This is a genomic window from Pseudoalteromonas umbrosa (assembly GCF_030125375.1).
GTDB lineage: Bacteria > Pseudomonadota > Gammaproteobacteria > Enterobacterales > Alteromonadaceae > Pseudoalteromonas > Pseudoalteromonas umbrosa.
The window spans coordinates 57,672-104,625 of the sequence record NZ_JASJUU010000023.1; the positions used below are offsets into that span (position 1 = coordinate 57,672).

The following is a 46,954-nucleotide window of genomic DNA, read 5'->3' on the forward strand; positions in this document are numbered from 1 at the left end:
GACCAGATATTGAAACAAATTCTCCTTTACCCACTGTCATATTGATATTTCTAAGTGCATGTGTTTGAAAATCAGCCGTGGTGAATACCTTACCAATTTCCTGCATTTCAATAATATTTTGCATCTTCCTTCCTACTGAATAACCACGACTTGTCTTGCTTTTGCCAGCGCATCGAGATCTGAAATGACAACTGCCTGCCCTGCTTGCAAACCACTTTTTACTTCCACATAACGCTCACTGCGTTGCCCTAACTGAACCTCAACAAGCTCTGTGTGACCTTTCTCAAGCACTTTGTACATATCAATAGACTGTGTACTTAGCTCCATAACCGGCGTGCGAATATAATGGGTGTTTTCTATTGTGTCGATGACAATAGACGCTGTAATGCTTTGCTTGGGCCGCAGATCCAAATGCTCATACTCGGGCAAACTCACTTCTACTTTAACGCTGTGCTGAGAGACCACAGGATCAATCCGCAGCACCTCACCGCGTAACACCGCCTCACCAGCGAACACATCTACTGGCTGGCCAACTTTTACAGAGCCAGCTTGAGACTGGCTCACTTGTAACTGTGCTATTAACCCTGCTTGGTCGCCTAAGGTTGCAATATGATCGCCCATCGCGATGTGCGTGCCTAAATCCAAAGACATCCGCTCAATGACACCGTCATGCGGTGCGATGATCGAGAGCACGGTAACTTTGGACGCCAATGATGCCAGCTCTTGTTGTGATAAAGCGACCCGCTTTTGCATCACCTGCAATGTACTTTGGTGCAGTGCCTGTAACTGTGACAAACGCGTCTTAGCATGGTCAATTTGACCTGTCACACTGCGCAGTTGTGCCTGTGTTTCAAGAAATGATAGTTGAGAGATAATCCCCTGCTCAGCAAGGTCTTTTTGCGCTTGAAAACGAAAAGACAGAGTCGCCTGTTGCCCTTCTAACTGACTAATGACTGATCGCTCAACCAGCAGCTCCCGCTGCTGGCGCAAATCCAATTGCTGTAGCTCAGCTTGCGCTTCAGCCGTTTGTTGCTGCGCGCGCTTATAATCCAATTCTAAGTCTGCGTTTTCCAACTGAGCGATCACGGTACCCGGCGCTACGACATCACCCGGTTTGTGCTTAATGTCGATCACCACGCCCGGGCTTGCTGCCGTGATAATTTTTTGCTCAGCACTGACCAAGGTGCCAAATGCATCGACAGTTATCGACAACGCACCATGCTTGACGGTATCAATCATCACTGAACGCCGCTCTAAATATGTTTTTTTATCCAACAGTGATGCCCATAGCGCAGCTGTTACCACAGCGCAAGCCAACAAACCGATCGCCCACTTATGGCGTAGAGGAAAAGACGTTTTTTTCGGTACTGGTATATCCATGTAATTCTTCTCGTAAGTCATGCGTATCAAAAAAGGATACTTACTGAAGATAAGGAATAGCGAAAACCATACCAAAAATAAAAAATAATAATATCAAAAACTTAAAAATTAACAGCATGATATTTACCTCGAAATCGAAGCAATCTCAATTCGATTCCGGAACCGGAAAATAAGAAAGCTTATCAAAAGCATAAAACGCACATTGTCCGCTCTTTAATTTGATGCCTTACCACCAGCAATAAATAAAAGACATGCCGATTACCAACTGGTACGTGTCCGGACCTGTTGATAAAAACTCATTAATTTTAAATTCACACAACAAACGTGCCACAGGATATATCGAAAGTGATTTATCACCGATTATCTCTTAAAACTGTATATAATTGATGATATTGAGAAATAAAAAGCATAAGCAAGCAATGCCATGAAAAGCGGCTTGCCAATATTCCTATGTAACTAGGCGAAGCCTGAATATATAATCGCCACCGCAACCCTTATGTACTTGAAATTGAATAACAGTGTGGCTATTCAGCGTTTAAAATAAACACCATAAAAATATTTTATTATCAATTTCTTTACAATTGCGATTTATAAGATTACCTTGTTTGTTGTTGTTTAAATATTACTCAACACAACTAACAAGGAACATAAATGAAAACTCGTTATTTACTATCTGCGCTAGGACTTGCCTCTGCGAGCTGCTTTGCGCAAACCACCGCACTCACCGAAGCACAAATGATGCAATATACTAGCAAAGCCAGTATGGCCACCATTGGCCAACGTGCTGAGCTAAATTTGGTGATCCAACCTCAAGCAATGGCAACAATGACAGCCAACAATGTCAGCCAAACTATCACCCAAACAGTGACACACCCCAATGCCAGCTATATAAAGTTGCATTTCAAAAACATTAATTTAGCCGGTGGTGGTAAGCTAGTAGTGCGCTCAGAAGACGGTAGTGAGCGCTATGAGTACACAGAAAACAATATGCGTGCAGCAACACTTGCTCAAGCTGATGACGGTGTCACAAGCTTCTCTGCCATGTCTATCTCTGCTGAAACAGCAGTCGTAGAATACACACCTGGCAGCCAAGTTACGACAAGCCAAAGTGCCATCATCGACTATTATGACCACGGCACTGAAAACGAACCGCAGCTTGCACCTGCAACCGGTGTTGGGATCAGCTCAACATGTGGTGCTATGGAAAGAAAAGATGTGCAATGCTGGGCCAATACTCATCCAACCGAGTTTGAGCGCAGCCGTCCTGTAGCACGCCTATTAATGAATGGTAGTGGTCTGTGTACTGGCTGGCGTGTGGGCCCAGATAACCGCATGTTTACTAATAACCACTGTGTTGAGAGTGCAGCTGAACTCAGCAATACCGAAGTATGGTTTAACTATCAGCACACTTCATGTAATGGCACAACACGTGAAACCGTTGTCAAAGTGACGGGTAAAGATTTCCTATCGACAGATTACACGCTCGATTATACGCTCTTCACCATCAATGATTTTGCAAAAGCACAACCGTTTGGCTACTTTGGTCTTGATGTAAGAGATGCCACGCAAGGTGAACGCATTTACATCCCTCAGCACGGCTCAGGTAATCCAAAAGAACTTTCTATTGAGTCAGATCGCGATGCCGATGGACTCTGCTCAGTCAATAATGCCAATGCCAACGGGCGTGGTACTGGCACCGATTTAGGTTATTACTGTGACACCATTGGCGGTTCTTCAGGCTCTCCTGTATTAGCAGCTGCAACCAACAAGGTTATTGCATTGCACCACCTTGGCGGTTGTCATAATAAAGGGGCGAAAGTCAGCCTGATCTGGCCAAAAGTCGCCAGTCATTTCAACAATCAGATCCCTGATGGGGATAACAACAGCGATCCAATGCCAGTCGCTCAGTTCACCGCAGACTGCACAGCATTAAGTTGTACCTTTGATGGCAGCGCATCTAGCTCACCTAATGGCGCAATTAGCCAATATGAATGGAGCTATGGGGATGCATCGAGCAATGGCTTCGGTGCCAACGTCACACACGATTATACGGCTTATGGCCAATACAATGTGTCACTAACGGTCACAGATGCAACCGGTGCATCGGCGACAACCTCGAAGCAAATTCAACTGGTTGACCCAAATGATGACCCAGCCAAACTTATCAATGGTGTCGCAAAAGAGGGATTAAGTGGCGCTAAATCAGACACTGTATTTTATTACTTAGACTTACCAGCTGGCGCGTCTAATGTGAAAATCAGTATTTCTGGCGGTTCAGGTGATGCGGATTTATATGTCAGAAAAGACAGCAAGCCGACCACCTCTACCTATGATTGCCGTCCTTACAGATGGGGTAATAGCGAGTCTTGTAGTATCACAAGTGGCGCAGGTAAATACTGGGTGATGATACGAGGCTATAGTGCATACGCGAATCTGAAGCTGGTAGCGACCTATACAGAATAAGTTTTAATTATTTTGAAACCAACCAATTAAACAAGGCGAGCAACAGCTCGCCTTTTTCATGTTCAAAACCATACCTTTACCAAGGATGCCAAAGCCCCAGCCAAGTTCGCCACTCATTATCATGCTGTTGTGCAGACAAACGCGCAAATCCGATATCAAGGCGCATGTTTGAAATACCTGCAGGCGCATATTTAGCCGCACTACCCAATACTTCTTCACTTAATCCAAGCTGCCATTTTACTCCCCAGCTACTGGCTACACGCATGCTGTCTAAGTGGTGCTGCGCATAATATAGACGTGGCCGCCCAGTGCGCCAACTAGTAGCAAATTCATAACCTAGGTAATGGTTTCCAGAATCAAACCAAAAAGGCAGCGCGGCAATAGGCTGCTGACTTGCACCCACACATGCATACAGGCTGTTAGTCGCAAATCCACCTATCTCCATTACTTGACGCTGACGATAGCGGTTATCAGCACTGATATAAACGGGCCAATCCCACAATACTGCTTCACTGTTAAATTGGATATCATGACCGGCATTCTCTCCCCACACTTTTGCCCCATCGAGCGCCGCATTAAAGGCAAACTGCTGTTGATTGTGATGAAAAGACACGCGTTGACCTAGCCAATAACTATACGCAGTCTCGTGATATCGGTGCTTTTCTACCACACCGCCTAAATAAGGTTGCCAGCGCCACTTTTGCCAAACATGCGCCAAAGATACATCTAACGTGTTAGACCATCCGTGTTGCGCTTGCTGCCTCTTAGGCTCAAGGCTTTGCTCTGCGATATCTAGCTGATACAGCTTCAGCTGATTACGGAGTTTTATGTCATTGCTTTGATAAGAAAAATCAATATATCCTCCAAGCAATACGTCATCAAATAGTGACTTACTCACGCCGACTTGCCAACTTTGCTGTTTAAGTATATCCGCCCCAGTTAGTGCGAAGCTCGCTAATTGCGTACTGGCTGATGCACTTTGCGCAGAAAGTGCCAATGACCAATCCTGTGGTTTTGGTGTATACGGCCCAGCAGACCATGATGTGGGTAATTTGTTGACTTGCTCTGGTGCTTTGAACTGCGATGCAACAAATGGCACCGGCTTTGTGGTTTTTGGTTGCTGAGCTTTAAGTGTATCTATCTCTGTTAAGGCACTCAGCTTTGTGCCATAAGGCGTACTTTCAATAAACCAAAGTTGTGAGTCATACTCGCCCACAAGCGCTTCAACAACATACTCACCTAGACTTAATCGCACCAATTGCTCATTGGCTAGGTGATAGTAATACACACCTAGAGCCCCTTGGTGGCCAGCAATAAAATACAAACCCGTGCCCTCATTATCCCAACGCGGTGATGTCACATATTGGGCTTCGTCCGGGACAGGCACTGCAATGTGATCAGCATTCAAGGCATGATTCTTAGCAACATATAATCGCCACAGACCGACTTGATCTGTTTTCAAGTAGGCAAGCTGAGCTCCTTTGGGACTCATAAGCGGATAATCATACACGGTATCCAGTTCATATGATGACAGTGGCGTCAGCTTTTGATCAGACAAGTTGAGCTGAATTAATTGCGAATAACCATGCTCAACTCGCTCGGCAATGAGTGTTGATGTGTCAACTATTGTGAAACGACGTATCCCCAGCGTATTCGTTATTTGCACCACTTTATCCGCTTCAATTTGCCATTTAAACAAAGCATGTTGCCAACCATGAGGGACTTTTTGTCTTGCAACAAAATAGATGGTGTCTTCATCAAACCACTGAGGATGGTAAATTCCGGAAAAATTTACCGGCACCAAAGACGCCAGCTTCTTTCGGGAAAATGAGTCGGGCCGTTTATCTGGAATGTCCTCAGGATCAGCCTTGAGCAGTGCTGCTTGACGCTGCTCAAATTTTGCAATAGCTGCCTGATCTTCTTCACTTTGGTACACATTTAATGTGATTTCTGACGATTGACTCGACTCCACAGCCAAAAATTTTTGCTTGTTCGTTGAGAGCTGAACATCACGCGCAGCAAAATCAAATTGCATCATTTCTTGGCTATCCACCTGCGGTGCTTGAGGCGCTGATAACATTGCTTGATGGGTATACTCGGCGATAAAGCGGCGATAAAGCTGCAGCGCAGATTTGCCAAACACACCTGCAAATGCAGATTCGAAATTACGACCCTCAACGGCATTAACACGCGTCCAAACCGCATCTAGGGTCGCTTCATCATATTCTTGCTCCAACCAAGCAAGAAACCGAGCCCCGAGCAAGTAGGCCATGGCACTTGCACGATAACTGCCATCTCCGTCACTCAGTGAATGATAAGGTAGTAATGCCCCTTGGCGTGCATATGCACGCAACAGTGCTTCACTGTAGTTGTCATACAAACGTCCCTTGCCTGTTAACTTAGATTCTTGCAATGTTGCATAGCCTTCGGCCACCCAGCGAGGCAATACGGCGCTTGCCAAGTCATAGCTGTCACTCAAATCTCGCAGCGTCTGCTTTAATGTATGACGACTGGGCTGAGACAAATGCACTAGGTGAATATATTCATGAAGCACTAGTAATTTAAGCCAACTTGGACTGTGTGAAATTGCCATATCAGATTGCGGCGGCGTAACATATAAAGCCATAAAAGGACTATCAGAGCTTGGCAGCGCGAAGCCATTGGGTAAGTTAAATGGATCTATGACAATGGCATCAACCGTCACATCCAGCGCTCGGTTTTGCTGCGCTAAAACACGCTGTCTCACCGCTTCAAGCTCAATGGCAGCAGCGCTTGCCCAAGTATGATGCTGCGGCTGATAGTGCACGCGAAAATGCGGGCTTTGAATTGATTGCCAATCCTGTGTCTTTGCCAAAACGGGCACACAGACACAGAACACGAGTACGATTAAAACACCATGTATCCTGCTATACATCGAAAATCCTTGGTATGACCCTAATGTTTAGTAGACCTTATGCCAATTTTCGACATCAAGAAAGGGTTAATCGTTGCGCGCCATCGCGCCGAGTGAAGTAAATAAAGTTAAAATCGCACCGACAACAACAAAAGCCACCATGGAAAACAAAGCGCTGAGCCCCAAGGTAAACTTTGCGGTTGCCATGGCCGCAGCAACAGCCCAAACGCTCACTCGACTGAGCCAACGTTTAGTTTGCAAAGGCAATTGAAGATGCTTTAAGGCAAACGCCATAACAAGAAAAGCGATAAACGGATATAACACCAACACAATACACTCCTCAGGTAAGTCAAATGCAGAAACGTCCTGTTAGACTGTCTCTGACTCTCGATTCATGTCAATTATATGGTAATGATAATTATTATCAACTAGGAAGGGTGATTTTTACTTCTGCTCCCTGTAAACCATTGCTTACTATCATACTGCCATCATGCTGCTCAATGATGCGCCTACTCAGGGTTAGACCAATACCTTGGCCGGTGCTTTTTGTCGAGTAAAACGGCGTCATGACATTGTCTAAGTTCGCAAATCCCCCCCCTTGATCTGTGATGCTTATCACTACATGTCCCGCTTGATAATGCGCACTAAGACCAATAGTGAAACCCGTGGGGGTGTGACTTAAGTTTGCTTCGGCTGCATTTTTCAGCAAGTTAATCAACACTTGTTCAAACAGCTGAGGATCGCATCGGCAGTCACGAACAGTGCAATCAAGCTGTATGATTTGATCATCATACATTTGCCCAATTAACGCTTTGACAGATATCAATAAGTCATGCAATTCAACCATTCGGCAATGTAGTTCTAGAGGTTTAGACAGCTCACTGAATCGTGAGACAAATTGCTGCAAATGCGCACACCTTTGCTCTACTACCTCTAGTGCATGCACATCTCTTGCTGCGTTCACTTTTCCCTGTAAAGTTTGCGCCAAAGAACTTACAGGTGTCAGCGTATTATGGATCTCATGACTGATCACACGGATTAACTGCTGCCATGCAGCCAATTCTTGATGGCGAAGTGCACGCCGAATATCCGTCGCGATAATAAGGCGATAACGTTTACCCTGCTCATAAAACTCACTGCTGGTTAGCGACCACTGTGCATTTAACCCATCACTGGAAAAGCGCCACTGGCTATCTATTGCAAACAAGCCCAATGTTTCTGCCGTACGACCGCGTTCATCCTGCCACGGCTTTTGATAAATTAAACTAAACGCTGGGTTAGCATAATTAAGGGTCTCATTTTCATCAAACACCCAAATTGGGCTAGGCAGCTTGTCTATTAGCTGATAAATAATCAACATGTGACTAGTATAAAGCGCTTTTTGTTGATGCATGCACTCACTCAACGCCACCAACTCACGTTCAAAACGGGCGATGTGACCCGCTTGGAAGTGAGGGTTTATTTGATGAGTAAAATCCGCTTGTTGCATGGCTTCGAGTTGAATGTTGGCACGTTTAAAAATACCGACAAGACGATGTAACACTTGATTCGATATCCACTGAAAACCAGTAAATATTACAATAGCTAACGTCGCAACTAGCCAAACGCTTAAAGACAATTTCAACCCAATGACAGCGCACAAACCACCTATCAATGCATTGAGCAATACTAGGTATAATTTGAGCGAGCGCTCAAAATTACTCAGCATGCTTCAAACCATATTTATCTAGTCGGCGGTATAATGATGATTTAGTAAGCCCCAGCTTTTGGGCTGCTTGGCTGGTCACACCGCCTTCTTGCGCCATGACCTCCATAATCATGCGTTTTTCCATCTGTGCTAATGTGCCTGTGCCTTCAATTAGACTACCCGCCATAATGTCCGCCACTTTTGATTGCTGAGCGAGTCGTAACTGGCAATCTTGTAGCGCAATCTGACTCCCTTCACTCATCAGCAAAGCACGCTCCATGACATGACTTAGTTCTCGAATGTTGCCTGGCCAAGGGTATGTTTGCAACGCATGAATCACCTTATCATCCATTGGCTTAGTAGCCATGCCATAACGTTTCGCATGTTTGGCCAATAAGTAGGACGCGAGGGGAATAATATCAGCTTGACGCTCACGCAGTGGCGGCAGTTCAAATACCAAGGTATTCATACGATAAAATAAATCTTGTCTGAACGTCCCTTCTGCAACGTTTTGCGGCAGATCCGCATTGGTGGCACAAATGAGTCGCACATCACTGCGAACGGTTTTGCTGCTCCCCAACACTTCATACTCGCCCGTTTCTAATACACGTAATAGTTTGGCTTGTAGCGGCATAGATAGGGTCGCAATCTCATCCATAAAAAGCGTGCCGCCCGAGGCCATGGTAAAGCGCCCAACACGATTTTGCTTTGCGTCTGTAAAAGCACCTTTGACATGGCCAAATAACTCGCTTTCAAATAATGACTCTGATAGTGCCCCCATATTGACACTCACTAACGGACCGCCTGCGCGCGCAGAGTGCTGATGCAGCCATGACACCAAATGACTTTTCCCCACACCGCTCTCACCGCACAATAAGATAGTGGCATCTGAATGTGCTACGCGCGATAATTTGCGTTCAAGCGTCTGCATACACGTAGATTGCCAAACAAACTCAATATCTGTTTCCGGCTCTGGTTGCAGTGTTTGGTTTAACTGAGTTTGTTGTTTTTTTTGTAAGGCGAGTTGTTGCTGAATTGAAGCCAGTAATGCGGCATTTTGCCATGGCTTTTCGATAAAATCGCTGGCACCAAGTTGTAGTGCTTTAACTGCCAGTTTAACGCTACCCCACCCGGTTATACACAACACAGCTGGTGCCCCCTGCTGTGCTTGCAACCAAGTTAAAAAGTCTAAGCCCTCTTGCCCTGAGGTAGTGTCTCTCGCAAAGTTCATATCAAGTAAAATGATATCGAAAGATGTGACACTCAGTAGCTGCTTTGCCGTACTGGGGGAGTCTGCTTCAATGACTTCAAAGCCTTGGTCTTCCAAAAAGTAAGCGGCGCTCAATCGTACTTCGACATTATCGTCAACAATCAAAATGCGGGGCAAAGGCATGGGTGTATCCTAACAGTATTTTTCCGTTAGGATACGATAAATCAAGGCAGGAGGAAAAGCTTAACGCCAGCAGACTGTGGTCACAAGCGTGTGGCTTTGACCAGGCTCAACCGTAACAGTGTCTTCAAGTACATTAGCCGCTTCTAAACACAGCATGCCCAAGTATTCTTCATTTTGAAAATTACTCAAACGCTTTGACTTTTCTATCCACGGATTCCAAAGCACACATGATGTCGAGTTTTCACGCCCAACTTCAATTACACCTTCTGGAGTATGGATACATTGCACTGGCGCAGCCTGGGTATAAACCATGTCTGTTTCACGCGCAAAACCCACTTTATCTGACTGCTCGAATGGCCCTTCGCCAAACTCAATATATTTTGCACCTTGCAGGCCATCAACCGTGGTGTTTTTAATATCCGAAGTTGGGAAATAAGTGTGTAATGCTTGTGTCAGTGAAAAAGGCGTCTGTCCTAGGTTGGTATTGGTCAGTCTGACTTCTAACTGCTCACCTAAAATAAACTCCACTTCCAATTTAGACTCATGTGGCCAAAATTGTCTGTCTACTTGCATCATCGGCAATGACAACGAAATACGCACAGCGTCTGAGGTTTCAGTTACCTGCTCTGCACGCCAAACTATTTTGCGCGCGAAGCCATGAGCAGGCCAGTCCGCGTTGTCATGCACACCAAACCACGGCCAGCAAATCGGGATCCCACCACGCACAGATTTACCTTCTTGATAATCTTCGTCCGCCGAGACCCACATAAGGTCGTTTTTGCCTGTTGGGATAAACTCTGTAATTTGCGCACCTTGCAAAAAAATTTTCGCCTGACACAGGGGACTTTTCACATCAAAATACTCTAGTCCAGTGTCGGTTCTTGCTAATTTTACTGAGTTGGAAAATTCCATGCTCCACCTTTCATTTTAATTCAACTGTCCTTACATTACCGAGCCACCAGCACAGAGTAAACCGGATTTACCCACTATGAATGATCTTCAACAATTTTGTACAAAATAACAGCGCCTTAGGTCTAATTCAGACTAAACTTTAAACTTACCAACCAGCTCCGTCAGCTGTTTCGACAACCCCGTCATTTTGTCTCCATTGTCACAGGTATCGCTCGCGATGATAGAAACACTGTCTGCCGCATTTTTTATTTCTACTACATTGCGATTAATGTCTTCAGCAACGTGCTGCTGCTCTTCTGCCGCAGTGGCTATTTGCGTATTTAGATCACTGATATTTTGAATCGACTGCGTGATTTCAATAAACTGGTTCTGCGCGGAGTGAGTGAGCTCGACTGTTTTTTCTGTTCTTTCCAAGCTGTTGGTCATATCTGTAGAGACGCCTTCTGTCATCTTACGCAATTTGTCTAATTGAGATGCGATTTCTTCCGTCGACTCCGAAGTACGCTGAGACAAAGCACGCACTTCATCTGCAACCACAGCAAACCCGCGTCCGTGCTCTCCAGCTCGGGCAGCTTCAATTGCCGCATTCAACGCCAATAAATTAGTCTGCTCAGCAATACCGCGTATTACACTTAAAATTGACATGATGTTTTCACTTTCGCTGTCGAGCTTAGTGATATCTGACGTAGCTCGATTGATAACACCAGACAGTTCAGCAACACTGTCCACCGTCTCTGTGATCACTGTTTGACCCAGCTCCGAGGCATGCTGGGTTTGGGTCGCAAGTTCTGCGGCATTCGCACAGCTGGATGCCACTTCATTCGCAGTAGCGGCCATTTCATTGATGGCCGTTGCCGCCATCTCTAACGATTGCTGCTGCGCACTGGTAGAGCCTGTCAATTCATCCGCCTGCCCTGCCGTAGTCAGCGCCGTTTGATTCACCTGTTGCGCACAATGATTGATCTGCTGCACCAGCTGCGCTATCAAATTTAAGAATTGATTAAAGCTCTCTGCGAGTTTACCCGTTTCGTCTTTGGTGGTGACCTCCAACCGCTTAGTCAAATCACCACCGCCTTGAGAAATAGCGGTCAAACCATCACTTACATTGACAATTGGACCAGACAGTAAGTTAGCGATATACGTCGCCATGGCCACAAAAATAGCCACTAAGATACCACTGATGATCAACACTGTGAGCTTCATTTGATTGGCTTTGCTCATGACCTCTTGCTGCTCAACAAACGCGATAAATTTCCAGCCAAGCGTCTTGGATGTGTAGATGTTAGAGAAAAATTCCACACCATCTATAGTGATCTCAAACAACCCATCTGGGCTGCGGTTCAGCTCTGTGTACAAGCCATTTTCAACGTCATCAATATGTTTAAACGTGTACTCTGGGTGCTTGGCATTAACCAAAATGGTGCCGCTGTCCTCCTCCAGCATCAAATAGCCTGTTTCACCTAAACGAATATTCTTGATGATATCTGTCAGCCCTTTAAGCGACACGTCCATGCCTTGCACACCCACAAATTCACCGCCTGATTTTACCGCTTTAGCAGTGGAAATAATTGCCGTATCATCTGGCTCCCAGTAATACGCATCGGTTAAACCTGTCTGACCATTCTTTTCCTTACCGGTTGTATACCAAGGACGCACGCGCGGATCATACCTTGCACTCACCTGACCTTTTGGCCACTGAATATAGCCGCCTTCTGGATTACCAAAATAAATATAAGAAATACCTGGGTGGGATGTACCAAATTGCTGATACAACTCAAACATGCGCTGTTCAACCTCAGTACCAGAGTCCGGTGTCATTTGCTCGGCCGTGTTATTGTCTTTGTAAATTGATACCTGACTGCGCCCGTTAAGCACATCTGGGTGATTGGCCAAATAGGTTACGTTCTTTGCTACCTCATCGAAAAACATACTGATACCATTGTCGATTTGCTGCGCCTCTCGGCTGCTCATTTCAACAAATTTATCTACCGCGAGCTGTCTTGTTTGAGTAATGATAATGACTGCAATGATCAATAAAGGCACCACAATGGCGGCGATGAATGCAAGGCGTAATTTTTGTGAAATTGTCATAGCGAAACTTCCTGTGGGCATTCAAAAAATATAGTTCTAGATCTTCAACTATTCAAAAAGATTGAAAAAAATTCTGGCATCAACCCTGTTTTGTTAATGGCAAGTCAGAAATACTCAGCTAACCTTTATGACAGATACGCCTGCTTTTAAGGATATGCCCCAATGCCACTCACAGAATGTAAATACCTTGGCACCGCCCTAATTTTTTTAACTTTGTCGTCACCCACTGTTGCCAATGACTCTGAGCTTGCAGAGTTAAAACAGCAACTGCAAAAATTGCAGCAAAAAATAGAAAAACTGGAAGCTGAGCAAAAACGCAAGCCGAAAGTCACTAAACCGGTTCCTAGTATTAAAGTCGGAGGGGCAGTTAGAACCACACTCAGCCACACATCCTATGATGATGATAATAAAAATCGCGGTGGGGATTTTGAGCTGGATGTATTCAGGCTAAATTTTTCGGGCAATATCGGCGGCTTTGGTTTAAATGCTGAATGGCGTTACTTTGATTATATGACCGCCGTGAAGTATGCCTACTTATATTACGATTTTGCCAAAGACTGGCAAGCACAAGTTGGCATGACCAAAGTACCATTTGGCAATTGGCCATATAATTCTCACAGCTGGTTTTTCGGCACAACTTATTATGTGGGTTTAGAAGATGACCATGACATGGGTATCTTGTTCAAACGTAAACTGGCAGACAATTGGCAGCTCGATTTGGGCTTTTTCAAAAATGATGAGTTAGGCGGCGTAGATGGATATGTTGAATCGCGCAGCGATCGCTACTCCTATGACATCGTCGGCGCACGCCCTGTAGCAGAAGGTATTTATGATGACCCAACGCAACCGCTTGGCGAATACAATACCTTCGCAGGTCGCTACGGCTATCATTTTAAGCATAAAGGCGGCACAACGGAGTTCGGTGTCTCCGGTTTAATGGGCAATTTACATAACGGCATAGAAAAAGCGGGCGAGTACCAAGCATGGGCTGTGCATGTGAATGCCAATATTGGCAAATGGAATCTTCAACTACAACATGGTGAATATGACTATGACGTAGCAGGCATAGATAGAATTGCGGTGGGTGCCTATGCATTCTATGACTCAATCGCCGCAGAAGCGACCATGTCTAATTTCAATGTCGCTTATAACATGAAGGTCAAATTGGGGCCCATCAATGCACTGCAATTCTATAATGACTTTGGCATCATCTACGATAAATCAGACCAAAGTCATGATACGTGGATGAACGTAACAGGGGTGTCTATGTCCGCAGGCGCGTTTTTCTCTTACTTAGACTTTGTGAATGCCAAAAACCAGCCCTTCGTAGGTGGCTCTATCGCTGGGGACAGCGATGATACACAGAGACGCTTTAACTTGAATTTTGGTTATTACTTTTAGGCTTCTCCCTTAGTGATGGCCAAATAATCCTATTTGGCCGAAAAAAGTAATAAAAGCGGAATTTTTTTATAGAAAAAAGTATGTCTTAAACACTGTTGACCATTTATTTACAGAAAAGAGCATAAGCAACTGATTAAGAATAATAAAATTGTAAATGACGCAAAAAAAACAAGTTGTGCTAGCTGACTTTTACATAACAAAATTTAAGCAAACCTCTGACAAAAACCAATCCTTTTCACCGCAGCGATACAATCCAATTACAAACCATAAAAAATTGCAATTTTCCCTAATTTGCACACATAAATATTGTGCGTTAGTCTTGCGCCTTTGTTAATTTTCACCCCTTGGATATTCTAATTAATGTCAAGAAGTACTGGACAGGCTTTGGCCTTAAGTGGCGCGCTTTTAGCCGCTGCACCACATGCATTTTCAGCCGATAATGAGCTTAATGAATTGAAACAACAGCTCGAACAATTAGAGCAAAAAATTCAACAATTAGAAGCTAATCAAACTGCTGAAAACACGGTTGAAGCGGATGCAGAATCAGGCATAAAAGTGGGTGGTGCGATACGCGTAAACTACTCGACAAATTCATACGATGAAGATACTAAAAACCGAGGTGGTGACTTAGATTTTGACGTATTTCGCTTTAACTTTTCAGGTGAAGTGGCTGACATTGGCTTAAATGCGGAAATTCGCTTTTTCGACTATATGACTGCGGTTAAATACGCTTACCTAGATTATGACATCACATCACAATGGCAAGCGCAGTTAGGTTTAACGCAAGTGCCTTTTGGCAACGACCCATATAACTCACACAGCTTTTTCATGAGTCCAAATTATTATCTTGGTCTGGAAGACGACTACGACATGGGTTTGGTGATGCGAAGACAAGTGGCAGATAACTGGCAGCTAGATCTGGGCTTTTTCAAAAATGACGAGCTCGGTGGTGTCGACGGTTATGTGGAAGACCGTAAAGATAGATATTCCATCGACATCGTAGGTGTTCGTGCCAATGACGAAGGCATTTATGATGAACCGACAGCTAAGCTTGGCGAGCACAACACCTTTGTTGCACGTTACGCATATCATGTAGATCACACTGCTGGGTCAACTGCGATTGGTGTATCAGCGCTATCAGGTGGTCTTCACGATGGTCAATACAGTGCCGGTGATTACCATGCTTGGGCGTTCCATATTAACAGTAATATTGGCAACTGGAACCTGCAATTCCAACACAGTCAATACGACTATCAAATCGACGCGAGTCAACGCATTGCTATCGCAGCCAATGCCACTTATGACACCATGCCAACAGAAGCGACATCAACAAGCGCAAACATTGCCTACAACATGTCAGTAAACTACGGCCCAATCACGCACCTGCAGCTGTACAATGATTTTGGCACCATTTATAACAAATCGGATGATTCTGCTAATTCGTGGATGAACGTCACGGGCGTGGCCGTCACAGCGGGCCCTATCTTTTCATACATTGATTTAGTGCACGCAAAGAACCAACCTTTTGTTGGTGGCACGCTATCAGGACAAAGTGATGACGTAGAGCGACGCTTTAATATTAACATCGGTTACTACTTCTAATTTTTCTCCAAAGACCATGAAAATACACACTATTTTCATGGTCTCTCCAGACAAATTCTCCCCTTATTTTGCATAATTTACTGCATTTTTCGTCTATAATGGAAAAGCATCTGCTGTTAAAATACCGCCTGTGCACTGACATGTAATTACCAATCAAACTTGCGTAGTAGTGAATTAAGCGACACTTGCAAAAAGGAGAAACAGCACATTATGAAAAAGCTTTTTAATCGCTGTTTCTGGCTTCATGCTGCTGGGATCATTTTTGTCGGCCTTGGTTTTATTGGTATGGCACTGCCCGTGATGCCCACCACCATTTTTTTTATTCTGGCACTGGCGTGCTTCTCTCGCTCTTCACCCAAATTCGAACACTGGCTGCTTACCCATCCAAAATTTGGCCCGTCGCTAGTTGCTTGGCGAGAGTATCAAGTGGTTCCCCCAAAAGGAAAGTGGGGCGCGGGGATAGGCATGTTAATTGGATACATTATTTTATGTTTTAGCACCGCTCCATGGTATGTACTGGTGTTAGTCGCGGTGATTGAAATTGTGGTACTGGCTTATGTACTCACTCGCCCTTCTCACCCTCCTGCGAGCGCAAACTAACACAGTCAGATCAGGCTTACCTAAAGTAAGCCTGCTATTCATCTAAAAAGTATAACTGAGCGTTAATTTATAATTCCTACCAAGCTCACTAGGGTCATTCGCTTCTCCGGCAGGCGCTCTCACATAACGCTCATCCGTCACATTATCAATGCCCGCGCGAACAACTAAATCTGATAAACTGCCGCTGCCCTGATATTTAGCCGTCAAATTGTAAACTTGATATGACCCTGTACCGTAGCCTCGCTCAAGATAGTCTTCTGTTAAGCGAGTTTGAGCACGATATGCCAGCATCTGTGCGCCAATATCCACATTCTCCAATACTGTGTATTGTAAATTTAGATTGAGCTTATCCGCAGGGGCCTCAGAGTAGGGCTGCTTATCGGTCTCAATGGTCCCTAAAAAGAAGTTAGGTACACCATAAGCATTCATATCAATGGCAGAGTATCCTAGATAACCGCTGAATTTACCCAGTTCATAATGCATCTCAACTTCCCAGCCGCGGCTCACCAATTTACCGATATTTTTAGCACTATAATCTCTATGGGTTGCAACAGGCACGCCATTGGCAGGCTTAGGTCCAGGTGCGCCAGGCTGCTTTACTCCTTGAGCATCCAGATAATACATAAACGGCACGTTATCGATAAAGTTTTTGATATTGTTATCAAAATAAAGGGCCTTAAGTTCAAATTTATCACCCCAACTAAGTGTGTCTAAAAAGATGCCAAATCCGCCTTCTAGATTTTCAGACTCCTCTGGCTTTAAATCTGGTTGAGGCTCGTTGTAGCAGAATTTGCCACCAATATGACAGCGCCATTCACGCTTTTTATAAAGCTCTTGAACACTGGGAGCACGAAATGCTTCAGCGTATTTAAGATAAAAATTAAAGTAGTCGGTGACTTTTAATGTCACACCCAGCTCACTTGATAGTGCGTCATCATCATGGTCATCATATTGGGTATACACGTCGCTACTGCGCTTGTAGCCATCATAGCGAAGACCTGCAGTGATCAAGATGTCGTCGTCAACAAGCGACACTTGGTCGATGACCGATAACGAGATATTATGCGCATCACTTTCACCATATTCAGAGGTTCTCACCTGATTTTCATCGAACTCAGACTGATCAAACTGCTCAACGTCATAGTTAAATTCAATGGCAACCTGGTGGTCAAATGATGTACTTAAATCAAAAAGGTTAGCCAAGCGGGCGCCATAGCGTTTGGTATTACCAAACTTACTACCTGAGTAGTCTATCTGCTGCCCTCGGCGCACAATATAGCCTAGGGTATAGTCATCATACGACTTATCGGAATACACCAGTTGCGCATCAAAATCGATATACGGATTGTCAGGCTGATAGACATAAGTCGAGGCGATTTCTAAATAATCATTACTGAAGTTTTTTGATAAGGTCGGATACATCAAGCCTAAACGTGTACTTAAGTTATATGGCTGATCATTGGAGCGCGTTTTTGACCAGTCAATCTTACTCTGCACACTATGCGCTTTATCAACAAACCAGGTATTTTTTAACGCGATATTTTGTCGCTCTGAATCATTTTTTATTTTATCTAGTTTTGCAGCATCCGCGATTGGCTGTTCTTCACTTCCCAGTCCTGTACTTCCTACAATGTCAATATCCGAAAAACGAACTGTGCTGAGGTGTAACACCGTATCCATATCTTCTGACAGCGTAAATAAGGAGCTCGTTAGTTGCGTGCTATCGCCATTACTTTGGTGCGTCGCGGTGACATGGGAACCGAAACCATAAGCACCATTTAAATAATCACTGGCATCTTTGGTCGTTAAGCGAATACTTCCACCAATGGCACCCGAACCAACCGTTAGCGAGTCAGCCCCACGCAACACTTGCACTTGCTTTAACTGACTTGGGTCAACACCTAGACTATTGATTGAGGTGAGATTACTGCCACCATCAAATTCCATTTTTCGCTTAACATTGTCCACAGAAACATGGATCCGTTCACCGTAGAGACCACGGATACTGGGCTGAGCCGCCAAAGGCGCGGCGCTACCAGTTAACTCAACTCCGGGGATCTCACGCAGTATTTGCGTCAGCTCCGCTTGTTGACGGCGTGCCATGGCTTCGCTGTCCAAAACCGTCACAGATCCTGCCGCATCTTTGTTAATCACTGACAATTTATGTCCGTGGACTTCTATTACATCTTCAATATTGCTAGGTTTCGCGGCGCTTGCATACACCTTTGCAGTACCTAACGCGCACAATAAACCCAAAGAAAGCGCCGAGCGTGTAAATTTCATGTCCTTATACACCTTAAATGATAATAATAATGAATCGCATTTGAAATGCGACGCTAGAATAATTAAACTAAGCGCTTAAAGCAATAACCAAATAACTAAAAGTTATAAATAAATCGGTACTATTTACCTAGGAAAATAGCGTGAGCAATATTCCATCGCCATCAATTTTGTCGTAACGTATTGTTCTAGCTAATACATTTAAATTAAGGAAAAGATATGAAAGCGGTTCTGGCTCCAATAATGATGATCGGCACGCTGGTGTTTAGCCAAGCGGCGCTTGCTAAAATGTATAATGGCGGCGCGGATATGAGCAAGATTACCCCCATTTCCACACTTTTAAGCAACGCACAAAGATACACAACAGAGTCCGCAACGATTAAAGGGACTGTGACACGTGTATGCCAAAAGCGTGGTTGTTGGATGCAATTGGCCAGTGACAAAAAATTTCAAACTTTGCGCATCAAAGTACGTGATGGCGATATGGTTTTTCCCATGACAGCACAAGGGAAAACAGCGTTTGCCACGGGTACTTTGAAAGTGCATCCCCTCACCCTAGAGCAAACCAATCAAAGGCGCAAAGCACAAAATCTTGATCCTGTTGACACGCCCCAAGTGCTGCACCTCTTTACACCTGTTGCTGTCACCATTGAAGATTAAATCACGCCATGTCATGGTTTAAACTCAATCGCAGCCTACATCGAGACATCGGCTATTTTTGTATTGGTATGACTTTGGTGTTTGCTATTTCAGGGATCGCGCTGAATCATATTCATCAGTTTAACTCTAACTATCAGGTTACCCGTACCAGCCATGTTATACCGCTCTCTGGGGTAAACATGGAAACCGTCGACTTTGAGACAACACTGTTAACCACGCTGCAGGTAAGTGGCAAAATAAAAGCGCGCTTCTGGCAGGATCAAGCAACTTACAAGCTATTTTTAGAGAAAGATACAACGCTCTACCTATATCCCCAAAAAAATGAAGTGTTGGTTGAACAAGTGAAACCTCGTTTTTTACTACGACAACTTAACTTTTTGCACCTCAATGAAGCCCGAGCTGCATGGATGTGGTTTTCTGATTTCTATGCAGTTTTACTCATTTATTTGGCCGTCTCTGCGCTGTTTATGATGAAAGGAAAGCGTGGTGTTTTTGGTCCTCGGGGCTTTTTGGTGTTAGCTGGCTTTGCCGCACCGGCTATATTTATCTTTATTTACTCGAAGTAAGTATTCACACACTAAATATTATCAACTGTAATGCGCTGTAATGGCATAACCTCCTTTAGCAAACTAGATTGAGAACACACTGCTGCAAAATTATCAGCAGTGTGATTCTCTTAAATTGGAAGGATGCAGGTATGCAAATGACACAATGTGGTATCAATGGCTTATTTCTGATCAACTACTTAATTGGCCAGCAAAACCAATCACCACTGTGCCAGATGTCATTGCTAGTCTATACACCTGATAAAACATTGTCTGGACGCGCAAATTTATTCTCATCACCTTCGCGTAAGGACGCGCTGATGTTTCACCTCAACGGAGAGTTTCACTATCGCCATACCTCAGATCCACACCCCATTGCGATTAATTTATTAGGTCAGCAAGCACAGCCCTGCCCGCACCAACAAAACAGCCCTTACCACTATATAAAACTGAATATATTGTTAAACGAGCACTGGCGCTCTGGTAAGGTAGAGTTGTGTTACCGCGATCTCAGAGCCGATACTTGGCAACATCAGCCGCAATTGAGTATTCACCAAACTCACAATAACAACATTTCAGACCTCGCTCAGCTTGCCCTACAAGTTAAAAGTTAAAGCCAATCGCTACACGATTCCAACTATTTATCTGAAGCGCTAAGCCGATAACGGCCAACTGCTGAGCCTGTGTTAATGGCTGCTGTGATTTAGCTGATAAATCAAACGGCAAAGATTTTGTCACCGCATTTGCTAACTGCAAAACAGCTTGATCAAATGCGCTCAGTAATGACAAATCAGAAGAAGATAGTGCCGACAACAATAGGTCGAATTGCTCAGCAGGTACGCTATTTTGCAAGGCCTCGGTATGCATTATTTGGCAGTATTGGCAGCCATTTATTTGCGAGACATATAGGCGCAGCAAATGCATTGTTGCGTCCGGGAGCTCTTGCTCCCCAGACTCGCCCAATGTCGCCAGTGCAGATGGTATAAATGAGTAATGTGTAAAAAGTTCGCTTTGAGATATCATAAATTGCTCCTGTTTATTTGATATGTAGGAGCTTACGCCTATTGGACACAGTAAAATTGGATATTTACGACATTCTCGCGCTCACGCTTTATACATGCTATTTATGCTGTTCCAACTGCAAAGGCGTACACGCAATGATCATCATAGCCCCCAACAAAATAACGATATCAGCGACATTAAACACCCCTGTACGCAATGTGCCGATCCCAAGGTTGATAAAATCAATCACTGCGCCTTGATTAAAAATACGATCAAGTAAATTCCCCAAACCACCAGCAAATATCAATGCAAGGGACGTCAATTGTCGTTTTGATAAATCATGGCTTTTAATCATATAGCCAAGCAATGCCAGCAAAAATAATCCAATAACCCCAACAAATAACACCATCCGCTGAACAGGAGATAACTCAGCACCCAAAGACAGGAATACGCCTAGGTTTTCGGTATACCCTATGCGAACCACATCTCCCAAATAACTGGTCATCTGCCAAGCAACTAGGCTGTCACTAGCCCACCACTTGGTGCCTTGATCAAGTATCAAGCAAATGATGCACACCAATAAAATATGTCCCGTTTTGCTGTCTTTCATTTTATTTGCTCCTGCGCTGCGTTTTATCACTATAAAAAGCAGTTAGTGAACATAAAATGACAACTCGATAAATAGGCTAAGTTATTAGGTCACAAAACGGTTAAAGTTAGTGTGTAAATCAATAATGCGTTTGGCAATATTATGATTAGCATCGGCCGTTTCACTCGCTCCTTGCGCTGTCTCTTTTGCCAAATCATTAATATTATTAATGTTTTTATCTATATCAACTGCAACCATAGATTGCTCTTCAGTGGCCGTCGCAATTTGTGTATTTAAGTCATTAATTTGCTCAATCGACTCTGATGCCTCATCGAGCATTTGTTGCGTTTTTTCACTTTTTTCATAGCAGTTATGGGCACTTGCTTTGCCCTTTTCCATACTGTTCACCACTTTGTTTGCTTCCGTTTTTAAGCGATCTAATAAATCTTGAATATCTGCCGTTGATGACTGGGTGCGCGTCGCAAGCGTGCGTACTTCATCCGCGACCACGGCAAATCCACGGCCACTTTCTCCCGCCCTTGCCGCTTCAATGGCTGCATTGAGTGCCAACAAATTCGTTTGCTCAGAGATACTTTGAATAGCTTCCAGTACTGAGCTGATATTATTGGTCTCTTCCACCAGCTCGCCTATTTCATCCGATGCTAGGTTAAGCTCTGATACTAGGTTCTCAATAATTTGATTGGTTTGCGTTGCGATGCTTTTTCCTGAGTTCACTTTTTCGCGCACTTTGGCAGTGGCTTCAGCCGCATGCGCTGTACTTTTTGACATATCCTGCGTGGTGGTGGTCATTTCATACACTGCGGACGCGACCATCTCCGTTTGATTTTTTTGCTCCGTCACACTTTGCTCTGTTTGGCGCATCACATTCATGGCCAGCTCAGAGGAGCTGCCCAAACTTTTTACAACTTCATTGGTACTTTGAATAGTGGCACGCAGTCCAGAGACAAACTTATTGAACTCCTTAGCCATAGTGCCCGTTTCGTCTTTTGCAGACTCATCCAGCATCACGGTTAAATCACCATCTCCACTGGCTATCGATTTTAGCCTGACAATCAGTGCTTCAATCGGCTGCGTGATAGAACGGCCAATAAATATCGCGACGATGATAGCAATCACCACAGCCACAATCGCAGTCACGGAGATAAGCTTAATCGCTAAAATTTCGTCATGCTCCGCCTGACGCGTTGCTTTTTGGGTAAACGTTTGAACATCAGCAAGGAGGGCAATTAACTCGTCTTTTAATTGATCTTCCTCCTGTTCAATGAGCTTCACCTGCGGTATCAACTCAATGAGTGGTTTTTGCGATAATTGCCCCAAAAGCGCATTTATATCATGGCTGGCCTTTGCATAATGCTTGCTTATCACATCCAATTCTTGCTGCACCTGCTGAAACTTTTTAGCCGCTTCTTGAGAGTGCGCGAGTGTGATTGCTTCAGTTGCAAAAGCCCGGGTCTCTTTTATTTCTTTACCCACTTTATCCACGGATGTAATGAGCTTTTGCTCGAGCTGACTTATTTTATTGTCATATTCAGCATGGCCGTTATCCGCCAATGATTTATACAAAAGCATACGCTCAAGTAAAATGGCCTGCTCTAATTGATGCTCTGTGATTTGGGTAAGAAAGTTATTGAGCGGAATATCCTCTTCTGCAATATCAATTAGCTCGTATCCTATTTTTGCCATTTGCACCAAGGCTATGGTACTGACCAACAGCAGCATCGTCAGCTGAATACCACTCATTAAATAGATACGGTGTGCAATTTTTAGTTGATTCATAATCAACACCTTTTGGTTTAGTTATGCAGTTTCAAGCTTCTCAGCACTGTCTAAAATAGTGTAAAAGCTGAATTGAAAATTCTGGGTGATGCTGCAAATAATCAAAGCCATCTTCTTGATTTAAAAACTCTGACATGCCTTCTTGCTCAATGACGTCACACTTATCAAGACGCTTAAACCCCATTTGCCACTGTGCAAACATGCGTTTTTCAACCGTCTGCTCATGCAACTTGTTGATCCTTTCATGACGGGGATCTTGGCAAATACATGAATACAATGCCTGTACAGCATCCACCTCACCTTCTAATAATTGGATGAACGTGCCTTTGCCGTCGTACAAGAGCAAGCCGGTGATCTCATTTGCTGTATTACGGGCCCGAAAATTCGCCATCATCTTGAGTAATTCGGGCTCACCGAGCCGGTTTTTAGCCTTGCTGATGTATACCAGTTGAAACATATCGTTTGCTGCTCCACACATGTTCTCACGAACAATAATCTAATGAACGACCATAGCGCTTTAACAAAGCATGGGCGCTAACGCACTTTAAAAAAGCTAATGGCGCTGCGCATACCAGCGGATAATTCATCTAGCTTTTGCGTCGCATCTCGATTCGTCTCTGTTACTTCAATGGCATTGTCAGACATAGAAGCTATGGAGTTCATCGCTTCAGATACTTCCGAGATCGCCCCCACTTGATCCGCACTGGCTTGCACGACTTCCCTCACCCGCTGAAGTGAATCACTGGCTTGGGCATCGATGCTTTGCAGCAACTCAGTAGCCTCTTGGATAAGCGCTTTACCATTTTCAACTTGAGGCTGAGTTTGCTCCATCGCCTCAACTGAAGCCGAAGTTTCTTTTTGAATTTCACCTATCATGGCCTCGATTTGACCTGTCGCCTCACCAGTGCGCTTCGCAAGCTGCCTTACCTCATCTGCCACCACCGCAAAGCCGCGCCCAGACTCACCCGCTCGTGCCGCTTCTATGGCAGCATTCAATGCCAGCAGGTTGGTCTGCTCTGATATGCCACTAATAACATTGGCAATCCCACCAATTTGCTCGGTATTGGCTTCTAACTTTTTGATCTGTGCGACTGTGCCATTAACCGTCTCTGCAATACGGACAATTTCTGCAGCGCTGGCAGCAATGGCATCGCGGCCTTTGTCTGCAAACTCAACCGTAGATTCAGAGTTTTCCTCTGTTCTGGCTGTCAGTTCACTAACATGATCAATGCTGCTACGTAGGTGATCCAATCGCACCACCGTCTGCTGCGTCAAAGAAGCCTGTTGCTGTGCTGCAGCATAAATATCATCAGAGCCAGAAGAAACAACCTTAGCTTGCTCAGCTAAGTCAGCCGACCCCCCCACTATCTTGGAAACAATTTCAGTGAGCTGTAATTTCATATCAAATAATTTAGACAACATGCTATTAGGGTAGTCAGTGGACATACTCTGGGTAAGATCCCCTTGTGAAATGGCTGATAAGGCCTTTTCAGCTTGGCGTACTTCACCGCCCAGCGCTTCTCGAATACTCTTCGCAATCATCAACCCTATGAATACACTCACCGCAATGGCCAATACGGTTGCACCGACCATAAACTGACCAAACCCACCGGCGACCGCACGCGCCTCAGGCGTGGCAATTTGGTTGGCTTCTTCTTGATAGTCGATAAATTCATTGATCCGCGCCAGCCAAGTCATAAAGGCTGGACGAGCTTGCTCAAGCACCGCCTCATCGACGTTTTCACCAGCCCGTTTTTTCTCAATAATCGTTGCCACCAAAGGCCGTGTGGTGACTTTGATGTCTTCAATACTTTTTAAAATACGTCTTTCATTATCATTAAACGGCACCCCTTTGGACTTCATTTGTGCCATGCTGTTTTCAGCTTCAATATAAAAGCGCTCTAATTCAGCAATCTCACGTTCAAATTGGCGCAGCTCATTGTCAGAGCGGGCGATTGCCACATCTCGAATAGCTATCGCGGTGTCATGCACACTGCCTCTAAAATTAATCGCATATCGCTGTTTTACCGAATTGACATCCGTCATTTGAGCCAAGGTGTCATCTATAAAGTTAACGTCTTTAATGCCTATCCCTGTTAATATGATCATCAAACACAAAATAGCGCCGTACCCGACAGAAAGTCGCTGTCGTATCGTTAATCCCGCTAAAAAGTTCATTTATTCACCTTTTTGTCACTTCCGCTTAGTAAATTTAGGGCCTAATTTAGCCCTGCGCCAATTTCAGCCCTGTAAAAAATTAGCTTTTATTTGTTTTTACTGACAAATAGACCCTATCAAGCGCTTTCTGGTTACAAGGATAAAAAATAAATTACTACTTGCACTCAAGGTACATAAACACCTAACATTAATGATAATCATTATCATATAAATAGAAATCGTGAATTATCTAACTCCCTCATTAATAACTAGTCTGCTATTTAGCTCTGCGGGCGTATTCGCAAATACTTCAACTTCAGATAAAACAGTACTTGAGCATATTGAAGTTCAAGGTGTGCAATCTCGGCTGCAAGCACGTGGAATCTTAAAAGACAGCATTGCCAGAACAGAGCTGATAGATGCCGAGCAATTAAAAAATATGCAGGCTGCCAATTTAACGGAGGCGATAGATAAGGCACTGGGAATTCGAGTCTCCAACGAATGCTCAATGTGTGGCGCAAAACGTATCATGATCAATGGTATGAAGGGGGAGCACACCAATGTTTTGATCGATGGCGTGCCCATGCACACCATGTTATCTGGGTTTTATGGAATGGATAGCATCGCGACATCAGGCATTGGCACCATAGAAATTGCACGTGGTGCAGGTGCATCCTTGACCGCACCAGAAGCCATTGGCGGAACAGTTAATTTAGTGTCCCAAAAGCCAGCTAAAAATGCCGCTGAGCTAGACATGGCGGTCGGAAATTATGAGTATAGAAAAGTATCCATGGTTGCTATGGGCGTCAGTGAAGATGAGCGCAGCAGCATCAGTGCCATTGCGCAACAAGACAGTCGTGATCAATTTGACGGCGACCACAATGGCGTCAGTGAATCTCCACTTTTAGACAACCAGTCCATTGCCATCACGCTCAGCCATGATTTATCACTCGATACAACTATCAAAGCGCGCTATGGACGCAGTGACTCTGAAGTGTTTGGCGGTCCAGTACTTGGCGACACCACCAGCTCAATAGCCGAGACGTTGGCCAGTGTCAATCAAGGAGAAGCTGAGCGTTTGTTCGTCGATAACCAAGTCGATGGTCGCTATGTCGGCCACCCTTGGGAAACCGCAGAATGGGTCGACACACAAAGAGAAGAGTGGTTAGTGTCACTGCTACACAGTATGAATGACAAGCTCACTGTCGATATCAGTTATGCCAATGTTGAGCATATTCAAGACTCTTTCTATGAAAGTATTGATTACTTTGCGCAAGATGACATGCAATTTATCACTGCCAAACTCTATTATGCACTGAATGATCAGCACCTTATCACCCTGGGGGTCGATCATCGTGATGAGCAAATGCGTAGTCACAGCGCAGCATTAGCCGACAATCCACTCTATATGTCTGACAGCTTTGATTACACCGTATCAGGTTTGTATATTCAGGAAACCTATACCCCGTCCATTGATTTTGAACTGGCCTTGGCAGTACGCTTCGACCGCATCACCGCAGATTTTATCGCCAATCGAGTCACTGATAACGAAATAGATGAAACCTTGGTTTCTCCACGGCTGGACATACGCTGGTTTCACCACGAAAACTGGACATCACGGTTCTCTGTAGGCCAGGGCTACCGTGCACCATTATCTTTTTTTGAAAGCGATCATGGGATATTAGATGCTGAAAAAGGTTACTTAGTCGATGTGCATGATGTCGAACGCTCTATCGGATACAACTATTCACTGAACCACAGTGAGAACAAACTCAATGCAACATTGTCACTGGCCTATACGCAAGTCGATAATCTAGCCACCCTGTCTCACAACGAAACTGGTACACCTGTACTCGGCCAATTATCTGAACAGGCTGATGTGTGGGCTTGGGATCTCGCATTGAGCTATCAACTATTAGAGCAACTTCAGCTTGGCGCCAGTATTGAGACTTACAGGTACAATGATGAATTTAAGTCCTCCTTTGGCATAGCACCCACCGAAAAACGCGCCAGTATCAATCTTGAGTTTGTGCAAGCCGCGTGGACCGTTACAGCCAATTACCTATTTGTGCCCAGCAGAGACTTGAATGATTATGGCTATGAGGGTTTCAATGATATCCAGGCACAACAACCTAAAGCTACGGACGTCTCTAGTTATGGATTGCTAGATTTTAAAGTCACCTATGCACTGACAAATAATATTAAGCTATATGCAGGTATGAATAATGCGCTAGATTACAATCAAGCAGCTGATGAAGCGTCTCCACTGTTGTTTGACAGCGAAGGTGGATATGACGTCACCTATATTTATGCACCGCTTAGAGGCAGACAAGCATACCTTGGCTTTGACTATGACTTTTAAACCAGCCTCTATACTTTGGCTTTTACTTGCAGCGCCTTTTGGCGCTGCGGCCATAAGCCCTTTTTACCAGTTAAATCTGACCCCAATCACACAAAATGCACCTAGCAGCTTATCAGTCTACCAAGGTCAAGTACTTGCAATCATCCTTGTACAACCTGATTGCAACTGGTGTAAAAAGCAATATAAGTTGCTCTCTCATCTCGTTGAGCAACAGCCAAAAAACTGCCATAAACTGGACGTAATGATGATGGCAACAGGGGGCGACAGACATGCTCTAAAAAGGGCCATGAAACGCTATCAAAGTCGCTTTCCCATCACTACCTTGCCTAATAAATTAGCGCAGTCATTGACAGTAAAAAGCGCACCACAATTGTTTATTTTAGATAGTGAGGGAGTATTAGTGACCTACCACATTGGCTTTATGCCAGAACATGCTTTACGAAGTGCATTGAATGGGTTAGTGGCAAAAGCGCAATGTAAGGCTTAGCTGGGTTAGTTCGCTTTACCCAGCCAGTTTAAAAAGCCTTTTGCATCGGCGGTGTTTGCAAAATCGATGTAACTTAGGCCTGATTGATGCTTTACTGCCATACGGCATTTATGCATAGAAATTGATTGGACCGGTAACGTAATCGCCACCTGCTGTCCTTGGTATAAGTAAGACATAATAAAACGCTCATTTTTTAATATTAATATCTCTACGTGCACAATACACAAAGAGGTTTATTTACATGATGCCTTATTAAGGTCTGCTGAATAGTGCCCACACTCGGTGGCAACATTTATAACCATGATAATGACATGGTCGTACAATTGATAATTTCAAGACAGACGCATTAAGGCGCTAACTTTAAAACTATGACTGACTGGATCAAGGTAAGACATATTACTGCTTATATTTGTGAGTTTCATAAGCAAGTTGGTCAGCATACTTTAATTGATTAAACTGTACAAGAGAAAAATGAAGTTTATGTGTCATTTTTACACAATTCTCTTTTCAAAGTCGCTTTTCAATAACCCATAACGTCAGAATGCAGAACTTCACTGTACATAAAATCTGCACCCATGTCTGTAATGACTATACTTAACTATGCTACTAGCCTAATTTTGGAGGATACTTTGTGCACAGACTGGAAAAGGAACTGTACGCGAAGCTAAAAGAACACCCAGAGATTTTCGACTTTGTGGTTGAATCGTCTTTGGATGGTCTCTGGTACTGGGATCTAGATAACCCAGAACAAGAATGGATGAGCCCCAAATTATGGCAAACACTTGGTTACGACCCCAATACCAAAAAACACGAGGTCAGCGAGTGGCACAAAATCATCAATCAAGACGACCTCCAACAAGCCCTTGAAAACTTCGAAAAGCACAAAGCAGATCCCAGCCATCCTTATGACCAAGTAGTCAGGTATACCCACGCTACTGGCAAAACAATATGGATACGGTGCAAAGGATTAATAATCAGAGAGCCGGATGGCCACCCAACTCGCATGATTGGCTCTCACATCGATATCACTGAATTTAAAGAAAGTGAACGTCGGGCTATTGAGGAACTCGAAGCCCGAGAGCAGTTTTTTGCGCGGATGTCACATGAAATCCGCACCCCCCTTTTTGGCATCTTAGGTATTGCTGGTACTTTAAAAAGCGCTGTGGGCAATGAAAAAATAGCGCAAGACATCAGTACCATATTGAGCTGTGGCGAACAGTTGCAGTCTCTTCTCAATGATATACTCACGCTGTCTAAACTAGACGCTGAAAAACTCTCCACCAGCATCGAAAAGGTCTCGCTAGACAATGTATTCAGCCATATTCACGAACTGTACGATGCTGCGGCAAATGAAAAGCAATTAACCCTCAATGTAGAGACGCACAACCTCACTCATGTTTATGTTAAAACTGATAAAGTAAGACTCACCCAAGTTTTGAGTAACCTAGTCAGCAATGCGATCAAATATACTAAGTCAGGTTCGGTGACCATCAGCGCGGCGATCACAGCGCACACATGCACAGTCTCTGTCATCGACACGGGTGTTGGCATTAAAGATGTTGATGCGATATTTCAAGCGTATACCCAAGAAGACAACTCTTATGAAGGCATGGTCAGCGGTAGTGGGTTGGGGCTGGAGGTCGTCTCTCAACTCTGTGAATTACTCGACTATCAACTTACCTTTGAATCCCAGCTTGGTGCGGGTACACAAGTCTCTATTTCAATGCCTGTGGAAATCATCAGGCAGCACAGCGAGCCAGAGCCCATTACAACCAAGGTACACATTCCCGACATTAACCGTGTTTTGGTGGTTGATGACAACGCACTCAATCTCGTTATCACCAATAAAATGCTCTCGACATTTTGCACCGACATAAAGCAAGCAGCTGATGGCTATGAAGCGCTGCAAGTTATTAATAACTCGCCGCCTTTTGATCTCATTTTACTCGATATCAATATGCCAAAAATGAATGGCTATGAGGTACTTGCACTGCTCAAGACGATGTCAATATCAGAATCTACTCGGATCATCATGCTCTCAGCTGATGCTTACGAGGCCACACAGCAAAAATGCCTTGAACTAGGTGCAAATGGGTATTTAACTAAGCCGTTTAATCAGCAAGAGTTAATGGAAGCTCTTGCTACCACAGACTCGAATATATAGTGTCAATGCTTATGACAACGACCAAGTTCTCGGTTTTCACAGTACTATTTTTAAATCTGGCTTTTTTAGTGCTGAGTCATTCACTCCATGCGCGCACCCTGACGATTACGATTGGTGAGTATCCTCCCTACTCTGGAAAACGCTTAGCGCATCAGGGGCTAGTGCCACAAATCCTTCGGAAAGCCTTCGCCAAGCAAAATATTCAGGTCAAGTTTGTCTTTATGCCATGGGCCCGCAGCTTTAAAGAGTCCGAAAAAATCAACTATGATGCATCTGCGTTTTGGTTTTGCACAGATAAAAGACAGCAAGATTATTTTTGTAGTACAGCATTATATGAAGAGACCGCAGTGTTTTTTTACAATAAAAATAATCCCGTTCCTCCTTGGCGTTCCCTGCCGGAGCTAGATAAATACCGCATCGGTGCAACTCGAGGCTACAGCTATACACAAGAGTTTTGGCAATTAGCAAATACTGGTTTCTTAGATATCAATGTCATGACCCGAGATGAGCAGAATCTCTCAATGCTACTCAAAGGAAGAATTGATCTTTTCCCCATGGGATTACTGCCTGCAAACTATTTGTTAGAGCAAAAGTACCCAGATAAAAAACATCAACTCAGTTATCACACAACACCGCTCATGACAGGGACACTGCACCTGTTATTTCCAAAAAACAAAGAGGATTCAATCGAGTTATTAAAAACTTTTAACGAGGGAATGCAAAAAATCAAAGTAAGCGGTGAATACCAAGCCATATTGAGCCAAGCCCAAAGTGATCAAGCTATTCATTCTCCCTAGTATCAATAAGTAAAACGATATTGGCATTGAAAATTGCTACTGAGGATGTGCTTTACTTCACGACAATTGAAATATATACCCACTTGATGCGGTCTTTAAGAATAGTTCATATTCTTGGAGTTCATATGCAACATAAAATGCTTATAAATTTGGTGACCGGTTCATTAGCCTTTAGCTTATTTATTTTCGGGTTATCAATGATGCTAGGCGGCAACGACCGCTATGTACACGCCATTACACAGCTTTATTTCTTAGACAGCTTTTTATCACAGATGCACGCAGCACAATTACTCGGTGGCGTGATTGTGATAATCAGCGCAATGTTAATTTTTCAGCACTCCGTGCTAAAAAAAGCAGCTGGCATCGGATTATGTGCGCTTAGCACTATGTTTTTATTTTCTTTATTTTCTGAAACTCGCTGGATATCTTCCCTTGGAGGGTTTCCTGTTATTGGTTCCGGACAAGGGATCATCAAATATTTCGCGCTATTACCTATTGCAACCTATCTATTTTTACGTGATAAATTGACTGATAATCAACATCTCTGGTTCAACTTTTTCCCTGTCGCACTGGTACTTGTGTGGATAGGCAGCATGAAGTTTTTTGAATTTGAAGCTAAAGGGATAGAGACACTAGTAAGTCACTCGCCATTTATGTCATGGATGTATGACTTTATGTCACTACAAATGGCATCAAACATCATTGGCATCTACGACTTATTTATTGCGGGATTGCTCGCAATCGCATTGGCTAATCAAAACAAGGCCTTATTGAACATTGCCATTCTTGGTTGCAGTGTTGTGTTTGTCATGACGCAAACCTTCCTATTCACAACACCGGGAGCGCTCAGTGCAGCCACATTACTAACAGGCACAGGTCAGTTTATCATCAAAGATATTTGGTTTATTTGTAACTTATTAATCATCACATGGATAGCACATAACCCAAGTGTGCAACATGCTAATCAACAATACTCATCGGTACCTGTGGAGAATTAGGTTTAACCAAATTCACGATATGCGCGCAATTACGGCCATTTTCTTTGGCCGTATACATTGCTCGATCAGCATGATTCAACGCAATTTCGGCACTTTCATGACTACTCGGACGCATCACTGCACCACCAATACTGACAGACACAAACTTCGACGCATCAGATCCTTCATGTCTTATTTTTAGCCCTTGAACGACCTCTAAGCATTGGTCACAGAGCGAATCTACTCGTTCTGTATCTGGCAAAATAAAGACAAACTCTTCACCTCCAATGCGTGCAAACACATCACAGGGACGCTTTGCCAATGTATTCAATGCTTGTGCAACACTGCGTAGGCATTCATCTCCCATTATGTGCCCATAACGGTCGTTATATTCTTTAAAATAATCAATATCAACCACCAGCAAACTGATTGGACTAGAAATACGCGCAGCTCGACGAAATTCCTTTTGCAATTGCAAGTCGAACAAGCGTCGATTCGAAACCTGTGTTAAACCATCCACTTGCGTGAGGACCTGCAACTGCGCATTCGCTTTATCCAGCTCATAGGTTTTTGCTCTCACCGCCTGTGCAATGGCAAGCTGTTTGCGATATAACAAGCGAACATATAGTACGGTCAGAGTTGTCGATAAAAAACCAATCACTAACACGATATAAGGCATTGCGGAAGTACGACTTGCGATAAATTGAGCAGATGGCGTCGCGCTTATTTGCCAATCTCGCCCCCACACCTCAATCCAAGCAATAACCGGTGGTGTGCCAGCCTCCAATGTTCCATCTCTATGCAGCTCTTGAGCGGTTTGCTCTGTCACATCTTTAATTGTAAAAGCAATATCTCCCTCATTTTTACCAAGCTTAGACTGCGCAATCAAAGCCTGTACTTTAAATACTCCCACAACAAAACCGAGAATATGCTCTCTTTTTTCCAGTACTGTAACCGGACTATCAAGATACACTGGCCGCATCGCTAAAAATGCACTGTGCCCTTTGGGGTCTTGAACCAGTTTAAGACTTGACGTGGCAAGCGGTAGAGCAAGATCTCTTGAAGCCTGAATAGTAGATTTCCTGCGCATGTCAGATAATAGATCAAACCCCAGCACAATCTCATTATTGTAAATCGGCTCTACAAACTGAATTGGATAGTATTCTGATCGCTCTGCTGCGTACTGCATAGCACCAGAGGAGTGCCGTTCCGTGATTGAAAAGTGCGAATGGTGGTTTAAGCCTTCTTGTTCAAATTCAGCGCGGCTTTCATGTACAACTCTTGGCGCCCACTCCAGCGCTTGAATACCCGAGTGATAAGCAATCAGTTCTGCTGAGACCCTCTTAAACAAGGGCTTGGTTACATATGTTTGCGTCTCAAATAAAATAGCCAAGCTATGTAACGTTGCCAAATGGCTCAATACATTTTGCTTAAAAGAGTCAACACGCAAAAGGTATTCTTGGTTAAATTCTTGGGTCATTAAACGCTGTTGCTCAGCATGCAAGGCATATCCTAAAAACCCAGTTAAGCTAAATCCAAGTAACACCACAAGCCCTTGCAACAGCCCCGCATAATGACGATGCGTTAATTCCATGCTTATCCCCTATCATCCATGTCACTTGCAAGTATAGATAAAGGCATCAAGAACACAGCATAATTAACGAAAATTAGTCTCTCACTGGTGCATAGCCATCTCACAATTCATTCGGCAGACACCCGCTTCTCTGCTATTATCGCTAACTTGCGATATTACTGTCGCTCAACATAAGATTAAAGCAAAGGCCGAGCTGCACTTTGGCCAAACAGAAGAGAACTTGCATGAATTTTTCCCAACTTGGGCTATCTCAAGTACTGTTAGATACACTTCAGTCTAAAGGGTATCAATCACCGACTCCAATCCAACAGCAAGCAATCCCAGCCGTTTTAACTGGTGAGGATGTCATGGCAGCCGCGCAAACAGGCACAGGTAAAACAGCCGCGTTTACCTTACCTTTAATCGAAAAACTGTTAGCCTCTCAACAACCTCATGCTAATCAAGCTCGTGTTCTAGTCTTGGCTCCTACACGCGAACTCGCGATTCAAATAGCTGAGAGCGTAGAAACCTATAGCGCAGGTACTAGAATTCGAAGCACAGTAGTATATGGCGGAGTGAAAATAAACCCACAAATGATGCGCTTGAGAAAAGGCGTTGATATCTTAATTGCTACACCAGGTAGGTTACTCGATTTATACCAACAAAATGCAGTGAAATTCACAGAGCTTAGTACATTAGTCTTGGACGAAGCGGATCGTATGCTGGACATGGGCTTTATTCATGATCTTAAAAAAATCATCAGTCTGTTACCTAAAAAGCGTCAAAACTTACTATTCTCAGCCACTTTCTCGGACCCAATTCGAGCACTTGCAAAAACTCTCTTTGCTGCCCCCGTTGAGATTTCTGTTGCCGCAGAGAATACTGCTGCAAAAACGGTTATTCAAAGTGCATATGCACTCGATAAATCACAAAAAAACAAACTACTAAGTCATTTTGTTTTAAATAAAAAGTGGCAGCAAGTCTTGGTTTTTTGTCGCACTAAGCATGGTGCGAACCGTTTGGTTACTTATCTTGACAAAAATCATATCAGTGCTGCAGCGATACACGGTAATAAATCTCAAGGTGCTAGGGTAAAAGCATTAAATGGCTTTAAAACAGGTGAAATCAACGTGCTGGTTGCCACAGATATTGTTGCTCGTGGTCTTGATATCAGTGAACTTCCCTACGTAGTCAATTACGATTTGCCCAATACTTATGAAGATTATGTACATAGAATTGGGCGCACCGGTCGTGCAGGTGCTGAGGGCATCGCGGTGTCATTTGTAACGCTTGCAGATGCTGATGACCTATATGGCATTGAGCGTTTTATTGGCGCACTCATCCCTAGAGCAGAAGAGCCTGGATTTGTACCTCAAAACCCGGTTCCAGAAAAAGCTCTAGATACAAGACCCATAAAACCTAAGAAACCCAAAAAGCCCAAAAAGAAACAGCAAAACGAAGCTGGCAGTACACAGCATTCAGCCAAGTCGAAAGATCCGGTAAAGACTAAAAGCCAAGTAAAAAAGAGCCGAACTCCACGTAAAGAAAAACCAACCACGGGTAAATCAACGCATGCAGCTAAGCCTAAACCACAAGGTCAAAATCAGCGCAACCGCAGCGGTCGTGCAGCAATAAAACCAAATAAATAACTCAACCCCAAAGAAAAGCTGGGAGTTTCTCAGCTTTTCGACAAGCATATTTCAATATTATCTGGGTTTAAATACATGTACTGTAAGACTGTTAAGTATGGGCTACCCCACATAACCGAAAACAACGAAATGAAAATTTGAATCGTGTAACTCAAAAAATAAAAGCCAGTACCGCTCTCCTTGCGGTCATATGACAACACCAAATTAAAATGAACTTCGCATATGTGGCGACCGTCCTTGAAATTAGCAAACATCCCCAGATTCTACTCTCAGTTTAGCCAGTGGATACTTGGCTTCACCACTCATCCCAATTAGGGTGGGAGGTATACTACTCTCTTACATTAGCTGGCTTATTCTTTTACTTCTATTAGCTATGAAAACTCCCAATGGATTCACCTGCACCCTAGCTGGCTCACAGCGTCCTAGCTGGCTCACAGCATCCTAGCTGACTCACAGCATCCTAGCTGACTCACAGCATCCTAGCTGACTCACAGCATCCTAGCTGACTCACAGCATCCTAGCTGACTCACAGCATCCTAGCTGACTCAATTGCTTCAAATCCTGTTAAATCTTGTTCAGGTTGGGCGATTCAGCCTCCAATATATTTCTGCATCCATACAAAAACTGGAGGTGAATCACACTACCAAGTGCCCACTCCTTGCTGCGCTAAACAAGTTATAAAAATGTGCACCAAACACCAACAACTAACGCATTGCTTTTTTATAACTTAAAAAGTAAGTAATAAAATCAGTAGCTTATTTGATTTTAATTTTAAGTGAAGAGGGAGGTGAAACTACTACTTGCTCGCAATTATTCTTGCAAAACAAGCAGTAGTATTAAGAAAGGTGAATTAAGAAAGTTTATCTACACGCTCTTTTCCTTTACCAGTTCCAAATGGTGTAACAGGATCGCTACACGTGCCTGCAATTTTGCATTCATCAGGGGACGTCATTTGTAAGGAATAAACTGGGCTCGACATAACTGCAATAAAAATAGTAAAGCTCAATAATTTTAAGGTATTCATTGTTTTTCTCGTAACTAGTATTGAAATAATTGGGGATGGTGATAGGTAATTCAATCAAAAAATAACTGTTTAATGGCAGAGTCATTGATCTGTACCGAGAGATGAACGACATGTTCACCACTTTTATCTGCTGATATCCTTGGGTACATGCTGTAGAACAAATCTTCAATGACGACATGCTCTTTAGTCTCTAAATCTAAAGAGTGAACATAGCTCTTTAGATAATCAAAATCAGTCCAAATGACAGTACTTTGTTTGACATGCCACCGCGTAATAAACTCATAACTAATTTGATAGCCAAGCGGTTCAGCATTAGAACGCAAAGAGCCTAAATGAAATAAATCCCCTGCACTGTCCGCAACCACAAAGCCTTCATTGGCCGGCCTAATTGATCTAAAATGACGAAGAAATACTACCGTCGTTGCCTTATCAAGATCATATTTTTGGATCTCCCACTCTCCGGCAACCTTCACACCAAAAAGCACGTACCTGCCATCTTGGTAGAATACAGCATCACTCGATACACTCGAGTCGGCAGTTAAATAAAGTAAAGCGCCACTATAAATATCTAAAATCGCCAAACGGTGATTTTCTTTGACCAAAATATGCTGATTGTCTTGGGCAACATCTAATATTTCAAGTGATCCCGTGGTCTTATAATACGTTGAAATACTGTCATTATTGAGATTAAAGTGACCGACGTAATTAACATCTTTCTTTTTCACCCTTACCCAACGCATCTGCTCATCTTGTGGGTCAAATACCATAGACGTGATCTCAGGAACGGTGTTAATTACTCTGCTAACATCACCTGAACTGCTCAATAGACGCTCAATATACAATCTATTTGCACGCTCTTGGGATTTTTTAATGGCAATCACATGACCATTTTCAGAAGCAGCTAAATGTGTTATCAAATCGCCTGGATTTTCATGCACCAGTATACTCTCAGCCGTTTTAACGTTAATAACGTGCAAGCCTCCGGTATCAAGAAATAAAACTTCCTCATCATTTATCCACACAGCATCATCTATTCGTCGGTTTTGCTCACTCAATACATTGTCCAACTGAGTGACAAAATCATGAATAATGAGTTGATATTTACTAGACTCACCAGTTATGGTCATTAATCGTTTTTTATCCGGAGACACCGCTCCACCCAGAATATATTCACCGCTGTGTGTAGGCGTCACAAGTCTAGTTAAGTTAAGAGACTCCAAATCCATCGCATACAGCATGAGCGCAGACTCAGCATCATCTGCCAACTGAACAAGAATTTCAGATGGCACCCTGCCAGATGTAACACGACCTATTAAAAACTTGCTATCCAGCAGTGTAACCATAGCACTTTCGGGCTCTGATACAGTGAGTGGTAGAAGTTTCAATGCAGAAGCGCCAGTGACAGTGTCACTGAATACCAGCACTTTGTCATTTTGTGCAAAGCTAACAAAATGCGCATTAGAAGCACTCTTGGTAAGCTGTCTTGTCACCCCTTCTTGTTTATCAAGAAGATAAATTTGGCTAAGGCCATGCTCGCTATATCGACCAGCAAAGGCGATAAAGCGCCCATCTGACGATATAGCTAATGACTCTTTTTCACCCTTAAATTCGGTAAGGTGCTCCTTTCCTGTTAAGTGGGTGTCGTTGTAAATATATTTAGAAGCCAAAAAGCTTGCAGCCAACAAAATAAAAAACGATAACAATACCATTATTACAAGTGACTTTTTTTGGGGCTTTATATTTTCTTGAATATGTGAATTAGGCTTGATGCTAACATTGGAAGTTTCAGCACTAGATGTAAGCGGATGTTCATCCACATCAGACAGTACTTTAGTCTCGCAAACTAGTTTATACCCTCTCTTTGCAACAGATTTGATATATTTTGGATTATTCAAATCATCATCTTGAAGGATCACGCGAAGTTTTTTTACAGTCCCTCTTACTGCCGTGTCTGTTACAACACGATCAGCCCAAACATGATCATGCAACTCTTCGACGGTGACATAGCGGCCACGACAATCGTAGAGATAAAGCAATAACTCCATGACTTTAGGTTCTATCGAGACTTCCTCACCTTTAGATAAAAGCAGGCTTTGTCCCAAATCAATGACAAAGTCCCCAAGCGAAGCTCTAATACTATCCTTTTGCAACAAACTATTCCCAACTAAAGTTTAACGCACAAGATGGACTGAAAACTGACACCAATAATGCTAAATATGTAAATATTTATAAAAGTTTTGACATATCAAGTGTACCAAGGAAAACCTCAATAATTCAACCTAAACAATGATGTGACAAGATGAAAATCTCTTTATAAATATACAGTTATATTTACAACCGCCAGTTTCACCCAGTCCCTCAATTTGGAATTTGTACTTAATAAACATCTACTTAAGAATTTATTTAGTGAATGATACGCATTAAAATTTTAAAACTTAAAAATAAATTCTTATTGACACTTTTTCACAAAGAAATACCTTAAGGCCACAACGCTCAAAATTATACATTTTATTAACATGCAAAAAACAAAACAATTTAGTCCTGCAGAATATGCAAAAGTTTATGCAGTTCAGGGGGTAACCGTAAATTGTCAAGTGAGCTATTTACCGTATAAGCTGATTAACCCCTCTGTAAGCAATAATGCAAATACACTAAAGTGAGACATATTTGGGATCACGGTATGTTGGTAGTCGAGCCCTTTATACTGGCGCTTGTCGAGTATGCCAATAAACTCCTTTAAATCCGCAACCATCCAGCCTTCGTTACCACCTATAAAATAGCGTACCTTAGCCTTCAGTGTATTATTGTACTTTGAATAGCGCTCTTCCATTTCGAATATGACTTTATTGTCATACCAAAATGATGGGCTACCTAAAATATAAGAGCTAAACAATTCCGGCTGATATAGCAAAATATAAGTGCCTAATAGTCCGCCGTACGAATGGCCAACGAAGGTTTTACGCGAATTATCAATGCGATATTGACTTATTACCAGTGGCAATACTTGTGTTTCGATAAACTTGACATAATTTTTTGCTTGCCCCGAAACTTGCTGAGCCTCTTTTGAGTGACCCATGGTCTCTTCAGGCGCAAAAGTAGGTGTATAGTCTCGAGTTCGGCTAATAAGTGGGTTGGTTCCTTTTGAGTAAGAAATACCAACGACAACAACCTCTTCAATATCTCTGCCTTCAATTAAATGAAGAATGCCACTGGCTGTTGCAATGGAGTAACTCGTATCATTAATTAAGACAAGCGGATAATGACGCTTTGATTTGTTATAACCTTTAGGTAATCGCACATAGAGCTCATAGCTTTGTTGATTAATTTTGGATGTCACTTGTATTGTGTGCGTATTTTGAATGGTAAATGGCTCATTTGCGAACGCCTGCATAACAAACAATAAAGGCATCAAAGTAACTATAAATCTTCTATACATTATTGAAGGTTCTCCTTAAGAATATAATTAAAAACGAGTTCTGATGATTCACTGTGCAACTCATGACGTTGCTGTAATTGACCCTCAATACGGCTTACCGTATTTAAAAAGGCTGCTAATTCGTTACCGGAAAGTGTTTGCTCTGTCTGTTGAGGCATATTGAGTTTCAATGGATTAATTGCATGTCCATCTTTGTGTACTTCGTAATGAAGGTGTGATGCTTGTGATAGTCCAGTATTACCGAGATATCCAATGACTTGACCTTGCTTAACGATGTTCCCCACTTTTAGACCTTTGGCAAAGCCCCGTAAATGAGCGTACAAAGTTTGATAACCATTGCCATGTTTTATGATAATCCGATTACCAAAACTCCCTCCCCAATTTGCTTTGAGTACTTTGCCATCCCCAGCGGCAAAGATTGGCGTGCCTGCAGCAGCCGCAAAATCTAGCCCTTTATGCAGCCTTGTAAAACCGAGTATCGGATGTTTACGATGCCCAAAAGTAGATGATAACCGCGCGCCGTTGAGCGGGGTTTTGAGTAAAAAGCTTTGCACTGGCCGCCCGTCAGCATAATAGAACCGCTCGTATTTATCGCCACTCTCTTCAAATAGATAAAGAGCATGTACCTGACCTGCAATCGTCAACTTGATATACCGAACTTTATTTAAATCACCTTCCCTTGAGAGAGCATGAGGATTGATAAGCTGGGTAGATTGATAGATAACCTCAAAAACATCCGTTTCTTGTAAAGATCTTTGGAAATCGACTTGATAAGAAAGAATCGCAATGGCTCTTTGAATTACCTCAACATCCATACCGGCATCCAACGCGCTATTGTAAAGACTGCCGCCAACGTTTACTTGAATGTGCCTATCGATAAACTCAGTCTCAAGCTGTGACTCTTTAACTTGCCAACCCTGCTCCGCCAATGTCGCCGTAATAATTGTGGCAAACCTCACACCGATAGAAATGGCTTTAAAGTCACCATTTTCATTCAGTATCACTTGAATCGCCTGACCAGAGGCTAGCTTATTAAGGTCCAGCCATGGTTTAACTGCAGCAATTAACGAAATGACTTGTGGTGTTGTTACACCAAAGCGCTTTAGGACACCCAATAGATTTTCTCCAGCTTCTACCCTTACTATGTGAGATGACGTCCTTTCGCTCTTTATAGGCGCTTCTGTTATTTTACTGGTAGCTTCCTCGATTGACGTGTCGTCATCTGGTGTTTGTCTATATTCGACTTTATCTACATTCTCTGAGGTGCAAGCAACCCCTACAACTAAGGCTGCAGTAATCAATATGCTATTTTTTATCATGGTTATTTTAGCTCTAGAATAGCCAACGGATTTATCCGTTGCTCCTGATGTAACAGCTCGAAGTGTAAATGCGCTCCAGTCACACGCCCCGTAGCGCCTAAAGTACCTAGCTTACTTCCTGCTTTGATCTGCATGCCTTGTTCAACTGTGATCTTATCAAGATGCGCGTATAAACTTTGATAGCCATTAGCATGCTGCACAAGGACTACATTGCCTAAATTCGGTGATAGAGTAGTTTTATCTGCAATAACAACAATACCACCTGAGACGGCTTTGACTGGTGTACCAACAGGCGCAACTAAATCAATACCACCGTGGGGCTTGGAATGTCGAAATTCAGAGATATGACCATAATATGAGCTGATCCGAAAATCAGTAAGTGGGTTCTGCCACCGCTCAGTTGCCGAGTATAATGCAGGCGCCGCTTTTATATTCGCAAAACCCAATACAATGGAGAGAAAAAATAAAAGGGCAACGAGGTATACAGGCTTATTGGCTTGTGGCTGAATTATCTGCTGTAACCTCGATTTATAGTCCTCTAAACTCAGCGCGTCTGAGGAAAAGTTTGCGGTACTGGGTACCGTACTGGCCGAAATCGAGCGCTTCAATACCGTCATCAAGGTTGTCGCATAGTGCTTTTTATTAATGTCATAGCCCCTGAGCGTTTTCAAATCACAACGTAACTCCATCGCATGAATAAAGCCTTTTTCCATCTGTTTGATAAACGGATTAAACCAAAAAATACATCCCAATATACTCCAAATTAATAATGCAATGTGATCCCTATGATGTATGTGCGTCACTTCATGGCACAATAAGGTGTTCTGTTGCTCAGCGCTAAGCTGCGAAAAATAACTCGGTAGTACAATTTTGCTATTGATCAGCCCAAATACAAAAGGAGAACAGGTGATAGGTAATTGTACACAAGGCACCTTTGACATTGATTGTGAAAATGGCTCTGACGTAATTAATAAACGCCGAATACTCAACCAACTTTTACAAAGGCCGCTTAGCTTTCGCATAGCAATAGCTAAATAAACGGCAAAAATAATGTAAAGCAACACATCAAAGGAAAGCGGTATATTTTGCACAGACAATTGACCAACCTGATGCTGCTTTTGCTCAATGTAGCCTCCAAATTCAAGCAGCACTTTTGGCACTTTTCCAATCTCAGAGCTTGTACTCACCGGTAAAATAGGTAATACAGATAATCCCAATATCGCCCACCATATTGTCGGTGTAGCCGGGTATTTTATGACTATATACTTACCGATATTAAGCAATAAACAGCTCGTCAATAGCCACAAAGCTAACATCATGAGCGGGCTGATTAGTGACCAATCCATGTTGTTGTACCTATTTCTTATCTTGTTTATTCAGCTCTTCAAGTAATGACTCGAGTTCATCAAGTTCATCTTCTTGAATTAAACGGCTGTCTGCAAACATTGCGACTGGCAACGGCCCATCTAATTCAAAAACTGACTTTGCAAACTCTTGCGCACACGCCGCCAGTGTTGGCATCTTATCGACCTCAGCGGTAAATATTTTTTTATTGCCTTGCTCGCCCACGCTCAGCAAGCCTTTGTCGGCCATGCGCTCAAGCGTCTTTCTAGTAGACGAATAACTCCATGCAAATTCAGCTTCAATAGCATCATGGATCTCTCTGGCAGATCTCGGCTCTTTTTGCCAAAGCAATTTTAATATAACTAACTCTGTGTTATTTGGTTTCAACATACACCCTCCTGTGACATATGTCGCACTTTAACACGCAACACAGTGCGACACAAGTCGCACCATGTTCAAAAAGTGAGTTTTATCGCCAGAGCAGCCTGTTACGACATATTGAGCTTATCTTTTGTTTGGCCAAGGAATGTTTGTGAGACTGGGACTTCTAAGTCATTACTCATTAGTAAAATAAGCCGACGCCCTTCGCGCTTTGTTGCAGTCACTGCGTTGGTGGATACCCACCAAGAGCGGTGAGCCTGAAAGCCTGGATAACCATCCAATTGCTTCAGTGCGTCTTTAAAGCGCATTAAAAGCATATGGCTCCCTTTGTCTGTGTGTACTTGCAAATAATGATCATCCATTTGCAAACAGATGAGTTCCCCGCGTTTTTCGATAGGCAATTTACTCATAAAGTCCATCAACATTTTCTGCTGCAATATCGTCACTTCTGGTTGCTCTAACTCTAAACGCTTCTGCTGATAAGTGATCACGGCACTTTGCTCCAGCACATAAGCCTTTGTTACGCTAATTAAGGTGATCACCCCACCGATAAACAAGCAAGCTATAATCGAAAAAGGCACTTTGTCCCAATAATCTGATGACAATGAAAAAAACAGATTAATGATAAATGGTGTGATGAGTCCCATGATTAAACTGGCACATAAAATAGATACCACCAAAGAGAGAACATTCTTCGCCTTCAAATTAGGCGCTATACTCGACAGCACCGCTCTACCCAAAGTCAATGCTGGTGCATAAACTAGGTAACCACACATACAAGTGGTTACCCAAAAGCCCAATGCATACACAAAACTAATGTTATCCATACCAAAAGGTTTTAAAAAAGCCAAAAAGCATGCGAATAACAAAACAATAGTGCTATCAGAAGCAATATTACGAATTGTCCACCTAGAGCTTTCATCATGATTTTTATAGTTATTTTTTTTCATTTCACGATTCGCCAAAAAAGTATCTACTAAATAAGTCTAATCTACGAAGTACCTGCCTCATCCACGAAACTCATATTGTTCATAGATAAAATCCATTCTATCGTTTTTATCAATCAGCGCAAATAAGCACAAATAAAACAGATAGATAAGGAAGGAAATATGAAGTCTTTAATCTCAACACTGGCACTATTGTGCACACCAGTCATGGCCAACCATCTCGAATTACAAATCAATAATGTTAGTAATGAACAAGGAAAAGTGTATATCGAGTTGTTTAAAGGTGCACAGAACTATAAAGCAGGTAAAAGCTACATTCAGAATATCATCTCGGCTAAAGCAGGCACGATAAAGGCTAATTTCTCAGATATAGAAAGCGGAGAGTACGTTGTTCGCTTCTTTCATGACGTTAATAGCAACGCCCAATTAGATACGAATTTCTTTGGCATTCCAACGGAAGGAGTTGGCTTTTCAAATAACGCAACTATGCAATTTGGACCACCAAAGTATCAAGACATGGCTATTACCATCAAAAATGGCAACAACCTAGAAATCACCAATATCAGCTACTAAGGGATCACATTATGGACCGTCGGCAATTACTTAAAGGCATACTTGCAGCACCCATTGCACATGCGGCTATCTCAACACCATGCTTAGCTGCTATGCAAGGCAGTGTATCTCACTTTGACCAGCTAAAGGTAAATAAACAACGCTTTCTAGCTGCATTGGAGAAATATCCAGACTTGGTAGGTGTGCTTGGCACTGACTCTGACTTTTCACCTAATCAACTGAAAATAGAAGGTCAATTGCCAAAAGATCTGACAGGCTGCTTTTATCGAAACGGTCCAGCTCGGCACCAAAGAGCAGAGCAAAGGTATACCCACTTATTTGAAGGTGATGGCATGATCCATCAGTTTCAATTTGCAGAAGGAAAAGTACATCACCAAGGTAAATTTACACAAACAAGTAAATTTATAGCTGAAGAGAAAGCAGGCAAATTTTTGTTTTCAGGCCCAGATAGTAAACTGCCGCATAGCCTTGCAATCAACAACCCTGATTCAATTAATACAGCCAATACAAATGTGCTACCAGTTAACGGGGAATTATGGGCGCTATGGGAAGCCGGCTCAGCAACTGCAATTGATGGTGGCACACTCCAAACTAAAGGACTTATTAACCTAGGTGAAGGAACGCAACATCAGAGTAGTTTAAAAGGGTTACCCTTTTCTGCACACCCCAAAGTAGAAGCAGACGGTACGATATGGAATTTTGGCTATGCACTCAGTGGCCACATCGTTTTATATCAGTTAAATAGTCTGGGAAAATTACAAAATGTCGGTATGCTAAACAGTGGTTTTACAGGAGGGATGGTGCATGACTTTCTAATCACCGAAAAGCACATCCTCCTACTATTGCCTTCTCTAAAGAGAGATAGGACGATAGAAGGGCAATTTTCATCTATTCAATTTGCACCAGAGCAAGCAATGGAAGTGCTCATTATAAGTAAGAACACTTTGAAGGTCGTAAAACAATATAGCTTAGACCCTGGGTTTGTTTTTCATTTTGGCAATGCATGGGAAGATAAAAATGGCAATATCTCTTTTGATGCAAGCTTATACCCTAATGGGGATGTATTTAATCAAATGACCTCTATGATGCAAGGAGAAAGTGATATTCCAATATCACCGGCAAAGACAGTTGTATTTAGCTTATTACGAAATGGAAAAGTAAGTTCCTATACTATTGATGGCATCAGTGAATTCCCTCGTATCTATAATGCATTAACCGGAAAAAGGAACCGTGATTTATTTACTTTGTCATCCATCGAAAGCGATGTTTGGAGTGACAGCGTGAGAAGAATTAACTTAGACAATGATAGCCTAGATACTTTTACTTATGGTAAAGACTACCTAGTGGAAGAGCATGTATTAGTGAATGCCAAAGAAAACACTAAAGGTGATTATTTAGTTGGCACTGCGCTACACACACCAACAAAGCGTACTTGCCTCAATATATTTAACGCACAAAATATATCAGCAGGGCCAATTTGCAGAGCTTGGTTACCCTACGCTATCCCATTAGGATTTCATGGAAACTTCTTAGCGAGTTAGTATTGATAGGCGGCTTTTGCCGCCTTGCCTAAAACCCAGGATTCGGACAAATCCCATTGTAGGTATAACAATTACGTCCAGTGCCACAACCAAGGTAAACGGCAGTATCACAGCCATAAGAGCAGATACCGAATGTTTCAAAATTACCGCCACCTACTTGTGCCGTTTGCTGGGCTGCAAGCTGTTGGGAAGTTGGGCTTAGGTTCTTTACGCTTTTTTTATTCAACTTTATTTTCATAAATATATCCTTTAAATTGTTGTCAATTGTCTCGATACAGTTTTTGTACATCCGATATTTATGAGTCAGCAAAAAATAAATAGTTCAAAAAATTGTACCTTAACTAAATGAAACACTAGTACTAATAACAAAGTTAGCTCGGTCACTGAGCTCTACGTTTGGTGCTTTGAACACTTAAATACTAAGCATAGAACCCCACCTAATAAATAAAATAGACGGCATTCGACGTCAGTCCAGATATAAAACAGAACTTCACAGCACTCATTGAACAAAGCACATTCAATATAAGTCATATAATAAAGGGCAGAATAGATATCAGTGCAAACCTTCAATACTGAGCCTGAAAGATAGCGAATGAAATGAGTATCGTGCAAAAGGTTAGCGACAGCGAACGCAGTGAGTACGCTCTTTTTGTGCAAGGTGAAATGAGCCGCTTTAATCGCTGCTAAGGGACTATATTTAAAAGGAGTAAAGAGTGAAAACGATGAAGGTTACTCCCTTCACCTTGCGCTAATTCGTCTCTTTATCAATGTGCATGACCTCTGCAACATTCGAGACGATTTAGCACGAAAAAAGCCCGACTCTTTCGAATCGGGCTTTCTTTTATTTGGCGCTTGGCAATGTCCTACTTTCACATGGGAAACCCCACACTATCATCGGCGCTATTTCGTTTCACTACTGAGTTCGGCA

Annotated in this window: 39 protein-coding genes (1 of these 39 running past the window's edge); 15 read left to right on the top strand and 24 right to left on the bottom strand. The window is 43.0% G+C overall.

Annotated elements, in window-relative coordinates:
* A protein-coding gene (locus QNM16_RS25645) for an ABC transporter ATP-binding protein (RefSeq protein ID WP_284023044.1) crosses the window boundary here: on the bottom strand, positions 1-124 show its start. The gene continues 602 nt to the left of window position 1, outside the view; the window shows 124 of its 726 coding nt (coding positions 1-124); it begins with the start codon at positions 122-124; its stop codon lies beyond the left edge, outside the window.
* Between the two features lie 8 nt (positions 125-132).
* A complete protein-coding gene (locus QNM16_RS25650; RefSeq protein ID WP_284023045.1) occupies positions 133-1,380 on the bottom strand; it encodes an efflux RND transporter periplasmic adaptor subunit in 1,248 nt (415 codons plus the stop codon).
* A 651-nt stretch (positions 1,381-2,031) separates the two neighbouring features.
* Here QNM16_RS25650 and QNM16_RS25655 point away from each other — a divergent pair.
* Complete coding sequence (locus QNM16_RS25655; protein WP_284023046.1) at positions 2,032-3,843, top strand: PKD domain-containing protein; 1,812 nt, start codon at positions 2,032-2,034, stop codon at positions 3,841-3,843.
* Between the two features lie 76 nt (positions 3,844-3,919).
* Here QNM16_RS25655 and QNM16_RS25660 read toward each other — a convergent pair whose 3' ends face one another.
* The 6 genes from QNM16_RS25660 to QNM16_RS25685 all read right to left on the bottom strand — a co-directional run bounded on the left by QNM16_RS25660 (position 3,920) and on the right by QNM16_RS25685 (position 12,819).
* Positions 3,920-6,757, bottom strand: coding sequence for a TolB family protein (locus QNM16_RS25660; RefSeq protein WP_284023047.1), 2,838 nt, complete (start codon positions 6,755-6,757; stop codon positions 3,920-3,922).
* Between the two features lie 66 nt (positions 6,758-6,823).
* Entirely contained in the window at positions 6,824-7,066 is a 243-nt protein-coding gene (locus QNM16_RS25665; protein WP_284023048.1) for a hypothetical protein, read from the bottom strand.
* Between the two features lie 94 nt (positions 7,067-7,160).
* Positions 7,161-8,444 (bottom strand): sensor histidine kinase, encoded by a 1,284-nt coding sequence (locus tag QNM16_RS25670; RefSeq protein ID WP_284023049.1) that lies wholly within the window; start codon positions 8,442-8,444, stop codon positions 7,161-7,163.
* Complete coding sequence (locus QNM16_RS25675; RefSeq protein WP_284023050.1) at positions 8,434-9,816, bottom strand: sigma-54-dependent transcriptional regulator; 1,383 nt, start codon at positions 9,814-9,816, stop codon at positions 8,434-8,436. Before QNM16_RS25675 ends, QNM16_RS25670 begins: the two co-directional genes overlap by 11 nt.
* A gap of 60 nt (positions 9,817-9,876) precedes the next feature.
* The gene (locus QNM16_RS25680; protein ID WP_284023051.1) at positions 9,877-10,728 is read right to left on the bottom strand and encodes a D-hexose-6-phosphate mutarotase; all 852 of its coding nucleotides are present in this window, start codon (positions 10,726-10,728) and stop codon (positions 9,877-9,879) included.
* 132 nt (positions 10,729-10,860) lie between these two features.
* Positions 10,861-12,819 (bottom strand): methyl-accepting chemotaxis protein, encoded by a 1,959-nt coding sequence (locus tag QNM16_RS25685; RefSeq protein ID WP_284023052.1) that lies wholly within the window; start codon positions 12,817-12,819, stop codon positions 10,861-10,863.
* A gap of 162 nt (positions 12,820-12,981) precedes the next feature.
* Between QNM16_RS25685 and QNM16_RS25690 the strand changes: the two genes are divergently transcribed.
* The 3 genes from QNM16_RS25690 (at position 12,982) to QNM16_RS25700 (ending at position 16,422) form a co-directional block, all read left to right on the top strand.
* The gene (locus tag QNM16_RS25690) at positions 12,982-14,220 is read left to right on the top strand and encodes a carbohydrate porin (protein WP_284023053.1); all 1,239 of its coding nucleotides are present in this window, start codon (positions 12,982-12,984) and stop codon (positions 14,218-14,220) included.
* A 360-nt stretch (positions 14,221-14,580) separates the two neighbouring features.
* Positions 14,581-15,822, top strand: coding sequence for a carbohydrate porin (locus tag QNM16_RS25695; RefSeq protein WP_284023054.1), 1,242 nt, complete (start codon positions 14,581-14,583; stop codon positions 15,820-15,822).
* Positions 15,823-16,032: 210 nt separating this feature from the next.
* Positions 16,033-16,422 carry a YbaN family protein gene (locus QNM16_RS25700; protein WP_284023055.1) on the top strand — a complete coding sequence of 130 codons (390 nt, stop codon included), beginning with the start codon at positions 16,033-16,035 and terminating at the stop codon, positions 16,420-16,422.
* A 42-nt stretch (positions 16,423-16,464) separates the two neighbouring features.
* On the opposite strand, the gene QNM16_RS25705 is transcribed toward QNM16_RS25700, so the two are convergent.
* On the bottom strand, positions 16,465-18,705 hold the full coding sequence (locus QNM16_RS25705; protein ID WP_284023056.1) for a TonB-dependent receptor domain-containing protein: 2,241 nt from the start codon (positions 18,703-18,705) through the stop codon (positions 16,465-16,467).
* Between the two features lie 216 nt (positions 18,706-18,921).
* Between QNM16_RS25705 and QNM16_RS25710 the strand changes: the two genes are divergently transcribed.
* The 3 genes from QNM16_RS25710 (at position 18,922) to QNM16_RS25720 (ending at position 20,521) form a co-directional block, all read left to right on the top strand.
* Complete coding sequence (locus QNM16_RS25710) at positions 18,922-19,362, top strand: DUF4920 domain-containing protein (RefSeq protein ID WP_284023057.1); 441 nt, start codon at positions 18,922-18,924, stop codon at positions 19,360-19,362.
* An 8-nt stretch (positions 19,363-19,370) separates the two neighbouring features.
* Positions 19,371-19,928 carry a PepSY-associated TM helix domain-containing protein gene (locus QNM16_RS25715; protein WP_284023058.1) on the top strand — a complete coding sequence of 186 codons (558 nt, stop codon included), beginning with the start codon at positions 19,371-19,373 and terminating at the stop codon, positions 19,926-19,928.
* A gap of 131 nt (positions 19,929-20,059) precedes the next feature.
* A complete protein-coding gene (locus QNM16_RS25720; protein ID WP_284023059.1) occupies positions 20,060-20,521 on the top strand; it encodes a DUF1842 domain-containing protein in 462 nt (153 codons plus the stop codon).
* Here QNM16_RS25720 and QNM16_RS25725 read toward each other — a convergent pair.
* The 5 genes from QNM16_RS25725 to QNM16_RS25745 all read right to left on the bottom strand — a co-directional run bounded on the left by QNM16_RS25725 (position 20,511) and on the right by QNM16_RS25745 (position 25,473).
* Positions 20,511-20,930 (bottom strand): carboxymuconolactone decarboxylase family protein, encoded by a 420-nt coding sequence (locus QNM16_RS25725; RefSeq protein ID WP_284023060.1) that lies wholly within the window; start codon positions 20,928-20,930, stop codon positions 20,511-20,513. The two genes, QNM16_RS25720 and QNM16_RS25725, sit on opposite strands and share 11 nt — an antisense overlap.
* Before the next feature lie 97 nt (positions 20,931-21,027).
* Positions 21,028-21,519: a signal peptidase II gene (gene lspA / locus QNM16_RS25730; protein WP_284023061.1), complete on the bottom strand. Its 492-nt coding sequence runs from the start codon at positions 21,517-21,519 to the stop codon at positions 21,028-21,030.
* Between the two features lie 84 nt (positions 21,520-21,603).
* Entirely contained in the window at positions 21,604-23,295 is a 1,692-nt protein-coding gene (locus QNM16_RS25735; protein WP_284023062.1) for a methyl-accepting chemotaxis protein, read from the bottom strand.
* Between the two features lie 40 nt (positions 23,296-23,335).
* Positions 23,336-23,752, bottom strand: coding sequence for a BLUF domain-containing protein (locus QNM16_RS25740; protein ID WP_284023063.1), 417 nt, complete (start codon positions 23,750-23,752; stop codon positions 23,336-23,338).
* A 77-nt stretch (positions 23,753-23,829) separates the two neighbouring features.
* Positions 23,830-25,473, bottom strand: coding sequence for a methyl-accepting chemotaxis protein (locus QNM16_RS25745; RefSeq protein ID WP_284023064.1), 1,644 nt, complete (start codon positions 25,471-25,473; stop codon positions 23,830-23,832).
* A gap of 220 nt (positions 25,474-25,693) precedes the next feature.
* Between QNM16_RS25745 and QNM16_RS25750 the strand changes: the two genes are divergently transcribed.
* Positions 25,694-27,814 carry a TonB-dependent receptor plug domain-containing protein gene (locus tag QNM16_RS25750; protein ID WP_284023065.1) on the top strand — a complete coding sequence of 707 codons (2,121 nt, stop codon included), beginning with the start codon at positions 25,694-25,696 and terminating at the stop codon, positions 27,812-27,814.
* Complete coding sequence (locus tag QNM16_RS25755) at positions 27,804-28,301, top strand: TlpA family protein disulfide reductase (RefSeq protein WP_284023066.1); 498 nt, start codon at positions 27,804-27,806, stop codon at positions 28,299-28,301. The genes QNM16_RS25750 and QNM16_RS25755 overlap by 11 nt, the downstream gene beginning before the upstream one ends.
* A 5-nt stretch (positions 28,302-28,306) precedes the next feature.
* Here the strand turns inward: QNM16_RS25755 and QNM16_RS25760 are convergent, their stop codons facing one another.
* Positions 28,307-28,477, bottom strand: coding sequence for a hypothetical protein (locus QNM16_RS25760; protein WP_155401336.1), 171 nt, complete (start codon positions 28,475-28,477; stop codon positions 28,307-28,309).
* 455 nt (positions 28,478-28,932) lie between these two features.
* Between QNM16_RS25760 and QNM16_RS25765 the strand changes: the two genes are divergently transcribed.
* The 3 genes from QNM16_RS25765 to QNM16_RS25775 all read left to right on the top strand — a co-directional run bounded on the left by QNM16_RS25765 (position 28,933) and on the right by QNM16_RS25775 (position 32,260).
* A complete protein-coding gene (locus QNM16_RS25765) occupies positions 28,933-30,465 on the top strand; it encodes a PAS domain-containing hybrid sensor histidine kinase/response regulator (RefSeq protein WP_284023067.1) in 1,533 nt (510 codons plus the stop codon).
* Between the two features lie 11 nt (positions 30,466-30,476).
* A complete protein-coding gene (locus QNM16_RS25770) occupies positions 30,477-31,262 on the top strand; it encodes a substrate-binding periplasmic protein (protein ID WP_284023068.1) in 786 nt (261 codons plus the stop codon).
* A 125-nt stretch (positions 31,263-31,387) separates the two neighbouring features.
* The gene (locus tag QNM16_RS25775) at positions 31,388-32,260 is read left to right on the top strand and encodes a DUF417 family protein (RefSeq protein WP_284023069.1); all 873 of its coding nucleotides are present in this window, start codon (positions 31,388-31,390) and stop codon (positions 32,258-32,260) included.
* Here QNM16_RS25775 and QNM16_RS25780 read toward each other — a convergent pair.
* A complete protein-coding gene (locus tag QNM16_RS25780; protein WP_284023070.1) occupies positions 32,223-33,833 on the bottom strand; it encodes a CHASE domain-containing protein in 1,611 nt (536 codons plus the stop codon). The two genes, QNM16_RS25775 and QNM16_RS25780, sit on opposite strands and share 38 nt — an antisense overlap.
* Positions 33,834-34,057: 224 nt before the next feature.
* On the opposite strand from QNM16_RS25780, the gene QNM16_RS25785 reads away from it, so the two are divergent.
* The gene (locus QNM16_RS25785; RefSeq protein WP_284023071.1) at positions 34,058-35,461 is read left to right on the top strand and encodes a DEAD/DEAH box helicase; all 1,404 of its coding nucleotides are present in this window, start codon (positions 34,058-34,060) and stop codon (positions 35,459-35,461) included.
* 850 nt (positions 35,462-36,311) lie between these two features.
* Here the strand turns inward: QNM16_RS25785 and QNM16_RS25790 are convergent.
* The 7 genes from QNM16_RS25790 to QNM16_RS25820 all read right to left on the bottom strand — a co-directional run bounded on the left by QNM16_RS25790 (position 36,312) and on the right by QNM16_RS25820 (position 43,915).
* A complete protein-coding gene (locus QNM16_RS25790; protein ID WP_284023072.1) occupies positions 36,312-36,485 on the bottom strand; it encodes a hypothetical protein in 174 nt (57 codons plus the stop codon).
* 50 nt (positions 36,486-36,535) lie between these two features.
* The gene (locus QNM16_RS25795; protein WP_284023073.1) at positions 36,536-38,635 is read right to left on the bottom strand and encodes a winged helix-turn-helix domain-containing protein; all 2,100 of its coding nucleotides are present in this window, start codon (positions 38,633-38,635) and stop codon (positions 36,536-36,538) included.
* A gap of 449 nt (positions 38,636-39,084) precedes the next feature.
* On the bottom strand, positions 39,085-39,921 hold the full coding sequence (locus tag QNM16_RS25800; protein WP_284023074.1) for an alpha/beta hydrolase: 837 nt from the start codon (positions 39,919-39,921) through the stop codon (positions 39,085-39,087).
* Positions 39,921-41,240, bottom strand: coding sequence for a M23 family metallopeptidase (locus tag QNM16_RS25805; protein ID WP_284023075.1), 1,320 nt, complete (start codon positions 41,238-41,240; stop codon positions 39,921-39,923). Before QNM16_RS25805 ends, QNM16_RS25800 begins: the two co-directional genes overlap by 1 nt.
* Before the next feature lie 2 nt (positions 41,241-41,242).
* Positions 41,243-42,586, bottom strand: coding sequence for a M23/M56 family metallopeptidase (locus QNM16_RS25810; protein WP_284023076.1), 1,344 nt, complete (start codon positions 42,584-42,586; stop codon positions 41,243-41,245).
* Between the two features lie 10 nt (positions 42,587-42,596).
* On the bottom strand, positions 42,597-42,974 hold the full coding sequence (locus QNM16_RS25815) for a BlaI/MecI/CopY family transcriptional regulator (protein ID WP_336620315.1): 378 nt from the start codon (positions 42,972-42,974) through the stop codon (positions 42,597-42,599).
* 98 nt (positions 42,975-43,072) lie between these two features.
* Positions 43,073-43,915 carry a LytTR family DNA-binding domain-containing protein gene (locus QNM16_RS25820; protein ID WP_284023077.1) on the bottom strand — a complete coding sequence of 281 codons (843 nt, stop codon included), beginning with the start codon at positions 43,913-43,915 and terminating at the stop codon, positions 43,073-43,075.
* A gap of 159 nt (positions 43,916-44,074) precedes the next feature.
* On the opposite strand from QNM16_RS25820, the gene QNM16_RS25825 reads away from it, so the two are divergent.
* Positions 44,075-44,485, top strand: a complete 411-nt coding sequence (locus QNM16_RS25825; RefSeq protein ID WP_284023078.1) for a DUF2141 domain-containing protein — start codon at positions 44,075-44,077, stop codon at positions 44,483-44,485.
* A gap of 11 nt (positions 44,486-44,496) precedes the next feature.
* Positions 44,497-46,026, top strand: a complete 1,530-nt coding sequence (locus QNM16_RS25830; RefSeq protein ID WP_284023079.1) for a carotenoid oxygenase family protein — start codon at positions 44,497-44,499, stop codon at positions 46,024-46,026.
* Positions 46,027-46,054: 28 nt separating this feature from the next.
* Here QNM16_RS25830 and QNM16_RS25835 read toward each other — a convergent pair whose 3' ends face one another.
* Positions 46,055-46,264, bottom strand: coding sequence for a hypothetical protein (locus tag QNM16_RS25835; protein ID WP_284023080.1), 210 nt, complete (start codon positions 46,262-46,264; stop codon positions 46,055-46,057).
* Positions 46,265-46,954 lie beyond the last annotated feature (690 nt).

Excerpts from the sequence above, each read along its gene's own strand:
- QNM16_RS25650 (WP_284023045.1), bottom strand. The coding sequence starts at position 1,380 with ATGGATATACCAGTACCGAAAAAAACGTCTTTTCCTCTACGCCATAAG.
- QNM16_RS25655 (WP_284023046.1), top strand. The coding sequence starts at position 2,032 with ATGAAAACTCGTTATTTACTATCTGCGCTAGGACTTGCCTCTGCGAGC.
- QNM16_RS25660 (WP_284023047.1), bottom strand. The coding sequence starts at position 6,757 with ATGTATAGCAGGATACATGGTGTTTTAATCGTACTCGTGTTCTGTGTC.
- QNM16_RS25670 (WP_284023049.1), bottom strand. The coding sequence starts at position 8,444 with ATGCTGAGTAATTTTGAGCGCTCGCTCAAATTATACCTAGTATTGCTC.
- QNM16_RS25675 (WP_284023050.1), bottom strand. The coding sequence starts at position 9,816 with ATGCCTTTGCCCCGCATTTTGATTGTTGACGATAATGTCGAAGTACGA.
- QNM16_RS25680 (WP_284023051.1), bottom strand. The coding sequence starts at position 10,728 with ATGGAATTTTCCAACTCAGTAAAATTAGCAAGAACCGACACTGGACTA.
- QNM16_RS25685 (WP_284023052.1), bottom strand. The coding sequence starts at position 12,819 with ATGACAATTTCACAAAAATTACGCCTTGCATTCATCGCCGCCATTGTG.
- QNM16_RS25690 (WP_284023053.1), top strand. The coding sequence starts at position 12,982 with ATGCCACTCACAGAATGTAAATACCTTGGCACCGCCCTAATTTTTTTA.
- QNM16_RS25695 (WP_284023054.1), top strand. The coding sequence starts at position 14,581 with ATGTCAAGAAGTACTGGACAGGCTTTGGCCTTAAGTGGCGCGCTTTTA.
- QNM16_RS25700 (WP_284023055.1), top strand. The coding sequence starts at position 16,033 with ATGAAAAAGCTTTTTAATCGCTGTTTCTGGCTTCATGCTGCTGGGATC.
- QNM16_RS25705 (WP_284023056.1), bottom strand. The coding sequence starts at position 18,705 with ATGAAATTTACACGCTCGGCGCTTTCTTTGGGTTTATTGTGCGCGTTA.
- QNM16_RS25710 (WP_284023057.1), top strand. The coding sequence starts at position 18,922 with ATGAAAGCGGTTCTGGCTCCAATAATGATGATCGGCACGCTGGTGTTT.
- QNM16_RS25715 (WP_284023058.1), top strand. The coding sequence starts at position 19,371 with ATGTCATGGTTTAAACTCAATCGCAGCCTACATCGAGACATCGGCTAT.
- QNM16_RS25720 (WP_284023059.1), top strand. The coding sequence starts at position 20,060 with ATGCAAATGACACAATGTGGTATCAATGGCTTATTTCTGATCAACTAC.
- QNM16_RS25725 (WP_284023060.1), bottom strand. The coding sequence starts at position 20,930 with ATGATATCTCAAAGCGAACTTTTTACACATTACTCATTTATACCATCT.
- lspA (WP_284023061.1), bottom strand. The coding sequence starts at position 21,519 with ATGAAAGACAGCAAAACGGGACATATTTTATTGGTGTGCATCATTTGC.
- QNM16_RS25735 (WP_284023062.1), bottom strand. The coding sequence starts at position 23,295 with ATGAATCAACTAAAAATTGCACACCGTATCTATTTAATGAGTGGTATT.
- QNM16_RS25740 (WP_284023063.1), bottom strand. The coding sequence starts at position 23,752 with ATGTTTCAACTGGTATACATCAGCAAGGCTAAAAACCGGCTCGGTGAG.
- QNM16_RS25745 (WP_284023064.1), bottom strand. The coding sequence starts at position 25,473 with ATGAACTTTTTAGCGGGATTAACGATACGACAGCGACTTTCTGTCGGG.
- QNM16_RS25755 (WP_284023066.1), top strand. The coding sequence starts at position 27,804 with ATGACTTTTAAACCAGCCTCTATACTTTGGCTTTTACTTGCAGCGCCT.
- QNM16_RS25760 (WP_155401336.1), bottom strand. The coding sequence starts at position 28,477 with ATGTCTTACTTATACCAAGGACAGCAGGTGGCGATTACGTTACCGGTC.
- QNM16_RS25770 (WP_284023068.1), top strand. The coding sequence starts at position 30,477 with ATGACAACGACCAAGTTCTCGGTTTTCACAGTACTATTTTTAAATCTG.
- QNM16_RS25775 (WP_284023069.1), top strand. The coding sequence starts at position 31,388 with ATGCAACATAAAATGCTTATAAATTTGGTGACCGGTTCATTAGCCTTT.
- QNM16_RS25780 (WP_284023070.1), bottom strand. The coding sequence starts at position 33,833 with ATGGAATTAACGCATCGTCATTATGCGGGGCTGTTGCAAGGGCTTGTG.
- QNM16_RS25785 (WP_284023071.1), top strand. The coding sequence starts at position 34,058 with ATGAATTTTTCCCAACTTGGGCTATCTCAAGTACTGTTAGATACACTT.
- QNM16_RS25790 (WP_284023072.1), bottom strand. The coding sequence starts at position 36,485 with ATGAATACCTTAAAATTATTGAGCTTTACTATTTTTATTGCAGTTATG.
- QNM16_RS25800 (WP_284023074.1), bottom strand. The coding sequence starts at position 39,921 with ATGTATAGAAGATTTATAGTTACTTTGATGCCTTTATTGTTTGTTATG.
- QNM16_RS25805 (WP_284023075.1), bottom strand. The coding sequence starts at position 41,240 with ATGATAAAAAATAGCATATTGATTACTGCAGCCTTAGTTGTAGGGGTT.
- QNM16_RS25810 (WP_284023076.1), bottom strand. The coding sequence starts at position 42,586 with ATGGATTGGTCACTAATCAGCCCGCTCATGATGTTAGCTTTGTGGCTA.
- QNM16_RS25815 (WP_336620315.1), bottom strand. The coding sequence starts at position 42,974 with ATGTTGAAACCAAATAACACAGAGTTAGTTATATTAAAATTGCTTTGG.
- QNM16_RS25820 (WP_284023077.1), bottom strand. The coding sequence starts at position 43,915 with ATGAAAAAAAATAACTATAAAAATCATGATGAAAGCTCTAGGTGGACA.
- QNM16_RS25825 (WP_284023078.1), top strand. The coding sequence starts at position 44,075 with ATGAAGTCTTTAATCTCAACACTGGCACTATTGTGCACACCAGTCATG.
- QNM16_RS25830 (WP_284023079.1), top strand. The coding sequence starts at position 44,497 with ATGGACCGTCGGCAATTACTTAAAGGCATACTTGCAGCACCCATTGCA.
- QNM16_RS25835 (WP_284023080.1), bottom strand. The coding sequence starts at position 46,264 with ATGAAAATAAAGTTGAATAAAAAAAGCGTAAAGAACCTAAGCCCAACT.